Raw genomic sequence first — 55143 nt, forward strand, 5'->3', positions numbered from 1 at the left:
CCAGGAGGACTTCCAGGTCATGCGCCACATGGCCAACCTCGAGACCGTCAACACCTACGAGGGCACGCACGACGTCCACGCCCTCATCCTCGGTCGAGCGATAACCGGCCTCCAGGCGTTCTTCTGAGCTCGACCGCGCCGGCATGAAAGGCGCTGAGCGCTTGCCTTGGGCGGTGTCGCGTGGCTGACTGTCCGCGCCCGTCCAAGGAAATGAACTCATGACGCTCGACCTCTGGCTGGCCTTCGTGACGGCCTCCATCGCACTCCTGATGATCCCCGGCCCGACCGTTCTGCTCGTGCTCAGCTACGCGGTGACGCAGGGCCGCCCGGTGGCGCTCGCGACGGCGGCGGGCGTGGCGCTCGGCGATTTCACCGCGATGACCGCTTCGCTCCTGGGGCTCGGCGCCATCGTCCTGGCCTCGGCGACGCTGTTCACGGCCCTGAAATGGATCGGCGCCGTCTATCTTGTCTGGCTCGGGCTGAAACTCCTTCGCACGAACCCCACGCGCGGAATCGGGATCGAGACGACGGCCACGCTTCCGCCGCGCGGCGTATTCGGGCATGCGGCGGCCGTGACCGCTCTCAACCCGAAGTCCATCGCCTTCTTCATCGCCTTCGTGCCGCAGTTCCTGCGCCCAGCCGAACCCCTCGCCCCGCAGTTCGCGATCCTGATCGCCACATTCGTCTCGCTCGCGGCGGTGAATGCGCTCGCCTACGCGCTCCTCGCTGACAGGATGCGCGCCCGCATCCGCCGCCCGGCCACATTGCGCTGGCTGAACCGCGCCGGCGGGGGCGCGCTGATCGGCATGGGGCTGCTGACCGCGGCGCTCCGCCGCGCGTGATGCGGACTGTCCGCTCTCCCCTGAAACGACGAAGCGTCGTCAGCCCTCCGGCCCTTCGCCGAGGGCCTGGGCCACAAGTTCCTCGCGACACAGGCCGCGGCGCCGAAGTTCCTGTATGCCCGCGCGGCATTCCAGACAGCGATCGAAGCCAATCCTTCCCGCCCTAGGCGTTGCTCGAAGGTCCCGGGGGCAGAATGTCTTCGTCGGCCTCGCCTCCGCCATGCGAGACATGGCTTTCGACGTGCAGCTTTCCGTGCTTCGGCTCGGGATGCGCCACTTTCGCCGGAGCACGCCCCGGCATGCCATCCTCGGGCTCGAAGGGTTCCGACACGCTCTTCACCTTCCCGCCAAGACCTTTCAGCAGCGCCTCGAGAACCGAATCCTGCGGCACAAGGAGCCGTCCGCTTTCGATCTGGCAGGGCGCACGGCGGTGCCCCACATGCCAGGCAAGGCGCAGGAGATCCCTGCCCGTCACCTCCAGCAGATCCTCCCTGGCGGGAACGACCTCGACGAGACTGCCATCCGAAAGCCGAAAGGCGTCCTTCTCGAACAGCCGCGTCTTTTCCGGGAGATCGACCCTGAAGGCCCGGCCGGAATCGGTCACGAGACGCTTGCGGCGCAGATGCCGCTCGGCATGGGTCAACTCCACCTTCTCGGCCGCGCCGGTCCAGGTTCCGGCACGCAAGACCTCGGCTGCGATCGGAAGTTTTCGCATTGGCGGCCCTCCCCTTCAGGTTCCCCACTAGGCGCGACCAGTGTCACAGCCTGCGGGTCCTGCGGCAAGGGGGGCGTTGACGCAGGCCCTCGCGCTTCAGCAGCGATAGGCCTTGGCATGCACCATGTAGACCTCGCCCGACGGTGGCACCGGGTCGAAGACGACGGTGTTTGCACCTGCATCCCTCGCGTCCGCCATGACCTTGTTGCGGGCGTACATGAGCGCCTTGTCGGTCACGACCGGTCCGTAGACACCCGGCGTCATGCGGATGTCGGTGACGTAGGTGCAGGACGCCACCTGGTCCGGCAGCGCGTCCTGCACGCCGTTGACGCCGGTGAAGCCGGGATCGTTGCAGGCCGCGAGCGCACCGAGCGCGGCGATTGGAAGAATAATGCGGATCATGTCTTGCTCTGCCTCCGGATGGCACCTGTCCCGGTGCCTTCCCTGAATCTGCCCCGGCGGCGGAACGCAGGCAAGACCCCGCCAGTCCGGCGCCACGGCTTGGGCATCCTTCCGCCGCCGGGGTCTCCGGCATGCCGACGCGCGCTCGCATGCCGATACGGCCCGGTTTGGGCGCAATGCCCACTGGAAACCGGCGGCCCGGCGGTGTAACCGCAAGCCATGACACAGAGCCTCACGATCCGCCGCCCCGACGACTGGCATCTTCACCTGCGCGACGGCGCCATGCTGGAGGGCGTCCTGCCCGAAAGCGCCCGCCACTTCGCACGCGCCATCATCATGCCGAACCTCGTGCCCCCCGTCGTGACGGGACGTGACGCGGCCGCCTACCGCGACCGGATCCTCGCCGCCCTGCCCGAAGGCATGGCTTTCGAGCCCCTGATGACGCTTTACCTCACCGAGGACACCGATCCCGAGGACGTCGCCGCGGCGCACGCCTCCGGTCTCGTTAAGGCGGTGAAGCTCTATCCCGCGGGCGCGACGACGAACTCGGCATCGGGCGTGCGTGACTTCGACCGGGTGCGCGGCGTTCTGGAAAGGATGGCCGAGATCGGCCTGCCCCTGTGCGTCCACGGCGAAGTGACCGACCCCGCAATCGACATCTTCGACCGGGAAGCCGTGTTCATCGACCGCGTGCTCGACCCGATCCGCCGCAAGACGCCGGGCCTGCGCGTCGTGATGGAGCACATCACCACCAAGGAAGGCGTCGCCTATGCCGGCACCGCGGGTGACGACCTCGGGGCGACGATCACCACGCACCACCTCATCATCAACCGCAACCACATCCTCGCGGGTGGCATCCGGCCGCACTACTACTGCCTTCCGGTCGCCAAGCGCGAGGAGCACCGCCTTGCGCTCCGCGCGGCCGCCACGTCGGGCGCGCCGCGCTTCTTCCTCGGCACGGACTCGGCCCCGCATATCGACGCGCTGAAGGAACACGCCTGCGGCTGCGCGGGCTGCTTCACCGCAACGAACACGATGTCGATCCTCGCCCATGTCTTCGAGGAGGAAGGTGCGCTGGACCGGCTGGAGGCCTTCACCTCGCTGAACGGCCCCGCCTTCTACCGGCTGCCCCCGAACGAGGAGCGCATCACGCTCACCAAGGGTGAAACGGTGGACTATCCGAAGAAGATCCAGACCGGCGCCGGGCCAGTCACCGTCTTCGAACCGGGCTTCCCGCTCCTGTGGCGCGTCGCAGCCTGATGTTTCATTTCGGCCGAGACACTTCCGCGTGCGGTGGAAGTGCCCCGGCCCCGTCCAAAGCCTGATCGAGGAGCCCCAGATGATCCCGAGTTCCTTCCCGCCGAAAGAAGAGATCGCCCGCCTGACCGCGCGGATGCTGCTTGAAATCAAGGCGGTGCATTTCAACGCCGAAACGCCCTTCACGCTCGCGTCGGGTCTGCCCTCGCCCACCTATATCGACTGCCGCAAGCTCATCTCCTTCCCGCGCATCCGGTCGGTGCTGATGGACTTCATGGCCGTCACCGTGATGCGCGAGGCGGGCTTCGAGGCGTTCGACAACGTCGCGGGCGGCGAAACGGCGGGCATCCCCTTCGCGGCGCTCGTCGCGGAACGGCTCGGCCTGCCGATGACCTACGTGCGGAAAAAGCCCAAGGGCTACGGCCGCAACGCCCGTATCGAGGGCGCGATGAGCGAAGGCGAGCGGGTGCTCCTGGTCGAGGACCTGACGACCGACGGCGGCTCGAAGCTGTCCTTCGTGGACGCGATCCGCGAAACCGGCGCCTCCTGCGGCCACACGGCGGTGATCTTCTACTACGGCATCTTCCCCGAGACGGAAAAGACGCTCGGCGACCACGGCGTGCGCCTCCATCACCTCTGCACTTGGTGGGACGTCCTTGCCGAAGCGCGCGAGACCGGTGCCTTCGACGCGGCGACGCTTTCGGAGGTCGAGGCGTTTCTCTCGGCTCCGCGCGCCTGGCAGGAAGCACGCGCCAAGGATTGAACAACCGGTCAAAAATACCGGTGGATAATTCGCGGTCTCCTGTGGACAACCCCTGACTCCCACCGGGAGCCGAATCGCTATCTTGTGTGCGACCTTCGCAGACAGGGTCGAAATGTGGTAAGAGACTCGCAGCGGGCAAACGGTCGCCCTGCCTTCCACAGGCTTCGGGGCGACTTACCCACAGATCCATCCCATTGCGCGGGATGGCCAAGACCCGTTAATCGGGCGCGGGCAGTGGAGAGGCAGAGGCAATGAACGAAGTCAGAGCGATTCGCGACGCCGCCCCGGACGCGGCGGAACCAGACTCGCTTCCCCACAACATCGAGGCCGAACAGCAGCTGCTCGGCGCGATCCTCACCAACAACGACATCTACGACCGCATCGCCTCGACCGTACGGGCAGAGCATTTCTTCGACCCGGTTCACCGGCGTATCTTCGAGATCGCTGCGGCGAAGATCCAGAAGAACGCGCTCGCGTCACCGGTCACGCTGAAAGGCTACCTGGAGGACGATCCGGGGCTGAAGGAACTTGGCGGTCCGGCCTATCTTGCGCGCCTCGCCGGCGCCGCGATCTCGGCTTTCGCCGCGCGCGACTATGCGCAGATGATCTATGACCTGGCGATCCGCCGCCAGCTGATCCGGCTCGGGCGCGAAATCTCGGCCCGCGCGGCGACCGTGTCGGTCGACAGCGACCCCGACTCGCAGATCGTCGCGGCGGAACAGGACCTCTACGCGCTGGCCGAGAAAGGTCAGTCCGAAAAAGGCTTCGTTTCGTTCCTCAAGGCGGTGACCGAGGCGGTCAACGTCGCCAACGCCGCCTACCAGCGGGATGGCGGCCTAGCGGGGGTCTCGACGGGCCTCGCCGATCTCGACAAGAAGCTCGGCGGCCTGCATCGGTCGGACCTTCTGATCCTCGCCGGGCGGCCCTCCATGGGCAAGACCTCGCTCGCCACCAACATCGCCTTCAACGTCGCCAAGGCATATCGCCGCGGTCGGCTTCCCGACGGGTCGGAAGGCGCCGTGGGCGGCGGCGTCGTGGGCTTCTTCTCGCTCGAAATGTCGTCCGAACAGCTCGCGGCCCGGATTCTGTCCGAGGCAGCCGAAGTTCCCTCCGAGCAGATCCGGAAGGGCGACATGACCGAGGGCGAGTTCCGCCGCTTCGTCGAAGCCGCGAAGTCGCTGGAATCCTGCCCGCTCTATATCGACGACACGCCGGCGCTGCCGATCTCCCAGCTTGCCGCCCGCGCGCGGCGGCTGAAGCGGACGCACGGCCTTGACGTTCTGATCATCGACTATCTCCAGCTCGTGCGCCCGGCCTCCGCCAAGGACAGCCGCGTGAACGAGGTTTCCGAGATCACGCAGGGCCTCAAGGCGATCGCCAAGGAACTCGACATCCCCGTGATCGCCCTCTCCCAGCTATCGCGCCAGGTCGAAAGCCGCGACGACAAGCGCCCGCAGCTTTCGGACCTTCGCGAATCGGGCTCGATCGAGCAGGACGCCGACGTCGTGATGTTCGTGTTCCGTGAGGAATATTACCGCGAACGCGAGAAGCCGGGCGACCATGACCTGGAGGCGATGGCCAAGTGGCAGCAGATCATGGAACAGGTCCACGGCAAGGCCGAGGTCATCATCGGCAAGCAGCGTCACGGTCCCATCGGCACCGTCGAACTCGCATTCGAGGGCCGCTTCACACGCTTCTCGAACCTCGAACGGCATTGGGAACCGCGGGGCGACGAGGGGTTCTGAGCCTCCCCGCGCGCGCGCCCGGGCCGCCACGGTGGCTTTCCCCTTGACCTTCTCCCGGCACCTGTCAAAACCCCCCGCATGGCTGGTGGAATACTCCAAATCGACCTCGACGCCGTCGCCCGCAACTGGCGCGCGCTCGACCGGATGAGCGATCCGTGCGTGCAAACGGGCGCCGTAGTGAAAGCCGACGCCTATGGGCTCGGCGCCGCGCGGGTCGCGCGCACCCTCGCGCACGCGGGGGCGCGGCGTTTCTTCGTCGCGATTGCCGAGGAAGGTGCGGCCCTCCGCGCCGCGCTTGGAGAGGGCCCCGAGATCTCGGTCTTTTCCGGCCACATGGAAGGCGACATGGCGCTGATCCGGGACAGCGCGCTCACGCCCATGCTGAACTCGCCCGAACAGATCGCCCGGCATCTGGAGTCCCTGCCCGACCATCCCTTCGGCATCCAGCTCGACACCGGCATGAACCGGCTCGGGATCGAGGCGCCGGACTGGGCCTCCGTCTGCTCCCGCGTTCTGGAGAATGGCCCCATCCTGGTCATGAGCCACCTCGCCTGCGCCGATGAGCCCGATCACCCGATGAACGCGGCCCAGCTTGCCCAGTTCCGCGCGATGACCGACGGCGTTGGGGTCCCGCGCTCGCTCTCGGCCACCGGCGGGATTCTTCTCGGCCCGGAGTATCACTTCGACGTCACGCGACCGGGCATCGGCCTTTACGGCGCCCTGCCCTTCGCGGAGGCCGAACCCGTCGTCCGCCTTTCGCTCCCGGTCGTCCAGGTGCGCGACCTGGCGCCGGGCGAAACGGTCGGCTACGGCTGCTCCTTCACCGCCGAGGGCCCCGCGCGGATCGCGACCGTGTCCGGCGGCTATGCGGATGGCCTTCTGCGCGCACTGTCCGGCCGCGCAACGCTCTTCGCCGGCGACCGGCCCTGCCCCATCGCGGGCCGTGTCTCGATGGATCTCATCACGGTTGACGTGACGCATCTGTCCGAGGCGCCTGCAACGCTCGACATCCTTTGCCCGGCGCAGGGAGTGGACAGGCTCGCCGACGCGGCGGGCACCATCGGCTACGAGATCCTGACCTCGCTTGGTCCGCGTTACGCGCGCCGCCACGCGGGAGGTGCCGCGTGACCCTGCTCGCCCCCGTAGCCGGCGTCGGTCGCGCGCTTCTGGCGATGCTCGCCAATTTCGGCCGGATCGCGATCTTCGCGGTGCAGACGCTGTCCTATATCCTGCGGCCACCGTTCTATTTCCGCGAGTTCCTGCACGCGCTGATGCAGATCGGCTATTTCAGCCTTCCGGTGGTCGGCATGACGGCGATCTTCACCGGCGGCGCGCTCGCCCTTCAGATCTACGCGGGCGGATCGCGGTTCAACGCCGAAAGCGTTGTGCCCTCGATCGTCGCGATCGGCATGACGCGGGAACTCGGCCCGGTCCTCGGCGGGCTCATGGTCGCGGCGCGCGTCGCCTCCTCGATCGCGGCCGAAATCGGCACGATGAAGGTTACGGAACAGATCGACGCCCTGGTAACTTTGTCGACCAACCCCATGAAATACCTCGTGGTTCCGCGCGTCGTCGCCGCAACGCTCGCGGTGCCGGTCCTCGTGGGCGTCGGCGACGCGATCGGGATATGGGGCGGCTATCTCGTCGGCGTGACGCGGCTCGACTTCAACGCCGCGACCTATCTGAAGAACACCGTCGACTTCCTCGAGGCCTGGGACGTTGGCTCGGGCCTCGTGAAGGGCGCGGCCTTCGGCTTCATTGTCGCCCTGATGGGCTGCTACCACGGCATGCACTCGGGCCGTGGCGCGCAGGGCGTCGGCCGCGCGACCAAGTCCGCGGTCGTCGCGGCCTCGGTCCTCATCCTCGCGACGAACTACCTGCTGACGGAGGTCTTCTTCTCCGCATGATCGAGCTTCGGGACGTCCACAAGGCATTCGGCACGAACCGCGTCCTGCGGGGCGTGAACCTGACCGTCCCCCAAGGCAAGAGCATGGTCATCATCGGCGGCTCCGGGACAGGAAAATCCGTTCTTCTCAAGTGCATCCTCGGCCTCGTTAAACCGGATTCCGGGCAGATACTCGTCGACGGTCAGGACGTCGATACGGTCTCCCGCGATGCCTTCCTCGCCCGTTTCGGGATGCTCTTCCAGGGCGCCGCGCTCTTCGACTCCCTGTCGGTCTGGCAGAACGTCGCCTTCCGCCTTCTCCGCGGCGCGCAGAAGCGCCCGAAGGAAGAGGCCCGCGCCATCGCGATCGAGAAGCTGCGCCGCGTCGGGCTGAAGCCCGAGGTCGCGGACCTTTTCCCGGCCGAGCTTTCGGGCGGCATGCAGAAGCGCGTGGGCCTAGCCCGCGCCATCGCCGCCGAGCCGGAAATCATCTTCTTCGACGAGCCCACGACCGGCCTCGACCCGATCATGGCCGGCGTGATCAACGAACTGATCCGCGAGATCGTCGTGGAGATGGGCGTGACCGCCATGACCATCACCCACGACATGTCGAGCGTCCGCGCCATCGCCGACCAGGTTGCGATGCTGCATGCCGGCCTTATCCAGTGGACCGGACCGATCGAGGAAATGGACGCCGCGACAGACCCTTACCTGCAGCAGTTCATCCACGGTCGGGCGGAAGGGCCGATCGAGTCCGTGCGATGATCCTCCGCTTCGCGAACCTCGCGCTCCTGGTCCTCTTCCCGCTCGCCTGGGCCGCACCGATGCTGCGGGCGGGGCTTCTCCCGCTCTTCGGGCTCGAAGAAATCTCCGTCCTGACGGGCCTTCAGGCCCTTTGGGAGAAGGACATCTTCCTCGCGCTCATCGTCACCTTCTTCGCCCTCTTCGCGCCCTACATTAAGACGCTGGGCCTCGCCCTCGTGCAATTCCACCTCGCGTCGCCCCGACTTCTCCCCGTGCTTCATTTGCTCGGCCGACTGGCGATGGCCGACATCTTCCTGATCGCGCTCTACATCGTCGTGGCCAAGGGCGTCGGCGTCGGACGCGTCGAGACCGCCTGGGGCCTCTACCTGTTCACGGCCTGCATCCTGTCCTCTCTCGCAATCTCCTTCCTGACCGAGCGTCAGCAGGAGCCCCCGCACCAGAGTTGACGGGCAGCTTGCGGCCGAGGACCGAACCGGGCATCAAGACCGCATGGCAAAGCCCACGGCATCCTTTACCTGCACTTCCTGCGGCGCGGTCCACAAGAAATGGGCCGGGCGCTGCGACGCCTGCGGCGCGTGGAACACCATCGTGGAGGAGGCGCCGCTTTCGGCCGGCCCCGCCGCGAAATCCCTTGGCGCGGAGCGCGGCCGCCGGATCGAACTGACCACCCTCGCCACCGAGGAGACACCTCCGCCGCGCACCGGCTCCGGCATGGCGGAGCTCGACCGCGTCCTCGGCGGCGGCCTCGTGCCGGCCTCCGCCATCCTCGTCGGGGGCGATCCGGGCATCGGGAAGTCCACGCTTCTTCTCCAAGCCACCGCAAGTTTTGCCCGCAAGGGATTGTCGTGCATATACATTTCCGGCGAGGAGGCGAGCGCGCAGGTTCGCATGCGCGCCGCGCGCCTGGGCCTGTCGGACGCGCCGGTCCAACTCGCCTCCGAGACGAACCTTCGTGACATCGTCACGACGCTGGACACCCTTCGCCCCGACCTCGCGATCATCGACTCGATCCAGACGATGTGGGCCGACAACGTTGAAAGCGCGCCCGGCTCCGTCGCGCAAGTCCGGGCTGGTGCGCATGAACTCGTGAGTTTCGCGAAACGCCGCGGCACCTCGGTCATCCTCGTCGGGCACGTGACGAAGGAAGGCCAGATCGCCGGTCCCCGTGTGGTCGAGCACATGGTCGACACGGTCCTGTATTTCGAAGGCGAGCGTGGCCACCAGTTCCGCATCCTCCGCGCGGTGAAGAACCGCTTCGGCCCCGCCGATGAGATCGGCGTCTTCGAAATGACGGGCGCGGGCCTTTCCGAGGTCGCGAACCCGTCCGCCCTGTTCCTGTCCGAACGGGGCACCTCGGCCCCGGGCTCGGCAGTCTTCGCCGGGATCGAGGGCACGCGCCCCGTGCTGACCGAGATCCAGGCGCTCGTGGCGCCATCGACGCTCGGCACGCCGCGCCGCACCGTCGTCGGCCTCGATTCGAACCGCCTTTCGACGATCCTTGCAGTATTGGAGGCTCGCTGCGGCATTCCCTTCGCCGGGCTCGACGTGTTCCTGAACGTGGCGGGCGGGCTGCGCGTATCCGAGCCTGCCGCGGACCTCGCCGTGGCGGCGGCCCTCTTGTCGGCGCGCGAGGACGTTGCACTGCCGCCGGACATGGTTGTTTTCGGCGAAATCAGCCTCTCTGGCGCGCTGCGGCCGGTGGGCCAGACGGAAAACAGGTTGAAAGAGGCGCGAAAACTTGGTTTTTCACAGGCGATTGCCCCCGAACACAGCAAATTCGTGGGGGGAGAAGACATGCGGGTCAAAAAAATGCCCGATCTTGTGACTATGGTCGGCGAAATCTTCGGAGCTGGCTGAAAGTCCGAAAGGAGCGAGGGAATGGAAGGTTTCACCGTCGTGGACGCCGTTGTCGCGGTCGTCATCGTTCTGTCGGCGATCCTCGCCTACAGCCGCGGTTTCGTGCGGGAGGCGCTTGCAATCGGCGGTTGGATCGCGGCAGCGGTCATCGCCTTCATCTTCGCCGAGCAGGTCCGGCCGATGGTGGCGCAGGTCCCCGTGCTCGACAAATTCCTCGGCGACAGCTGCGAACTGGCGATGATCGCCGCCTTCGCCGCCGTCTTCGCAGTCGCACTCGTGGTCTTCGCCATCTTCACACCGCTCTTCGCCTCGGTCGTGCAACGCTCGGCGCTGTCCGGCATCGACCAGGGCCTCGGTTTCCTCTTCGGCGTTCTCAGGGGCATCGTCCTCGTCGCGGTGGCCTTCGTCGTCTATGACCGTGCGCTCGTTGACCAGGCTGTGCCGGTGGTGAGCGACTCGCGGTCGGCCGAGGTCTTCGCTCGCATGGAGCAGAGCCTGAACGAACAGCTGCCGCAGGACGCGCCGGGCTGGATCGTCGCGCGCTACGACGAACTGATGTCGAGCTGCGGCCCGCGCCCCGAGTCCGCACCGGCCGCCGAGACGCCGCCGGCGGAAGGCTCCGCGGCCCCGGCAGCCGGGAACTGACCGCCGGCTGATACTGGCGGGCTGCCGAAATGGCAGGGCCGGGGTGTCGGATTTTTATGTGACTTGCACGTGACACTCGCGTCGCTTGTCACTAAATGAGACGCGAAAGACACCCCGGATTCGGAGGCCAAGCGCGATGCGCACCTTCCCCCGCCACCCGTTCGACCCGATTTCAGACGGGGACAAGCTCAAGGAAGAGTGCGGCGTGTTCGGCGTCATCGGCGTAGCCGAGGCGGCGAACTTCGTGGCTCTCGGACTCCACGCGCTCCAGCATCGCGGCCAGGAGGCAGGCGGCATCGTCTCCTACGACCCGGAGCACGGTTTCAACTCCGCCCGCCGTTTTGGCTACGTCCGCGACAACTTCACCAAGGCGTCTCTGATGGAAACGCTTCCCGGTGAGCTTGCCATCGGCCATGTCCGTTACTCGACCGCCGGCTCGAAAGGCCACACGGCGATCCGCGATGTGCAGCCGTTCTTCGGCGAATTCTCCATGGGCGGGGCGGCGATCGCGCATAACGGCAACATCACAAACGCCGCGGCGCTCCGCCGGGAGCTGATCGAGCGCGGCTCGATCTTCCAGTCCTCTTCCGATTCGGAATGCATCATCCACCTGATGGCGCGGTCCATCCAGAAGAACATCCCCGAGCGGGTAAAGGATGCGCTGCGCCGGGTCGAGGGCGCCTTCTCGGTCATCGCGATGACGCGGACGAAACTCATCGGCGTGCGCGACGCGCTCGGCGTCCGGCCTCTGGTCCTCGGCCGCATCGGCGATGACGGTTATGTCCTCTCCTCCGAAACCTGCGCGCTCGACATCATCGGCGCGGAGTTCGTGCGCGAGATCGAGCCCGGCGAGATGGTGGTGATCTCGAAGGGTGAGCTGGAAAGCTCCCGTCCTTTCGCGCCCGCGAAGCCGCGGTTCTGCATCTTCGAACACGTCTATTTCTCGCGCCCCGATTCGATCCTCGGCGGCCGCTCCGTCTACGAGACCCGCCGCCAGATCGGCGTGGAACTCGCCCGCGAGGCGCCGATCGATGCCGATCTCGTCTGCCCGGTGCCGGATTCCGGCACCCCCGCGGCGATCGGCTTCAGCCAGGAATCCGGCATCCCCTTCGCGATGGGGATCGTGCGCAACCAGTACATGGGCCGCACCTTCATCGAGCCGACCGAGCAGATCCGGAACATGGGTGTCCGACTGAAGCTCAACGTCAACCGGGCGCTCATCAAGGGCAAGCGCGTCATTCTGGTGGATGACAGCGTCGTGCGCGGGACGACCTCGCGCAAGATCAAGGACATGATCCTCGACGCGGGCGCGGCAGAGGTGCATTTCCGCATCGCGTCGCCGCCGACGGCGTGGCCCTGCTTCTACGGCGTCGACACGCCCGACCGCGGGAAGCTTCTCGCCGCGACGATGTCTGAAGACGAGATGCGCGACTGGATCGGCGTGGATTCGCTGCGCTTCATCTCTCTTGATGGGCTTTATCGTGCCGCCGGCGAGGCGCGCGGCCGCAATCCCGACGCGCCGCAGTACTGCGATGCCTGCTTCTCGGGCGAATACCCGGTGGCGCCCTCCGACCAGATCGAGAAGGGCTTCCAGATGAAGGCGGCGGAGTGACGCGCGGCGCGCTCCGCTTCCGCCCGCATCACTTCCTCTGCGCGCTCGGGTTCGAGGGCAAGGGCTACTCGGAAGAATTCACCGCAAACATGACGGAGATCGTCATGGACCGGCTTCGGCGCCCCGAAGGCGGCGCCGAGGTCATTGAAGTGACATGCGAGGCGGATGACATCTGCATACCCTGCCCGTCCCGGCGTGGCGTCGGCTGCGAAAGCACGGCGCGGATAACGACGCTGGACAAGGCCCACGCAGGCGCGCTCGGCCTGTCCGCGGGCGACCGCCTTTCCTGGGGCGAGGCATTGGACCGCATCCGCGAAAACGTCCCGCCGGGAAGCCTGTCGACGCTCTGCGCCGAATGCCAATGGCTGCCCTTGGGCCTCTGCGAAGCAGCCTTGGCGCGGCTCCACGCAGAATACGGTTGAAGCAAAGAAAAACGCCGCCCCGAAGGACGGCGTTCGCATCTTTTCGATGTGTCAGAGCCTGTCAGCTTTTCCGCGACTTCACGAACGACCAGCCGCCAGTGACCACCAGCGCCGCGATCGCGGCCTTGACGGCGTCGCCCACGAGGAACGGCATCATGCCGGCGACGACGGCCTTTTCGAAGCCGATGAAGGTCGCGAGCCAATACACGCCAGGCATGTAGAGCAGGGCCGAGACCGCGAGAGCGACGAGAAGCGTCGGAACGAGGCCCTTCACGCCGCGGTCAGCGGCGAGGCCGGCGAGGTAGGCCATCGCGACGAAGCCGAAGAGGAAGCCGGCCGTCGGGCCGACAAGGGCGGCGCCGGTCGCGCCCCCGGCGAAGACCGGAAGGCCGGCCGCGCCTTCGGCGAGGTAGGCGGCGACGGTCAGCGCGCCCATGCGTGCGCCGAACGTCAGACCGACGAAGAGGATCGCGAGAGTCTGCAGCGTCATCGGCACCGGGATCATCGGCACCTTGATCTGCGCCGACAGCGCGATGAGGAACGAGCCGCCCACGACCATGAGGATACGGGTCACCAGGGACTGGCTGGGCAGGAGGGCATGAGAAAGCGTCATCGTCGGGCCTTTCCTATGACGAATTTGGCGCGCAATCTCGCTGCGACGCCGCATGATGTCAATGATTACTGTTGCGCGGCGCCGCGCCCGGTGCGAAAGGGGCGGCATGACAGACACCACCGCATCCGCCCCGAAAACCGCCCTCGTGACCGGCGCCTCGCGTGGCCTCGGCTTCGCTCTCGCCGAAGCCCTCGGCGCCGCCGGGTGGCACGTGCTCGCCGTCGCCCGGACGACGGGCGGCCTCGAGGAGCTGGACGACCGGATCAAGGCGAAGGGCGGGAGCGCCACACTCGCGCCGATGGACATCACCAACGCCGATGCCATGGCGCATCTCGCCAAGTCGGTTGCGGAGCGCTGGGGCGGGATCGGGCTGTGGGCCCACGCGGCGATCCATGCAGCGCCTCTCGCGCCAGCAGGTCACATCGACGCCAAGGACATGTCCAAGTCGATCGCCACGAACCTCGCCGCCACCGCGACACTCATTCCACTGATCGAGCCGCTCCTTCGGGCGGGTCAGGGTACGGCGCTGTTCTTCGACGATCCGCGCGCCGGCGAGAAGTTCTTCGGCGCCTACGGCTCCACCAAGGGCGCGCAGATCGCGCTCGCCCGGAGCTGGCAGGCCGAAACCGTCCGGACCGGTCCCCGCGTCCTGATCGAAACGCCGAGACCCATGCCGACCGCCACCCGCGCCCGGTTCTTCCCCGGCGAGGACCGCGCGGCGCTGATCGAACCCGCAGTCGAGGCCGCCCGGCTTCTCGCGTCGCTCTGACGACACGCCGACAGCTGCGGGAATCCGTGCCGGGGGAACCGTTTGCCCCTCGACGGCCATCCGGCTCATGTTGCTTTACGCCCTCTCCCCCTTGGTCTAATCAAGGCCCTGAGGCAGGGGGCAGGCAATGCGAATTCTCATCACCAACGACGACGGAATCAACGCGCCGGGGCTTGAGGTTCTTACCGAGATCGCGACAGAGATCGCTGGCCCGGATGGCGAAGTCTGGACCGTTGCGCCCGCGTTCGAACAATCCGGCGTCGGCCACGCGATCAGCTATACCCATCCGATGATGATCGCCCGCCTCGCGCCGCGCCGATACGCAGCCGAGGGCAGCCCCGCCGACTGCGTCCTCGCGGGCCTTTACGACGTTCTGGAAGGCGGACGCCCCGACCTCGTCCTGTCCGGCGTGAACCGGGGCAACAACGCGGCCGAGAACGTGCTCTATTCCGGCACCGTCGGCGGCGCGATGGAAGCCGCCCTTCAGGGCCTGCCCGCGATCGCGCTCTCGCAGTTCATGGGCCCGGCGACGCAGGAACTCTTCGACCCGTTCGAGGCGGCGCGCGTCCACGGCGCCAAGGTCGTCCGGGCGCTCCTCGAAAAGGGAATATGGGACAAGGGCGACTACCGCCTTTTCTACAACGTGAACTTCCCGCCCGTGGGCGCGAGCGCCGTGAAGGGCATGAAGATCGCCGCGCAGGGCTACCGCACAGACACCTTCTTCGGCGTGGAGCCGCACATCTCCCCCTCGGGGCGCAAGTTCCTCTGGATCACCGGCGGGCCGCAACACCTGCCCACGGCTCCGGGAACGGACGTGGCCGTGAACATCGACGGCTACGTCGCCATCACGCCGATGCGCGCGGACCTGACGGCTCATGACACGATGGACGAACTCGGGGCGCGCTTCGGATGACGGAGGACGCCGAGCGGAAGATGCGCTTTCTGTTCGCGCTCCGCTCTCAGGGGGTTACCGACGCGCGCGTGCTGTCCGCGATGGAGAGGATCGACCGGGGCGCCTTCGTCACGGGCCTCTTCGCGGAACGCGCCTATGACGACACGCCGCTGCCGATTTCCTGCGGGCAGACGATCAGCCAGCCCTCGGTCGTGGGGCTGATGACGCAGGCCCTCGAAGTGACGCCCCGCGACAAGGTGCTGGAGGTCGGGACGGGCTCCGGCTACCAGGCCGCGGTCCTGTCGCTGCTCGCGCGCCGGGTCTACACCGTGGACCGTCACCGCCGCCTCGTGCGCGAGGCAGAAGCGCGTTTCGCGGCGCTTGGCCTTGCCAACATAACCGCCATCGTCGGGGATGGCAGCCGTGGCCTTCCCGACCAGGCCCCGTTCGACCGAATCCTTGTGACCGCCGCCGCCGAGGACCCGCCCGGGCCCCTATTGGCGCAACTGCGGGAAGGCGGTATCATGATTGTGCCGGTCGGGCAGTCGGATACCGTCCAGAGCCTCATCAAGGTGCGACGCGGTCCCGACGGCTTCGACTACGAGGAATTGCGGCCCGTACGCTTCGTGCCGCTCATCGAGGGGTTGGGCCAGGATTGACCGCCTCTCAAACCGACGCAAAGGCCCGGAATAAGGGCTAGGAAACAGACGAGGATAGAGCAATGCCCCTGCCCCGCATGCCCATTCTGCGCGCCTCCCTCGCGACCGCAGCCCTGGCGCTGCTGACCGCTTGCGACGACACCGGCACTTTCGACATCGACATGCGCGGGCCGAGCGCCGGCCTCGACACGACGGAGGCGGCGCGCAGGGCGACCGCCCCAAGGCCGCAACCGGATGCCCGTGGCGTGATTTCCTATCCGAACTACCAGGTCGCCGTCGCCCGGCGGGGCGACACGGTCGCGACGGTCGCCGGACGTCTCGGGCTCACTGCGGGCGACCTCGCCCGCTACAACGCCGTCGCACCCAACGCGCCGCTTCGCGAAGGCGAGATCCTCGCGCTTCCCTCGCGCGTGGCCGAACCTGTCGCTCCCGTGGCTCCGGCGGGAACACCCGGCAAGATCGACGTGACCTCGCTTGCCTCGGGTGCGATCAACCGCGCCGAAACCGGAGCGCCGAGCGCGCAGGCGCCCGTGGCGGCGAAGCCGGCTGGCGCCGAACCGATCCGCCACCGTGTCCTGCGCGGCGAAACCGCCTATTCCATCGCGCGCGCCTACAACGTTTCTGTCCGGGCACTCGCCGACTGGAACGGCCTCGGCGGCGATCTGACTGTGCGCGAAGGGCAGTACCTGCTGATCCCCGTCGCCGATGCCTCGCGCCCCGCCCCGGTCGCGAGTGTCGACGCCTCGCTCCCCGGCCAGGGCAGCCGCACGCCGGAGCCCCCTTCGGCCAGCCAACCGCTGCCCGACGAGGACACGAAGCCCGCAGCCGCCGCGACGGAGAAGCCCGCGAGCCCCGACCTCGGCGCGGAACGGACAGCGGCTTCGGCCGGCGGCCGGCTGGCCTATCCGGTCAGCGGCAAGATCATTCGCGCCTACCAGAAGTCGAAGAACGAGGGGATCGACATCGCCGCGGCCGCCGGCACACCGGTCAAGGCGGCCGAGGCCGGCACCGTCGCCGCCATCACCCAGGATACCGAACAGGTTCCGATCCTGGTGATCCGGCACGAGGGCGGGCTTCTCACGGTCTATGCCAACATCGAGGGCATCACGGTCTCGAAGGGCGCCAAGGTCTCGAGAGGCCAGACGATCGCCAAGGTCCGCTCGGCGAACCCTGCCTTCCTCCATTTCGAGGTGCGCCAGGGTTTCGACAGCGTCGATCCGATGCCGTATCTGCAATAGCCCCCGCCTGAAGGGGAAGACCTTTAGAAAACCAGCCGCCCGCGCCCTGGCGCGGGCGCGTCCTTGAGGGCACATGGGTTGGGGCGGTCGCCAGGAAGCACGCTTCAGAGCGTTACGCCGCGCCGCCCCGCAAGGTCCGTGAAATACTGCCAGGCGACCCGGCCCGAGCGCGCGCCTCGCGTCGCCTGCCATTCGATCGCCTCGGCCCGCAAGCCCTCGGCCGAGATCTCAACGCCGAAAGCGTCGCAGTAGCCGCGGATCATCGACAGGAACTCGTCCTGGTCGCAGGGATGGAAGCCGAGCCACAGACCGAACCTGTCGGACAGCGACACCTTCTCCTCGACCGCTTCGGAAGGATTGATCGCCGAGGACCGCTCGTTCTCGATCATGTCGCGCGGCATCAGGTGACGCCGGTTCGAGGTCGCGTAGAAGATGACGTTCGCGGGCCTGCCCTCGATCCCGCCGTCCAGCACGGCCTTAAGGCTCTTGTAGTGCTGGTCGTCATGCGAGAACGACAGGTCGTCGCAGAACAGGATGAACCGGTGTCCATGCGCGGCGCGCAGATGCGTCAGAAGCCGACCGACGGAGGGCAGATCCTCCCTGTGCAATTCCACGATCTTCAGCGGCAGACCGCGCCCCGTCACCTCGGCATGCACCGCCTTGACGAGGCTGGACTTCCCCATCCCCCGCGCGCCCCAGAGAAGCGCGTTGTTCGCGGGCAGGCCCTTCGCGAACTGAACCGTGTTTTCCAGAAGCGTGTCCCGCGCCCGGTCGATCCCGACGAGCAGCGAAAGATCCACCCGGTTCACCTCGGGCACCGGCACCAGCCGATCGGGAGAAGTGTGCCAGACGAAGGCGTCAGCCCTGCCGAAATCGGGGACGCGTCCGGGCACGGGCGCGATGCGTTCCAGCGCCTCGGCGATCCGGAGAAGCGTCTCCTCGTTCATGCCTTGCCGGCCTCGTCGGACGCCCCTTCGGAACCTTCCTCGTCATCCTCGAACCAGAGGCCCTCGGCGCGCAGCCGCGCCTCGCGCGTCTTCTCGATCCGCGACACCAGGTAAATCGACACTTCGTAGAGCCCGTAGACGACCGAGAAGAGGATGACCTGCGTCACCACGTCCGGAGGCGTCACCAGTGCCGCGACGATCAGGATGACGACGACCGCATATTTCCGCACGCCCTTCAGGCCCACAGCCGAGACAAGCCCGGCCTTGCCCATGAGCGACAGAAGCACCGGCAGCTGGAAGCAGAGTCCGAAGGCCACGATGAACTTCGTGGTCAGGCCAAGGTATTCCTGCACGGAGCCCTGGAACGTGATACCGGCGGCGGCAAGTTCCCCTCCGTTCCCGCCTTCAGCGGTCACCGGGCCCTGCTGGAACCCCAGGAAGAAATCGAAGGCAAGCGGCAGCACCGCATAGAAGGCGAATGCCGCTCCCAGCAAGAACATCACGGGCGAGGCGATCAGGAAGGGCAGGAACGCGTTCTTCTCGGACCGGTAGAGACCCGGCGCGACGAAGCGCCAAAGCTGGTAGCTGATGACCGGGAAGGACAGCACGAGCCCGCCCAGAAGCGAGATGTTGATCGCGACGAAGAAACCTTCCTGCAGCTTAATGAGGATCAGGCCGCAATCCTGCCCGCGCGTGGCCAGCGCGTCGCAGATCGGAGTCGTCAGGAAGTTGAAGATCGGGTTCCAGACGGTGAAGCAGATCACCATCGCGACCATGAAGGCCAAGACCGACCAGATCAGCCTTTGGCGCAGCTCGGTCAGATGCTCGATCAGCGGCGCGGAGCTGTCGTCGATCTCTTCGTCGTCACTCATGCCTCACCCTTCTTGGCGGGGGCCTTTTTCGGCTTGGGAGCGGCAGCCTTGGTCGCCGCGGGTTTCGCGGCGGAAGCCTTCGCGGTCGATTTGGCGGCAGCCGTCTTCGCGGCGGCGGGCTTCGAAGCCGCGGGCTTGGACGCCGGTTTCGCCTCGGCGGGCTTCGCCGCGGCCTCGGGCGACGACGGTGCGTCCCCTTCCTTCGGCCCTTGCGCCCGAGCGGCGGCGCGCGCCTCCGCCTCGGCCGCCTTCTTGTCGGCGAGAGCCTGGGTTGCCGGACCCTTCGGAGCCGAAGACGGCTTCATAGGGTCCCATTTCTCGAACTTCTTTGCCGCGTCCTCAAGCGCATCGAGACCGAGACGCTTCTTCGAGGTCATCTCGCGAAGATCCTTGGCCGTGTCGCTCACGCCGCTTTCACGCGCCGCGTCCTCCATGGCGCGCGAAAAGTCACGGGCCATGGACCGCGCTTTGCCGGTGAAACGACCCAAGGTACGGAACATCCCGGGCAGGTCCTTCGGGCCCACCACGATCAGCGCCACGATGGCGATGAGCACTAGCTCGCTCCAGCCGATATCCATTCGTGTGACCCCGGTTTCCGGGACAAGACGTCAGGCGTTGCGCCTCAGGCCTTGTCCTTTTCGGTTTCGGGGGTGACGTCACGCGCCTTGTCGGAGGCGGCATTCTCGATTTCGTCCTTGCCTTCCTGGACGCCTTTCTTGAATGCGGTGATGCCCTTGCCGACCTCGCCCATCAGCGAAGAGACCTTGCCGCGGCCAAAGAGCACGAGCACCACGACCGCGATGAGGATAAGGCCGGGAATGCCGATATTGTTGAACATCTTCTTCTCCCTTCGGGCGCGCAGGCCGCGCCCGTTCAGTTACGCCTCTCATTTATTGGTTCCGGCGGCTCGCACCAAGCCCCATTCCAATCAATTTCCCGAATTTTCGCGTCGCCGGGCCCGCACGGCGATGTTCCGCGCAACGAAAATGGCCTCCGACGCACCCGGTCACCCGACACGCGGGAAGACGAAACAGCGGTCGCGGCGGATCATCAGCCACATGGCTGTTCCCGGCCGCGGCAGGAACACGCCCGGCACAGTCGCCTTCAGTTCCATGCCGCCGAAATCCATGCGGAACTCGACGAGGCTTTCGCGTCCCATGAAGCGCGCGCGCGTAACGACGCCCCGCGCGGGCGTGCCGTTCTCGGGTGTCGGGTTCGGCCCCCTGCCCGCGCGATCGAAGTCGATCTTGAGGTGCTGCGGCCGGATGACGATCTCGACGTCGGTTCCGTCCGCGAAGCCGGGCGTCAGGAACTCGCCGAACGGCGTGTCGGTCAGCGCCCCCCGCACCTTCCCGCCAAGAACGTTTATGTCCGAAAAGAACGCCGCCGCGGCGCGGTCCACCGGAGCGTTGTAGATGTTGTACGGTGCGCCCTGCTGCACGATCCGGCCACCGCGCATCAGGGCGATCTCGTCGGCCATGCGCATCGCCTCATGCGGCTCGTGCGTGACAAGAAGGACGGCCGCCCCCTCGTCCTTCAGGACGCCGAGCGTATCGTCGCGAATCCCGTCCCTGAGCCGCTCGTCGAGGCCCGAGAAGGGTTCGTCCATCAGCAGTATCCGTGGCCGTGGCGCAAGCGCGCGCGCCAGGGCCACGCGCTGCTGTTCGCCGCCCGAGAGCTCGTGGGGGTATTTCGGCCCGAAGCCGGAAAGCGCGACACGCTCCAACAACTCGCCGATCCGCCTGTCACGGCCCGGGAAGCGACGGGAAAGCCCGAAGCCCACGTTCTCGGCCACCGTCAGATGCGGAAACAGCGCGAAGTCCTGGAACATCATGCCCACGCCACGCCGCTCCGGCGGCACGTTCGCGTAGCCGTCGCTGACCGTCTCGCCATCGACGAGGATCCGGCCTTCGTCCTGACGGTCCACGCCAGCGATCATCCTCAGCGTCGTCGATTTCCCGCAGCCGGAAGGGCCGAGCAGGCAGGTCACCTGCCCCGGCTCGATCGTGAAGGACACGTCGTCCACGACCGTCCGACCGTCGAAACGGCGGGTCAGGTTCTCGGCTTGCAGCCGCGGCGGCGGGGGAGCCTCAGGCATTTCTGAGCATTTCCATCGGGTTTCAGGCGGGGATAGCAGCCCCGGTGTCGCGCTGCAAGTGTGCTGACGGTTGCAGCAGGGCGCGGCACTGCTCCGATCCTCAGAGCGTCGAATTCAGCGCGCCGCCATCCAAGAGTATGTTCTGCCCGACGATGAAACCCGCGTGGACCGAACAGAGGAAGGCGCACATCGCCCCGAATTCCTCCGGTGTCCCGTAACGGCCCACTGGAATGGTCGCGGAACGGCGGGCCACTGCTGCCTCCATCGTGATCCCCTCTGCCTTGACCACGGCGCTGTCCAGAGCCACCGCCCGATCGGTCGCATGAATGCCGGGCAGGAGGTTGTTGATCGTCACACCGCGATGCGCCACTTGCCGCGAAGTGCCCGCGACGAAGCCGGTGAGACCGGTTCGGGCCGTGTTCGACAGGCCGAGCGCCGCTATGGGCGCCTTCACCGACTGCGAGGTGATATTGACCACGCGTCCCCAGCCCCGCTCCATCATGCCCGGAAGGCAAGCCTGCATCAGCGCGATCGGCGTCAGCATGTTGGCGTCGATCGCCCTGAGGAAGTCCTCCCTGCTCCAGTCGCTCCAGATTCCGGGCGGCGGCCCGCCAGCGTTCGTCACGAGAATGTCGACCTCGCCCGCCGCCGCCAGAACCTCGGCGCGCCCCGCCTCCGTGGTGATGTCCGCCGCGACCGGCGTCGCCTTGACCCCGTGCCGCGCCGCGAGCTCCTCGGCCGTCGCGGCAAGTGCCTCGGCCCCACGCGCGTTCAGAACGAGATCGACGCCCGCCGCCGCCAGCGCCTCGGCGCAGCCGCGCCCGAGGCCCTTCGAAGAGGCGCAGACCAGCGCCCGCTTGCCCTTGATGCCCAGATCCATCTCTACTCCCCATTTTCGGCTACGACCGGCGTAGCATCCTGATCGCTCGTGGGGAAGGCCGGCGCTTGCCATCGGGACGATCACGCGGAAATTCAGCCGAACCCCCTGATATGTGGTGATTATCCGAGGTGGCGGTGCTATGGCCACGCGCGATTTGACACGAGACCTCCGGTGATGACCGAAAGTGGATGCGGCCCGGCGACGCCGACGGCGCGGCTGCGGGTGTTTCCCGCGGAGGCGCTCTGGGTCAGCGCCGGCACAAATCTGGGCGATCCGATCGGCGGCGTGGTGACCTGCGAGAAGGGTGACATCTACCGGTTCGATTGCGAAGCCCAGCCGCTCCTTCTGCGGATCGGAGAAGTCGGCACCGGTTCAACCCTCCCCATCCACGCGGGATCCGAGACAGGGACGCCCGGCGATGCCTTCCTGATCACGGACCAACTCACATTCGTTGCGCCCGACGGGCAGAGGGCGAATGTCCTGGTACTGCGCCCCGCCTGGGGAGCCGAGGTCTTCGCGTTGCCGCTCTGCCCGATCGCGCCCGGGGAGGACTATCGGCTGGTGGAGGTTTCGGCGCCTCGCCCCGACATGCGGCTTTCCGACATCAGCTGCGCCAGCATCGCGCCGGGAACGAGGATCACGCTGCCCGGCGGAACGGCCCGGCCGATCGAGCGACTGAAGCCGGGCGACCTCGTCCTGACCCGCGACCGTGGCGCGCAGCCCCTGCGCTGGATCGGAAAGGCGACTTTCCGTGCTAGGGGCCACTTCGCGCCCGTCGTGATTACGGCCGGAGCCTTCGGCAATTCGGGCGACCTCGTCGTCAGCCAGAGGCACCGGCTCTTGCTCCCGCAACCGGAAGGACCCGGCATTCCCGCATCGAACAGGCTCGTGCCAGCCGGGCAACTCGTCGATGGCGTCTCCGCGTGCCTGACGGACGGCGGTCTGGTCGAATACTTCAGCCTGGTCTTCGACCGGCACGAGATCGTCTACGCAGAGGGTATCCCCTGCGAAAGCCGGGCGATCACGGCGGCCTAGCCAATTGCAGCCAAGGCCCGGCAGGTGAATCGCGGCGGCACAATTCCAGTCTACCACCCAGGCGGATTGCCCCGGGTTTGACATGACGCAAGGCGGCACCAATCTCGATACAGGAACATACGAATCCGAAGGCCAGGAGGATTACAGGATGAAGACCTATATCGTCGCCACAGACCTCTCCGCTCGCGCCGACCGCGCATTCCGCCGTGCTTTCAGCCTGGCCCGCGAACACGGGGCGCGTCTGATCGCCGTTTCCGTCGTGGACGACACGCTGCCTGACGCGATCGCCGCCCGGCTCTCGGCCGAGATGGTGTCCGAACTCGACCGTCTGTGCGAAGCCGACGCGGATTCGGGAAAGGTGGACTACGAGACGCGCGTTCTGCTCGGCGTGCCCTCCAAGACCATTGCCGAACTGGCTCGGGAGGAGAAGGCCGACCTTCTCATCCTCGGAATCCATCGCCCCCGCCCCTTCGCCGACACCGTCCGCGACACGACGATGCAGCGGATCATCCGCCTTGCCAATTGCCCGGTCCTCCTCGTCCGCGATCCAGCCACCAAACCCTACCAAACTGTCCTCGCCACGGTGGATTTCTCGCCCGCCTGCGCCGCCGCGATGAAGGCCGCTCACAAAGTCGCGCCGAAGGCGAAACTCGTCGGCGTCCATGCCCTGCACATCCCTTATGACGGTTTCCTCCCTGCCGGTGGCGACGTGCAGTTCAGGGCAGAGGCGGAAGCCGCGCTGACCGAGTGGCGCGAGGCGCAGAAGATCCCCGAAAGCCTCGGAACATTCTCCATCGACACGGGCGTGCTGAACGAGGTCATTTCCGCCGCGATAGCCGAACACCGGCCCGACCTCATCGCTGCGGGGGCTCATGCGCGCGCGGGCCTCGTGCGGTACTTCCTCGGAAGCTTCACGACGAGACTTCTGCACGACCCGCCCTGCGACGTGCTGGTCGCACCTCCGCCTCCGCGCGTCGAGCGGTGATTGCGGTTCCCGGCGCGCACGCCTATATCGCGCGCATGCTGGACCACGCTCATAACCGCCCGACATTGCCGCCGGAAATCGCCCGGAGGCGCACGTTCGCCATCATCTCGCACCCGGATGCGGGCAAGACGACGCTTACCGAAAAGTTCCTGCTGTTCGGCGGCGCGATCCAGATGGCCGGACAGGTCCGCGCCAAGGGCGAAGCGCGGCGCACTCGTTCGGACTTCATGAAGCTCGAACAGGACCGCGGCATCTCGGTCTCGGCCTCGGCCATGTCTTTCGACTTCAAGACCTACCGTTTCAACCTCGTTGACACGCCCGGCCACTCGGACTTCTCCGAAGATACGTACCGCACGCTGACGGCGGTAGACGCCGCGATCATGGTGATTGACGGCGCGAAGGGCGTGGAAAGCCAGACGCGGAAGCTGTTCGAGGTCTGCCGCCTGCGCGACCTGCCGATCCTGACGTTCTGCAACAAGATGGACCGCGAAAGCCGGGATACGTTCGAGATCATCGACGAAATCCAGGAAAACCTCGCCATCGACGTCACGCCGGCCTCCTGGCCGATCGGCATGGGGCGCGATTTCCTCGGCTGCTACGACATCCTGCATGACCGGCTGGAACTCATGGACCGAGCCGACCGGAACCGCGTGGCGGAGTCGATCAAGATCGCCGGGCTCGACGATCCGAAGCTCGCCCAGCACGTTCCGTCCGACCTCCTCGCCAAGCTGCGCGAAGAACTGGAAATGGCGAAGGAGCTATTGCCCGCCTTCGACCGCCAGGCGTTCCTCGAAGGCCACATGACGCCCATCTGGTTCGGATCCGCCATCAACTCCTTCGGCGTGAAGGAACTGATGGAAGGGATCGGTGAATTCGGCCCCGAACCGCAACCCCAGCGCGCCGAGGACCGCGTCATCGGGCCCGAAGAAAAGGCCGTGACCGGATTCGTCTTCAAGGTACAGGCGAACATGGACCCCAAGCACCGCGACCGGGTGGCCTTCGTCCGCCTGGCGTCCGGACATTTCGAACGGGGCATGAAGCTTTTCCACGTCCGGTCGAAGAAGCCGATGGCGGTGTCGAACCCGGTCCTTTTCCTTGCAGCCGACCGGGAACTGGCCGAGGAAGCCTGGGCAGGCGACATCATCGGCATCCCGAACCACGGGCAGCTGCGCATCGGCGACGCGCTGACGGAGGGCGAGGCGCTGCGCTTCACCGGCATCCCCTCCTTCGCGCCGGAACTCCTGCAATCGGTGCGGGCCGCTGACCCGATGAAGGCCAAGCACCTCGACAAGGCACTGATGCAATTCGCCGAGGAAGGCGCCGCCAAGGTCTTCAAACCCGCCATCGGTTCGGGCTTCATCGTCGGCGTCGTCGGCGCCCTTCAGTTCGACGTTCTCGCAAGCCGGATCGAGCAGGAATATTCGCTCCCCGTCCGCTTCGAGCCGACGCAGTTCACTTCCGCACGCTGGGTGACGGGGCCGAAAACCGACCTCGACAAGTTCGTGAACGCGAACAAGGGCCACATCGCCACCGACAACGACGGCGATACGGTCTACCTGACGCGCCTCCAGTGGGACATCGACCGCATCGCGCGGGATTTCCCCGAACTGAAGCTTTCGGCCACGAAGGAAATGATGGTCTGAAGACCGGCGTCAGCCGATCTTCACCTCGATCGTCACCTCGGCGTTCAGGAGCTTCGAGATCGGGCAGCCCGCCTTGGCCTTGTCCGCGAGTTCCCGGATCTTCGCCTCCGGCGCGGCGGCCCTCACGCTTGTCACGAGATGCGCCTTCTTGACGGTCGGCCCGCCCTCGGTCGTGGCGTCCAGCGAAATGGTCGAGGTCGTCTCGATCGCGTCGGGCACGATTTCCTCCCCGCCCATCAGCGCGGCCAGGAACATCGAGAAGCAGGCGGCATGGGCCGCGCCGATCAGTTCCTCGGGGTTCGTTCCCTTCGCGTCCCCGAAGCGCATGGCGTGGGTATAGCTGAGCCCAGACAGCGCCCCGCTCTGCGTCGATACCGTTCCGCCACCCTGTTTCAAGCTGCCGTTCCAGACGGCAGATCCATGCTTTGCGATCATCTTGCGTCTCCCTGTATCCTGTCGCGTTCAGGACGTCTCACGATTGGATCACCGGCCCTTGGTCAAGTCAACGAAACGCTATCCGGCCGAGGCGAACTTGAACGGCAAAGAGACGCGACGGTGACTGGCTCAGGCTTTCCTGACCGGAAGGAAGGGAACGACCGTCGCGACGGGCTGCTCCTCGCGATGGAAAAGCCGCCCGCCATGCGCGGCTCCCCTGTTCCTGACGGCCTCGGCCAGACGCCGGCTGACGCGTTCCGCCTGCCGGCGCCGGTCGCGGGCGCGGCGCAGCGGCCAGAAGCCAAGGGCGGCAAGAGCCACGAGAAGGATTGTCACCTGAATCATCGCACTCATCCTTTCTGGATCACACGCTGAAAGGATCGCACCCTGGCCTTAATGCGCAGTTAAGCGCTGCCGGCATCCACTTGCGCTCTTGCCTCCCCGTGTCCATATGAACAGCATCGCGGCGCATAGGCCTTCGGGCCCGCCCCGCTACATTGACCGCGCTTGACTTTTCCGGTAATGCGCGCCCATCCGCATCCGGCGGAACAATCCCGGGGCGCCCGATAACATGCGTCCCTTCACCTTGCGGCCCGATGCCGCAACGACAGGACGCTGATGACCAAATTCTCTGACCTCGCCCTGGACCCTAGGGTCCTCAAGGCAATTGCCGAAGCCGGCTACGAAACCCCCACCCCGATCCAGGCTGGCGCCATCCCGCCCGCCCTCGAAGGCAAGGACGTGCTCGGCATCGCCCAGACGGGCACCGGCAAGACCGCTTCCTTCACCCTTCCGATGATCACCCTTCTCGGCCGTGGCCGGGCGCGCGCGCGGATGCCCCGCTCGCTCGTCCTCGCACCCACGCGCGAACTCGCCGCGCAGGTCGCCGAGAACTTCGACATCTATGCGAAGCACACGAAGCTCACCAAGGCGCTCCTGATCGGCGGCGTGAGCTTCGCCGAGCAGGACAAGCTGATTGACCGCGGCGTCGACGTGCTGATCGCGACGCCCGGCCGGCTTCTCGACCATTTCGAGCGCGGCAAGCTTCTTCTGACCGGCGTGCAGATCATGGTCGTGGACGAGGCCGACCGGATGCTCGACATGGGCTTCATCCCGGATATCGAGCGGATCTTCCAGCTGACACCTTTCACGCGGCAGACGCTCTTCTTCTCGGCCACGATGGCGCCGGAGATCGAGCGGATCACCAACACTTTCCTGCACAACCCGGTCAAGATCGAGGTTGCGCGTCAGGCCACCACCTCGGAAACGATCGAGCAGCGGCTGATCGAACTCACGCCCACGCGCAAGGACCAGGCGGCAAAGCAGAAGCGCGAACTCCTGCGCGCGATCATCAACGCCGAAGGTGACGCCTGCACCAACGCGATCCTCTTCTGCAACCGCAAGACCGATGTCGACATCCTCGCGAAGTCGCTGAAGGCTCACGGTTTCGACGCCGCGCCAATCCATGGCGACCTTGACCAGAGCCAGCGGATGAAGACGCTAGACGGGTTCCGCGACGGCAGCCTGCGTTTCCTCGTTGCCTCCGACGTGGCGGCGCGCGGGCTCGACATCCCGGCGGTCTCCCACGTCTTCAACTTCGACGTGCCGACCCATTCCGAGGACTACGTGCACCGGATCGGCCGCACCGGCCGCGCGGGCCGGAAGGGCGTGGCGATCACGCTGGCGACGCCTGCGGACGCGAAATACCTGGACGCGATCGAGGCGCTCGTGAAGAAACCGATCCCGCGCGCGGAAGCGCCCGAAGGATTCGAGCTGTCCGATGCCGCGAAGCGCGCGCCCCGGAAAGAGGAAGAGCGCAAGGGCGGCAAATCCGACCGGCGCCGCGGGCGTGGCAAGAAGGATGAGCGCGCCGAGGCCGAGGCGAAGCCAGTCGAGGAAGTCGCGCCGCGCGACGAGGCGCCCAAGGCCGAGACCAAGCCGCGGGAACGCCGGGAGGAGCCTCGCAAGGAGCGCCGGGAAGAGCCACGCAAGGAACGCCGCGAAGAACCGCGCGAGGAGCGCCGCGATCGCAAGGAACGCGAGACCTCGCCGGTCGTCGGAATGGGCGACCACGTTCCCGACTTCCTGACGCGCAGCTTCCGCAGCCCGCAGAAGGAATCCACCTGACCGGACCGCGTCACGGTTAGAAGACAGAACGCCCCGGAGCCGAAAAGCTCCGGGGCTTTTTCTTTTACGGCTAAGCTCTTACTCGACGAACAGCCGACTGACGACCACGGTCACCTCGGGCTTCTTGCCGATCTCCTCGACGGCGACCTGGCGCACGATCCTCCGGATCGAGTCGTCCATCTTGTCGTCGTCGCCAAGGACACGGTCGCTGGCGTTTTCTAGGAACTCGCCCAGTTCCGCCTCCATCGCTTCGGCCAGATCCTTGCCGGAACGCCCCTTCTCCGGAAGGCCCATGATCTCCACCCAGGCATCGCCGAGGGGGGCCTCCTCTTCGTCGAGGATCACGGTCGCCAGGACGTGACCGTTCAGAGCCATCCGGATCCGCTCGCGCACCACGCCGTCGAGAGCCCCGATCAGAACGGTGCCGTCGAGGTAGGTCCGGCCCGCCTCGATATACTCGACGACTTCCGGCGCGTCGCCGGAGAGGTCCAGCATCGTGCCGTTCGTGGCGATCTCCGCCGCGATGCCCTTCTCGGTCGCGATCCGGACATGTTCCCGCAGATGCCGGTGCTCGCCATGCATCGGGATCAGCATCGCCGGCTTCATCAGCTCGTGCACAGCCTCCAGATCGGGACGGTTCGCATGGCCCGACACGTGGTAGAGCCCGTCCCGGTCGTCGACGATCTCGACGCCCATCTCGGAATAGGCGTTCATCACCCGGATGACTCCGCGTTCGTTTCCGGGGATCGTCTTGGAGGAGAACAGGAAAGTGTCCCCTTCCTTCATCTCGAGGCCGAGGTATTTCCCGCGCGAAAGCTGCGCCGACGCCGCGCGGCGCTCGCCCTGGCTGCCGGTGACGATCAGCATCAGGTTCCCGCGCGAAACGTCGGCCGCATCCTCGGGCGAAATCACCTTGGGGAAATCCGTCAGCACGCCCGTCTCGACCGCCGCGGTGACCATCTTGCGCATCGCGCGCCCGAGAAGGCAGATCGACCTTCCCGCGGCCTGCCCGGCTTCGGCAAGCGTTTTCAGCCGCGCGACGTTCGAGGCGAAGGTCGTGGCGACAACCATGCCCTCCTTGCTCGCGATGAGCGCGGCGAGGGGCGCGGCCAGCGTGGCCTCCGACCGGCCCGGCTGCGGCGAGAATACGTTCGTGGAATCGCAGATCATCGCCTTGATTCCGTTGCCTTCGCGGGCGACCCGGTGCCACTCCGAAGCGTCGAAGCGCTCGCCGACGACGGGGCTGCCGTCGAGCTTGAAGTCACCCGTGTGCAGGACCCGTCCGGCCGGCGTGTCGATGATGAGCGCCGCGGATTCCGGGATCGAGTGGCTGACGGGCAGGAACTGCAGCTTGAACGGCCCGGCCTCCACGACGGCGGGGCGCGGCCCGACGACACGGATCACCTCGGCGGGCTGGCCCGCCTCCTCCATCTTCGTGGCCGCAATGGCAGCCGTGAAGGGGCGCGCGTAGACCGGCGCCTTCAGCCGCGACCAGAGGTGGCCGAGCGCGCCCACGTGGTCCTCATGGGCGTGCGTGATGACGATCGCCTCGAGCCGGTCGGCCCTTTTGGCCAGCCAGCTCACGTCCGGCATGATCAGGTCGACCCCCGGAGAGGTATCCATGTCCGGGAAGGTCACGCCGATGTCGACGAGGATCAGACGCTCCTCCCCCTCCGGCCCGTAGCCGTAGACATAGGCGTTCATCCCGATCTCGCCCGCCCCGCCGAGCGGCAGGTAGATGAGCCTGTCCCGCGTCTTTCCCGCCTTCGTCATCCGTCCGTCCGTTTCTTGTTGAACTCGTTGATGAGTACGAGCCCGTGCATCGTCAGATCATCCTCGACGCTGTCGAAGACATCGGTTCCCTGTTCGAAAAGGGGCGCGAGGCCCCCTGTGGCGATCACTTTCATCTGCCGTCCGTGTTCCTTGCGGATCTGGCGAACGATCCCCTCGACGAGCCCGACATAGCCCCAGTAGACGCCCGACTGCATGCAAGCCACCGTGTTCGTGCCGATCGCCGTCTGGGGCATCGTGATGTCCACATGCGGCAGCGCCGCCGCCGCCATGTGCAGCGCTTCGAGGGAAAGGTTCACCCCCGGCGCGATCGCGCCGCCGATATAGGCCCCATCGATGTCAACGACATCGAAGGTCGTCGCCGTGCCGAAGTCCACGAGGATCAGGTCGCCACCGTGCCGGTCGAAACCCGCGGCCGTGTTCACCAGCCGGTCGGGCCCCACCGTGGCGCCCTGATCGACCCTCGGCGGCACGGGAAGCGCGCATTCGGGCTTGCCCACGACCAGCGGGCGGCAATCGAAATAGCGGCTGCAAAGGACGCGGAGGTTGAACACCACGCGCGGCACCGTCGAGGATATGATCACCTCGGTTATGTTCATCTCGATGTTGTAGTGTTCCATCAGCGTCGAGAGCCAGACGTAGTACTGGTCCGCCGTCCGCTGGTGTTCGGTCGAGGCGCGGAGCGTGCAGAGAAAGCGCGTGCCGTCCCAGACCGAAAACACGGTATTCGTGTTGCCGCAGTCGATGCAGAGGAGCATGGTCAGTTCCTTTCGCGCATCCCGTCCCGGAGCCGGCCTCCCATCCCCTCGGACACGCTCCCTCCCTCAGAAAAAGACGTCCGCCGCGGGAATGACGCGGCGTCCTTGCGACGTGGCCAGAACCAGTGCTCCGGTCGGATCGAGGCTATCGAATATCCCCTCGATTGTCTCGCTCCCGGTGCGTGCCGTGATGCGCTCGCCAAGGCGCGCGGCGCGCGCGAGCCAGGCGGTTCGGATCGGCGAGAAACCGTATGTCTCGAACTGCTGCTGATGGCGTGCGAAGGCCGCGGCGAGGAAGTCCAGGAACTCCTCGGGCAAAACCGAAATGCCCGTCTCTCCCCGCACCGAGACGGGTCTCATCGCACCGGCTTCCAGGGCCGCAGCGTCGGGCGCCGCGGCGAGGTTGACCCCGATGCCTATCGCAAGATGGGCTATCGATACACCGGAGCCGAGGCTTTCCAGAAGGATGCCCGACACCTTTCCGCCGTTGAGAAGGACGTCGTTGGGCCATTTGAGCGAAAGCGCCTCCGGCCGCCCCGTCAGGGTCGAGAGCGCCTCGTGGAGCGCGAGTGCCGCGACAAAACTCAGAAGCGCCGCCTCGGCCGGGGTCCCTTTCGGGCGCAACACCAGCGTCGCGGCGAAGTTGCCCTCGGGGCTTGCCCAGGCGCGACCGCGCCGACCGCGCGCGGCTGTCTGGCGCCGCGCCAGGATCCACGCCGGGCCGGCAAGACCCGGCGCGCGCCGCTGTGCTTCGGCATTCGTGCTTTCCACCTCGTCGAGGACATGACGCTCCACGCCCTCGGGCCAGGCCCAGGACGGGGCCGCCGCCTCAGCGGACAAGAGCTTCCGCCGCCGCGACCGCCGCGCCCTCGATCCCGAAGAAGTTCAGGACCCCCGCGACCATCGCCAGCGCCGAAACGACGAGAAGCAGCCATTGCGGAGCGGGCATGCGCGCGTCCAGAGGCTCCCGCTCCGTGCCGAAGTACATGTAGTAGACGATGCGGAGGTAGTAGAAGGCGCCGATCACGGAGGCCAGCGCACCAGCCACGGCGAGCAGGGTCATGTCCGACTGGACGGCGGCGCGCAGCACCCCGAACTTGGCGAAGAAGCCGAGCATCGGCGGCACGCCCGCGAGGCTGAAGAGGAGAACGAGCATCGCGAGCGCGCGCATCGGCTCGTGCTTCGCGTAGAGATTCAGCGAGTCGATATCGGTCACGGGCTTCCCGTCCTTCTCCATCGCGAGGATGAAGGCGAAGGTCCCGACGTTCATCGTCACGTAGACCACCATGTAGAGCAGCATCGCCTCGACCCCGGCCGCCGTCCCGGCCGCGAGGCCGATGAGCGCGAAGCCCATGTGCGCGATCGAGGAATAGGCCATCAGGCGCTTGATGTTCTTCTGTCCGATCGCCGCGATGGCGCCGAGGAACATCGACAGGACCGCGAGCAGCGCGATGATCTGGCCCCAATCGCCCGGAACCGCGCCGAACGCGCCATGAACGACGCGGGCGAACAGAGCCATCGCCGCGACCTTGGGCGCGGTGGCGAAGAAGGCCGTCACCGGCGTGGGCGAGCCTTCGTAGACATCGGGCGTCCACATGTGGAACGGCACCGCGGAGACCTTGAAGGCGAGACCCGTGATCAGGAACACGAGACCGAAGAGGAGGCCGATGGACATCTCGCCCGCATTGATCGTCGCGAGGATTCCGGAGAACAGCGTTGTCCCGGTGAAGCCATAGGTCAGCGAGGCGCCGTAGAGCAGGAGGCCCGAGGAAAGCGCGCCCAGCACGAAGTATTTCAGGCCCGCCTCCGTCGATTTCACGCTGTCGCGCCGAAGGCTGGCGACGACGTAGAGGGACAGCGACTGAAGCTCGAGCCCCATGTAGAGCGTCATCAGGTCGCCTGCAGAGACCATGACCATCATGCCCACGACCGCGAGCGTGACGAGAAGCGGATACTCGAACCGCGCCAGCCCGCGCCGGGTCATGTAGTCCTCGCTCATCGCGAGGACCGCGGCCGCCGACAGGAGCACCGTGACCTTGGCGAAGCGCGAGAAGGCGTCGTCGATGAACATGCCACCGAAGGCCGTTTCGCCGCCCCCGCCCGAGACACCGATCCAGGCCGCGACCGCGGCGAAGACCGCGATCGTTGTCCAGGTGATCATCCGGGTCAACAGGTCCTTGCCCCCGTAGACCGCGCCGATCAGCGCGGCCATGGCGTAGAGCGCCAGAATTACCTCGGGCAGGACGATGGAGAAATCGGCGGAGGTCATCTCGGGCACCCCTTAGTGGCCAGCCATCGCGAGCGCGTCTGGCGCCGGGATGGAGGCATGGTAGTCGCTCACCAGAGCCCCGACGGAGGGGCCGATGATATTCGTGACAAGGCTCGGATAGACGCCAAGGATCAGCGTCATCGCGACCAGCGGCGCAAAGATCGCCTTCTCGCGCCGCGACATGTCGGTGATGGTCTTCAGGCTTTCCTTGATGAGTTCGCCGAAGACGACCCGGCGGTAGAGCCAGAGCGCGTAGGCCGCCGACAGGATCACACCCGATGTGGCGACGGCAGCGACCCAGGTGTTGACCTGGAAGATGCCCATGAGCGTCAGGAATTCGCCGATGAAGCCCGAGGTGCCCGGCAGGCCCACGTTCGCCATCGTGAAGAACATGAAGATGAGGGCATAGGCCGGCATCCGGTTCACGAGCCCGCCATAGGCCTCGATCTCGCGGGTGTGCATCCGGTCGTAGATCACGCCGACGCAAAGGAAGAGCGCGCCCGAGATGAAACCGTGCGACAGCATCTGGAAGATCGCGCCATCGACGCCCTGCTGGTTCGCCGCGAAAATCCCCATCGTCACGTAGCCCATGTGCGCGACCGAGGAATAGGCGATCAGCTTCTTCATGTCGGCCTGCGCCAGCGCCACGAGCGAGGTGTAGACGATCGCGATCGCCGACATCCAGAAGACGAGGCCGGACAGGAGGTCGGAGGCGATCGGGAACATCGGCAGCGAGAAGCGCAGGAAGCCGTAGCCGCCCATCTTCAGGAGGATCGCCGCCAGCACGACAGAGCCGGCCGTCGGTGCCTGAACGTGCGCGTCGGGTAGCCAGGTGTGAACGGGCCACATCGGCATCTTGACCGCGAAGGACGCGAAGAACGCCAGCCACAGGAGCGTTTGCAGGCCGCCCACGATCTGGAAGCCCATCAGGCTGATCGTCTCGGAACCGAACTCATGCGCAAGGAGCGTCGGGATATCCGTCGTGCCCGCGTCCACGTACATCGCGATCATCGCGACGAGCATCAGGACCGATCCGAGGAAGGTGTAGAGGAAGAACTTGAACGCCGCGTAGATCCGGTCCTTGCCGCCCCAGATGCCGATGATCAGGAACATCGGGATCAGGCCCGCCTCGAAGAAGAGGTAGAACAGCACGAGGTCCAGCGCCACGAAGACGCCGATCATGAGCCCCTCGAGCACGAGGAAGGCGATCATGTATTCCTTCACCCGCGTCGTCACGTGCCAGCAGGACAGGATCGTGATCGGCATGAGGAAGGTCGTCAGCATCACGAAGAGGATGGAGATCCCGTCCACGCCGACCTTGTAGGTCAGGCCGAATATCCACGCCCGCTCCTCGACGAACTGGAACCCCGTGTCCTTCGGCTCGAAACCGGTAAGGAGGGCCAGCGACACGAGGAAGGTGATCGACGTGACCCAGAGCGCGGCCCACTTGACGTTGGCCTGCGCCGCCTTGTCCTCACCCCGCAGGAAGACCGCGAGGATGATCGCCGCCACGAGGGGCAGGAAGGTGATGATGGAAATGAGGTTTTCCATGTCTCAGCGCCCCCCCGAGAGCGTCATCCAGAGCAACAGGACGGCAATGCCGATGACCATCGCGAAGGCGTAGGTGAAGATGTAGCCAGATTGCGCGCGCGCCGCGAGGCGGGTGAAGAAGGGGACTATGCCCATCGCCACGCCGTTGATCGAGCCATCGATCACCGTCCCGTCGCCACGCTTCCACAGGAAGCGGCCAAGCCGCTGCGCGGGCTTGACGAAGATCGCGTCGTAGATCTCGTCGAAGTACCACTTGTTGAGCAGGAACCGGTAGAGCATCGGCTGCTGCGCGGCCAGGCGGCCCGGGATCGACGGATCGCGGATGTAGAACACCCAGGCGGTGAAGAACCCGATCAGCATGGCCACGAACGGCGAAACCTTGACCCAGACAGGCGAGTGGTGCGCGTCGTCGAGAACCGTGTTCGAGGCCTCGGACATGTAGATCGCCCCTTGCGGCGCATGCTCGGCCGCGGCCATCGCGTGGCCTTCCTCTGCCGCCGGCGCCGTCGCATGACCTTCCCCGGAGGCTTCCGTCCCGTGGTCCGCGGCTGCCGTTTCACCGGTTGCCTCGGTCGCCCCATGGGTAGCGGCGGCCTCTTCGGTCGCTTCGCCGTGCCCGCCTTCCGCCTCTGCGGCGACATGGTGCGGCATCGCGAAGAACGTCGTCATCCGGTCGTGATCGCCGAAGAACGGCTTGTACCACAGCATCCCGGCGAACACGGCGCCAAGAGCCAGGGCGCCGAGCGGTACCGTCATGACCCACGGGCTCTCATGCGCATGTTCGTGCGCGTGATGGTCCCCGCGCTCTTCGCCGAAGAACGTCATGAACATGAGCCGCCAGGAATAGAAGCTCGTGAACAAGGCGGCGATGACGAGCGCCCAGAAGGCGAAGCCGTTGCCCGAACCCCAGGCCGACTCGACGATCGCGTCCTTCGACAGGAAGCCCGCGAAGCCGATCGAGGTCAGCGGAATGCCGACACCGGTGATCGCCAGCGTGCCGATCATCATCGCCCAGAAGGTGTAAGGCACTTTCTTGCGAAGGTTGCCGTAGTTCCGCATGTCCTGCTCGTGGTGCATCGCGTGGATGACCGAGCCAGCGCCGAGGAACAGCATCGCCTTGAAGAAGGCGTGCGTGAACAGGTGGAACATCGCCGCGCCGTAGATGCCCGCGCCCGCCGCCACGAACATGTAGCCGAGTTGCGAACAGGTCGAATAGGCGATGACGCGCTTGATGTCGTTCTGGACGAGGCCCACGGTCGCCGCGAAGAACGCCGTCGCCGCGCCGATATACATCACGAAGCTCTTGGCCTCGGGCGCGTATTCGAAGAGGGGCGACATCCGGCAGACGAGGAACACGCCCGCCGTCACCATCGTGGCGGCGTGGATCAGCGCCGAAACCGGCGTCGGGCCTTCCATCGCGTCCGGAAGCCAGGTGTGCAGCAGAAGCTGCGCCGACTTGCCCATCGCACCCACGAAGAGAAGGAAGGCGAGAAGGTTGGCCGCGTTCCAGTCAGCCCAGAGGAACGAAAGCTGCGTCTCGGCAAGCGTCGGCGCGGCGGCGAACACGTCGTCCATCTGGATCGAGTCGACCAGGTAGAACAGGCCGAAAATCCCCAGCGCGAAGCCGAAGTCACCGACCCGGTTCACGACGAAGGCCTTGATCGCCGCGGCGTTCGCCGAAGGCTTGCGGTAGTAGAAACCGATCAGGAGATAGGAGGCGACGCCAACGCCCTCCCAGCCGAAGAACATCTGGACGAGGTTGTCCGCCGTCACCAGCGCGAGCATCGCGAAGGTGAAGAACGACAGGTAGGCGAAGAAGCGCGGCTTGTAGCTTTCACCTTCGTGCCAGTTGTCGTCATGGGCCATGTAGCCCCAGGAATAAAGGTGCACGAGTGCCGAGACAGTCGTGACCACGACCAGCATGATCGCCGTCAGCCGGTCGAGGCGGATCGCCCAGGAGGTGTCGAGCGTGCCGGACTGGATGAAGTCGAGGACGTGGATGTGCCGCGTTTCGCCATCGAAGCCAAGGAAAGTGATCCAGGACAGGAGGCAAACGAAGAACAGGAGGCCCGTCGTGACCGCCATGGCGCCCTTTTCGCCGATCAGACGCCAGCCGAAGCCCGCGATGATGGCGCCGAGAAGCGGCGCGAAGAGAATGATCGTTTCCATCGCGCGTCAGCCTTTCATCACGTTGACGTCTTCGACGTCGATAGTGCCGCGGTTCCGGAAGAAGCAGACGAGGATCGCAAGGCCGATCGCGGCCTCGGCAGCGGCGACGGTCAGCACGAACATCGTGAAGACCTGACCCGCGAGGTCCCCGAGGCTCCAGGAGAAGGCGACGAGGTTGATGTTGACCGCGAGCAGCATCAGTTCGATCGACATCAGGATGACGATCACGTTCTTCCGGTTGAGGAAGATCCCGAAGATGCCAATCACGAACAAGGCGGCGGCAACGCCTAGGTAATGGGTCAATGTAATCATACGTCGTCCCTCCGGGTCATTCGCCCGTTATTCTTCAAAAGCCTCAGAGCCCCTGCCCCGGCTTCACGTCTTTCAGTTCCATGGCCTTGGCCGGATCCCGGTACATCTGCGCCAGCACGTCCTGACGCTTCACGTCCTTCCGGTGGCGCAGGGTCAGCACGATCGCCCCCACCATCGCGACGAGCAGGATCAGACCGGCGAGCTGGAACAGGAGGATATACTTGTCATAGATCAGCGCCCCGAGCGCGGCGGTGTTCTGCACACCGTCCGGCGTGACCGCGGCGCGCATCTCGGGCGCCATGTCCGAGGCCTGCCAGGTCCCGAAGGCGATGCCGAGTTGCAGCACGATCACCACGCCGATGAGAAGTCCCAGCGGCATGTAGCGCGCAAGCTCGCCCTTCAACTCCGCGAAGTCGACGTCGAGCATCATCACGACGAAAAGGAAGAGCACGGCGACCGCGCCCACGTAGACGATGACCAGAAGCATCGCCACGAATTCCGCACCCATCAGCACGAACAGCCCGGCCGAGGACAGGAACGCGAGGATCAGCCACAGAACCGAATGGACCGGGTTCTTGGACAGAACCACCATCAGGCCCGCCGCGATGGCGGAGATCGCGAAAAGGTAGAAGGCGAAAGCCGCGACCGTCATTCCTCGTCTCCCTCAGAGTCCGGTTCCATCTCGTCGAAGACGCCTTGGGCGATCTCGAGCGCCTTGGTCATGGCGGGGATCCCGCCGAACATGCTCATCTGGTAGATCACTTCCGCGATCTCCCTCCGGGTCGCCCCGGCCTCCAGCGCGTGCCGGATCGTCAGCCGGATCTGCGGCTCGGCCTGCGCGCCCAGCACCGTCAGCGCGGCGAGCGTCAGCAGAAGCCGGGTCTTGGAGTCGAGACCCTCGCGGTTGAAGGTCTTGCCGAACCACATCTCCATCATGTCCTTCGACATGGTGGGCCAGTAGCTCTCGAACCCCTTGGCCGAGAACGTCTCCAACGCGGGATTGAAGGCGCGGGCCATTTCCTGTCCCTGCTCCAGCATCGCCTTGAAGAGTTTCTGGAAGTCCTCGGTCATCTGTAGGGCGCGTCCAGTTCCAGGTTGCGGGCGATCTCGGCTTCCCAACGCTCGCCGTTCTCGAGAAGCTTCTCCTTGGTGTAGAAGAGCTCCTCGCGCGTCTCGGTGGCGAATTCGAAGTTCGGCCCCTCGACGATCGCATCCACGGGGCAGGCTTCCTGGCAGAAGCCGCAGTAGATGCACTTCGTCATGTCGATGTCGTAGCGGGTCGTCCGGCGCGAGCCGTCTTCCCGCGGTTCCGCGTCGATGGTGATCGCCTGCGCCGGGCAGATCGCCTCGCAGAGCTTGCAGGCGATGCAGCGTTCCTCGCCGTTCGGATAGCGGCGCAGCGCGTGTTCGCCGCGGAATCGGGGCGACAGCGGCCCCTTCTCATGCGGGTAGTTCAGCGTCGCCTTCGGGGCGAAGAAGTACTTCATCCCAAGCCTGAAGCCCTTGATGAAGTCGAAGAGCAGGAAGTATTTCGCCGCGCGGGTATAGTCGAGCGCCATGGATCAGCCTCCCACCGCAAAGCGCGCCCAGGCGCCGCCCAGAACTTCGAACCGCGCGAGGAAGGCCACGATCACGACCCAGGCGAGCGACAGCGGAAGGAACACCTTCCAGCCGATACGCATGAGCTGGTCGTAGCGGTAGCGCGGCACGATGGCCTTCACCATCGCGAACATGAAGAAGAAGACCCACATCTTCGCGACCATCCACAGGACGCCGTCGGGCAGACCCGGGATCGGGCTCAGCCAGCCGCCGAAGAACAGAAGGCTGATCAGCGCGCACATCAGGAAGATCGCGATGTATTCGCCGGCCATGAACAGGAGGTAGGGGGTCGAGGAGTATTCGACCATGAAGCCCGCAACGAGTTCCGATTCCGCTTCCGGCAGGTCGAACGGCGGGCGGTTCGTTTCGGCCAGCGCCGACACGAAGAACAGCACCACCATCGGCAGGTGCGGCAGCCAGTACCAGTTGAACAGGCCAAAATCGCCCCGCTGCGCCTCGACGATCGCGCCGAAGCTCATCGAACCGGTCGAGATGATGACGCCGATGATGATCAGGCCAAGCGACACCTCGTAGGAGATCATCTGCGCGGCCGAACGAAGCGACCCGAGGAACGGGTATTTGGAGTTCGAGGCCCAGCCGCCCATGATCACGCCGTAGACCTCGAGAGAGGAGACGGCGAAGACGAAGAGGATCGCCACGTTGATGTCGGCGAGCACCCAGCCTTGGTTGAAAGGAATCACCGCCCAGGCGAGAATCGCCAGGACGAAGGACAGCATCGGCGCCAGGAAGAAGACGAACTTGTCGGCCCCTGCGGGCACGACGATCTCCTTGACCACGTATTTCAACGCGTCCGCGACCGATTGCAGGAGCCCGAAGGCACCCACGACGTTCGGTCCCTTGCGCATCTGCACGGCCGCCCAGATCTTCCGGTCGCCGTAGACGAGGAAGAGAAGCGAGAGCATCACGAAGGCGATGATCCCGAGACCCTGCACGAGGATCAGGAGAAGGGTTCCAAGGGGTGTGGAAAGAAACTCAGCCATCTTGCCTCATGCCCTCCGAATGCCCCGGCCGTCCGTGCGCGCTGTAAACAATATCTCCGCGCGGAACGCCACCCCGTTCGGTGACTTTCCCGCGTCTTCTTTTTTCCCGGCGCCCAGTCGGCCGGCCTCCGTCTTGCGGATTTTGCCAAGCGTTGCCATGGGTTTACTCCGCAGCCATGGGCGCCTCGCGGCGCGCCTTCGCATTGGCCGACAGTTCCGCCATGAGCTGGCTCGCCCGCGCGATCGGATTCGTAAGGTAGAAATCCTTGATGGCCAGCCGGAAGTCCGCCTTGGCGGGCTTCGCCGGCGCCACGGCTTCCCAGGCGTTGTCACGCACCTCGTCCACCGCGCCCAGATGCGGGTGCGCCGTGACGATGGCCTTCCTGAGCCCCGCGAGGCTGTCCCAGGGCAGCGTCGCGCCCAGTTCCGCCGACAGGGCGCGCAGGATCGCCCAGTTCTCCTTGGCCTCACCCGGCGCGAAGCCAGCGCGGAAGGCAAGCTGCGGCCGGCCTTCGGTGTTCACGAAAAGACCGTTTTCTTCCGTGTAGGCCGCCCCCGGCAGGATGATGTCCGCCCGGTGCGCGCCACGGTCGCCATGGCTGCCCAGGTAGATCACCATCGGGCCGGCGCCGATCTCGACCTCGTCCGCGCCGAGGCTGAAGATGACGTCGGCACCCTCGATCGCGGCCGGAAGACCGCCTTCGGTCACGGCGCCCACGTCCATCGCGCCGACGCGGGCGGCAGCGGTGTGGAGCACCAGGAGCTTGGAGCCCGTCGCCTCGACGAGCTTCATGACCTGGCCCAGAACAGCCTCGCCATCGGCTTCGGTCAGCGCGCCCTGCCCCACGACGACGACGGACGGCACGTCCTTGACCGCGCTGTGGTCGGCGCTGGCCAGTTTCACGAGGTCGTCGCGGCCTGGTCCGACATAGTCGTAGTCGAAGGTCAGATCGACGCGCGGCCCGATGACGCCGACCCGCGCGCCCTTCGTCCAGGCCTTGCGGATGCGCGCGTTCAGGACCGGCGCTTCGTCACGGGGATTCGTCCCGACGAGAAGGATCATCCGCGCGTCGTCGATATCCTCGATCCGCGCCGTGCCGACATAGGCGGAACGGTTGCCCGCGGGCAGCCTCGCCCCGTCGGTGCGGCATTCGACCTTGCCGCCCATCCCCTCGATCAGGGTCTTCAGCGAAAACGCCGCTTCGACCGGGGCCAGATCACCGATGAGGCCGGCGACGTTCTTGCCTTTCATCGCGGCTGCCGCCGCGGCCAGCGCCTCGCCCCAGCCGGCTTTGCGGAGCTTTCCGTTCTCGCGGATATACGGCACGTCGAGCCGCTGCCGGCGCAGACCGTCCCAGACGAAGCGCGTCTTGTCGGAGATCCACTCCTCGTTCACGCCGTCATGGTTACGCGGCAGGATGCGCTTCACTTCGCGGCCCTTGGTGTCGACGCGGATGTTGGAGCCGAGCGCGTCCATCACGTCGATCGTCTCGGTCTTGGTCAGTTCCCAGGGCCGGGCGGTGAAGGCATAGGGCTTCGACGTGAGCGCGCCGACCGGGCAAAGGTCGATGATGTTGCCCTGCATGTTCGAATCGAGCGTCAGGCCGAGGTAGGAGGTGATTTCCGAGTCCTCGCCGCGCCCGGTCTGGCCCATCTGCGTGATCCCCGCGACTTCGGTCGTGAAGCGCACGCAGCGCGTGCAGGAGATGCAGCGGGTCATGCAGGTCGCGACCAGCGGGCCGAGGTCGAGATCCTCGGAAGCACGCTTCGGCTCGCGGTAGCGGCTGAAGTCCACTCCGTAGGCCATCGCCTGGTCCTGCAGGTCGCATTCACCGCCCTGGTCGCAGATCGGGCAGTCGAGAGGATGGTTGATGAGCAGGAACTCCATCACCCCCTCGCGGGCCTTCTTCACCATCGGCGAATTGGTCTTTATGACCGAGGGTTCGCCGTTCGGGCCTGGCCGCAGGTCCTTCACCTGCATCGCGCAGGAGGCCGCCGGCTTCGGCGGCCCGCCGACGACTTCAACGAGGCACATACGGCAGTTGCCCGCGATCGACAACCGCTCGTGATAGCAGAAGCGCGGCACCTCGATCCCGGCCTGTTCGCAGGCCTGGATCAGAGTGAGGTTCGGATCCACCTCGACCTCGATACCGTCGATGATGATCTTCCTGAGGTTCGACATCGTCCGTCCCTATCCTTGCTTCACCAGCCGCCACCCACGAGGCGCCCGGTCCGTCCCGTCAGTTCGCCCTGAGGAGCGACCCGATGATGCTTCCTTTTTCGATCTCTTCGAGGCCGACGCGGCAGTAGCTTTCCTCGTTGCCCTCGACCACGCCGTGCTCCGCCAGGTAGGCGTCCGCGGCGGCATAGACGCGCCGCTTCTCCACCTTGTCCTTGAGGAAGGTCTCGACCTCGTCCTCGCTGTAGCCGAGGTCCAGCGCATAGCGTTGAAGCGCCTTGGCCTGCGTGTAGGCATAGATCAGCCGCCCCGATACATTGGGGCAGTTCCGCTGGATCAGGTCGCCGACGCGACCTGCGATCAGGCGCTCATTGATATACGAATTCTGGCTCAGCGGCGGCAGCGCCTCGGCGCGGCTTGCGCCGCCGATGGCCGACACGACAAGGGCCGCCGCAATAGCTGCATGCTTCAACTGCTCAAACATTACACATCACTCCCAAAGGAGGCGCGACCGCCTGCTGGCCGCGCGGGTTTCAGATCAAGGCCGGGCATGCCCAGCCCCCCTTTCCCCTTGTGTCCCGTCTTCGCGGGGCGTTGGTTCGCCCCGTCCTGTCCGTGACGCCGCCGCGACAGCCGCGCCCGCATTCCGTCCCTGCCCGCCGGACCGATGACGCGAACGCAAGCCATCGGGGCGCATCCGCGCCCCGGCATCCGTTCCACGTTGTGGTCCGCTGCATGCATCATCGCGCCAGGCACCTTCCGCGCAGGGTCAGCGCGTCCTCCACGACGACCAGCGATTCCTCCGGCATGTCCGGGCCAAGTTCCCATTCCATGTCCGAAGTGCCGAAGGTCCGGACGCAATATTTCACCGCCTCGTAGCGCCCCGCCTCACGCGCGCCTTCAAGGCTCGCCGAAGCCGGGCTGACGGACACGGCGAAGACCCGCCGGTCCTCCCGCGTCGTCGACACGCTCGACTTGAAATACACCCCGTCAAAGGCCACGGCGTCACGCCTCCTGTCACCGCCGCACGCGGCGAGGGCGAGTACCATTCCGAGCATGACGAGATGCCTGGCCATCGTGATTACTCCGCTGCCATCGCGCCCATGCGGCCGCTGCGCTGCGCCTTGATCCGGTCCTCGATCTCTTCGCGGTAGTGCCGGATGAGACCCTGGATCGGCCATGCCGCCGCGTCGCCGAGCGCGCAGATGGTGTGTCCTTCGACCTGTTTCGTGACGTCGAACAGCATGTCGATCTCCTCGACCTGCGCCTCGCCCTTCACGAGCCGTTCCATCACCCGCATCATCCAGCCGGTGCCTTCCCGGCAAGGCGTGCACTGGCCGCAGCTCTCGTGCTTGTAGAATTTCGACAGCCGCCAGATCGCCTTTATGATGTCGACCGACTGGTCCATCACGATCACCGCCGCCGTGCCGAGGCCCGAGCGCTGCTCCCTCAGCCAGTCGAAGTCCATGATCGCTTCGTCGCAGAGCTTAGCCGGCAGGACCGGGACCGACGATCCGCCCGGGATCACGGCCTTCAGGTTCTTCCAGCCGCCGCGCACGCCGCCGCAGTGACGCTCCAGCAGTTCCTGCAGCGGGATCGACATGGCTTCCTCGACCACGCAGGGGTTTTCGACATGGCCCGAGATCGCGAAAAGCTTGGTCCCGGTGTTGTTCGGGCGTCCGAAACCCGCGAACCAGTCGGCGCCCCGACGCAGGATCGTCGGCACCACGGCGATCGATTCCACGTTGTTCACGGTCGTCGGGCAGCCATAGAGGCCCGCGCCCGCCGGGAACGGCGGCTTCATCCGCGGCATGCCCTTCTTGCCCTCAAGGGATTCCAGAAGCGCCGTCTCCTCGCCGCAGATGTAGGCACCCGCGCCGTGATGGACGTAGAGGTCGAAGTCGTAGCCCGACTTGCAGGCGTTCTTGCCCAGAAGCCCCGCGTCATAGGCCTCGTCGATCGCGGCCTGAAGGCATTCGCGCTCGCGGATGTATTCACCGCGGATGTAGATGTAGCCCGCGTTCGCGCCCATCGCGAAGCCGGCGATAAGGCAGCCCTCGATCAGCGTGTGCGGATCGTGGCGCATGATCTCGCGGTCCTTGCAGGTCCCGGGCTCGGATTCGTCGGCGTTGACGACGAGGTAGGAGGGGCGCCCGTCCGACTGCTTCGGCATGAACGACCACTTGAGGCCCGTGGGGAAGCCCGCGCCGCCCCGGCCCCGTAGCCCCGAAGCCTTCACCTGTTCCACGATCCAGTCGCGCCCCTTTGAAAGGAACTCGGCCGTGCCGTCCCAGTGCCCCCGCGCGCGGGCGCCCTTGAGGCTCCGGTCATGCATCCCGTAGAGGTTCGTGAAGATCCGGTCCTGATCCTTCAGCATCGCCTGCCCTCAGCTATCCTTGCGCCCGGCCTTCTGCCGCTGCCACAGTCCATAAGTCACAATCAGCGCCCAGAGGAAGGCCGCCAACGCGGCGAAGTCGAAGAGGAACGCGTAGTTCCCCGTCAGCCCCAGTTGCGGCCCAAGCCACTGAGCGCCAAGCCAGAGGACCACCGTGACGGCGATCACGATCGCCACCATCCGCCCCTGCCGCGCCAGTTCCTGGTCCTTCTTCCCGGTCACTCTGCCCCGCCTCAGCCTTTCTTGCCCTCGGCCAGTTCTTTCGCCTGCTCGACCCAATTGTCGCGGCTCACCCGGCCCTTGAAGCCCTCAAGGTTCTCGTCCACCCAGGCCACTTCCTCCTCGGTCCAGGCCGCGACCTGATCGAAGTGGAAATAGCCCATGCTATGCAATAGCGCCTCGAGCTTCGGGCCAACGCCCTTGATCCGCTTGAGGTCGTCCGCACCGCCCTTGCGCGCCGCCTTCAGAACCTTGGGCTGCTTGCCGGCGGCGGGCTTGGCCTCCGCCTTTGCCGCAGCCGGTTTAGCAGCAGGCTTCGCCTCGGCCGCCTTGGCCGGCCTGGCCTTGCCGGAGGGCGCCTCCGTCCCGTCGATGCGCTTCACCGTGTCTTGCCAGACGACCGCACGCTCGACGCTCGCGTTGTATTCGGCGCGTCCCGCTGCGTATTCCGTCAGGCTCGTCAGCCCCGACTTCGGCTCGGCGGCATAGCGGCCGTTCTGCGGGCCCGGCACCGGGACCTTCCCGCCGCGCAGTTCCTCGATGATCTCGGCCAGCCGGGCGGCGGTGAGATCCTCGTAATAGTCCTTGCCGATCTGCGCCATCGGGGCGTTGCCGCAGGCGCCGAGGCATTCGACCTCTTCCCAGCTGAACTTGCCGTCGGCCGAAAGCTCATGCGCGCGCGGCGCGATCTTTTCCTTGCAGACCGCAACAAGGTCCTCCGCCCCGCAGATCATGCACGACAGCGTGCCGCAGATCTGGACATGCGCGACCGAGCCCACGGGCTGCAGCTGGAACATGAAGTAGAAGGTCGCCACTTCGAGCGCCCGGATATGGGGCATGCCCAGCATGTCCGCGACATGCTCGATCGCCGGACGGGAGAGCCAGCCTTCCTGCTCCTGCGCGCGCCACAGAAGCGGGATGACGGCCGAAGCCTGACGCCCTTCCGGGTATTTTCGCATCTGAGCTTCCGCCCAGGCCCGGTTCGCGGGCGTGAAGGCGAAGCTTTCAGGCTGTTCGTGATGAAGACGACGGAGCATCAGTGCACCCCCAAGGCAACGGTGCCGGCCATGTCGGCCGAAAAGGCGGCCACGGGCAGCGGATCAGTTCCAACGCCCATGACGGTGAAAACGGAAGGCAGCCCGGGTGTGCCGTTCTTGCCCAACATCAGCGGTCCACCTCCCCGAACACGATGTCCATCGTGCCGATGATCGCGGAGACGTCGGCCAGCATGTGGCCCTTGGCCACGTAGTCCATCGACTGCAGGTGCAGGTAGCCCGGCGCGCGCAGCTTCACCCGGTAGGGTTTGTTGGTGCCATCGGCGACGAGGTAGACCCCGAACTCGCCCTTCGGCGCCTCGACGGCGGCATAGACTTCGCCCGCGGGCACGTGGAAGCCCTCGGTGTAGAGCTTGAAGTGGTGAATCAGCGCCTCCATCGAGCGCTTCATCTCGCCCCGCTTCGGCGGCGTGATCTTGCCGCGGGCCAGAACGTCGCCCTGCCCTTCCGGCGCGCGCAGCTTGGCGATCGCCTGCTTGATGATCTTGAGGCTCTCGCGCATCTCCGCCATCCGGCAGAGGTAGCGGTCATAGCAGTCGCCGTTCTTGCCGACCGGGATCATGAAGTCGAACTCGTCGTAGCACTCGTAGGGCTGCGACCGCCGCAGGTCCCAAGCGAGTCCCGAACCGCGCACCATCACGCCGGAATAACCCCAGTTCAGGATATCTTCCTCGGAGATGATGCCGATGTCGGCGTTGCGCTGCTTGAAGATCCGGTTGTCGGTCAGCAGCCCGTCGATGTCATCGAGCACCTTCGGGAACTGGTCGGCCCAGTCGTCGATGTCGTTGATCAGCGCCTCGGGCAGGTCCTGGTGGACCCCGCCGGGACGGAAATACGCGGCGTGAAGCCGCGCGCCGCAGGCCCGCTCGTAGAAGACCATGAGCTTTTCACGCTCTTCGAAGCCCCAGAGAGGCGGCGTCAGCGCGCCGACGTCCATGGCCTGCGTCGTGACGTTGAGCAGGTGGTTCAGGATCCGCCCGATCTCGGAGTAGAGCACCCGGATCAGCGAGGCGCGCCGCGGAACCGTGACGCCCGTCAGCTTCTCGATCGCGAGGCACCAGGCATGTTCCTGGTTCATCGGCGCCACGTAGTCGAGGCGGTCGAGATAGGGCAGGTTCTGAAGGTAGGTGCGGCTCTCCATCAGCTTTTCGGTGCCGCGGTGCAGAAGCCCGATGTGCGGGTCCGCACGCTCGACGATCTCACCGTCGAGTTCCAGCACCATCCGCAGCACGCCGTGCGCCGCCGGGTGCTGAGGCCCGAAGTTGATGTTGAAGTTGCGGATCCGCTGTTCGCCGGTCAGCGCGTCGTCGAAGCTGCCATCCATGATCTCAGACCTCCGTCAATGCCCTGCGCCACGATTGCGGCAGCCGGCCCATCGTCCGTTCAACGTATTCGTATTGCGGCCGCAGCCAGTCGCGCGCCGCCCGTACCTGCGCCGGCTCCATCGCCAGCGCAACACCTTCATGCACCCGCCGGCCGAGATCGGCCGGCCGCTCGGCGATGCCGAGAAAGGCACAGACCGCCCGGATGCCCGGCACGGTCAGCAATTCCTCGTAAAAGGCGACCAGAACCCGCGACGGATCGACCGCCGCGTTCAGCCGCTCCAGCGCCCCGCGGTAGTCGGAACGCACCGCGATTTCCGTCTCGCGCCCGGCGATCACGCCGTCGAGAATGCGCGCCGCGCGTCCCCTGGCGACCTTGCCTTCGCCGTCGCGCCGACGCGCCATCATGCGCACGTGGCTCCACAGACGCGCGACCGGGTCGCGCAGGATGTAGAGGAACCGCACATCCGGCAGGAGCGCCGCCATCCCGCGCAGCCTTTCGGCCGACAGGAGGGAATATGCGGGCGTGATGTCCGCGACGAGCTTCTCCTCGCCGCGCCCCTCGGTCAGGTAGGCGACGTAGGCAGCCTCGTCGACAGGCTTCCGGAGAAGCTTGAGTAGCGCCTTGAGGTCGGCGAGCTCCGCGGCCAGGTCGAGGGCACGGGCGGGGCCGGCAGAGGCCAGCGCCTCCTCGACCCGAGCGATCCGCGCCTTCACGTCGGACCGGGCCCACGTCGCGTCCAGGTCGTGGCAGTCGAAGTAGTGAAGTTCCTTCGTGCCCCTCAGGTGGCAATCGGGGTGCCCCGACAGGTAGTCGTAAAGCCAGGACGTGCCCGCCTTCGTCGCGCCGACGCAGAACAGAAGTGTTGGCGCCCCCTCCACCGGATCAGGCCCCCGAAGCCGCGCAACGGCCGGCGCGATGGCCGGAAAGGGATGCACCCGCAACGGTCATTTCGCGGCGTCTTTCTTCTCGTCACCCGGAAGGATGTATTCGGCACCTTCCCAGGGCGACAGGAAATCGAACTGCCGGTATTCCTGCACCAGTTTCACCGGCTCGTAGACGACGCGCTTCTGCGCTTCGTCGTAACGCACTTCGGTGTAGCCAGTGGTCGGGAAGTCCTTTCGCAGCGGATGCCCGCGGAAGCCGTAGTCGGTGAGGATCCGGCGCAGGTCCGGATGGCCCGTGAACACGATCCCGAACATGTCGAAGACCTCGCGCTCGAACCAGTTGGCCGAGGGGTGGACGCCCGTGACCGAGGCAACCATCTCGTCCTCGCGCGCGGCGACTTTCACCCGGATCCGATGGTTCTGGTACATCGACAGGAGGTGATAGACCACGTCGAAGCGCGCCTCGCGCTCGGGGTAGTCCACCGCCGTGATGTCGACGAGCGTCGAGAACCGGCAGGCACGGTCAGCCTTCAGGAATTCGATGAACCCGGGCAACGAGTTGAGCGTCGCCGTGACGTTGAGTTCGCCATAGGCGACTTCCCAGTTCAGCACGCAATCGGGCCGTTTCACCTCGATGAGGGCGCCGAGTTCCATCAGGGCTTCGGTCATGCCTTCCTCCTCAGCGAACGAGCGTGCCGGTGCGGCGAATGCGGCGCTGCAACTGCAGGATGCCGTAGAGCAGAGCTTCCGCCGTGGGCGGGCAGCCGGGGACGTAGATGTCGACCGGCACGATCCGGTCGCAGCCACGAACGACAGAGTAGCTGTAGTGGTAATAGCCGCCGCCGTTGGCGCAGGACCCCATCGAGATCACGTAGCGCGGCTCCGGCATCTGGTCGTAGACCTTGCGAAGCGCGGGGGCCATCTTGTTCGTCAGCGTGCCCGCGACGATCATCAGGTCCGATTGGCGCGGGGAGGCGCGCGGCGCGGTGCCGAAACGCTCGAGATCGTAGCGGGGCATCGAGGTGTGCATCATCTCGACCGCGCAGCACGCGAGGCCGAAAGTCATCCAGTGCAGCGAGCCGTTGCGCGCCCAGTTGATCACGTCTTCGGTCGTGGTCAGCAGGAAACCCTTGTCCTGCAGCTCGCGGTTCAGGGCCTCGGTGGCGACCTCGCGGTCGGCCCCCGCGGTGTTCATGCCCGTCATCACGCCCATTCCAGCGCCCCTTTCTTCCATTCGTAGGCGAAGCCCACGGTCAGCACGGCGAGGAACACCATCATTGACCAGAAGGCCACGTCCGACAGGCTCCCGAAGGCCACGGCCCAGGGGAACAGGAAGGCGACTTCGAGGTCGAAGATGATGAAGAGGATCGAGACGAGGTAGAACCGGACGTCGAACTTCATCCGCGCGTCGTCGAAGGCATTGAATCCGCATTCATAGGCCGAAACCTTCTCGGGGTCCGGATGCCGGACCGCGATGATCGCCGCGGCAAGAATGAGAACAAGGCCGAGGCCGACGGCCATGGCGAGGAAGATCAGGATCGGAAGGTATTCGCGCAACAGATCGTCCACCGGCTGCTCCTTCGACTGGCGTTCACGGGACGTGCCCTATCGGGGTCCGTTTACTCCCACGCCTTGGCGGGGTCAACCGACGGAGAGGCCGCCGGGACGGCGAATTTCGGTTTGTCCCGACATGATTCCACCGAGCACGGGAACTGCGTATTTGCCTTGCCTGCAAGGCACCCGGCCCCGCCCTGCACAGGTCAGGACCGGCCCTGGTCAAAGGTCGGCGGTCAGGTGCTCTTCCGCTCCGGAAGATTCTCCTCGTCTTCGTCGTCCGGCTTCGACTCGGGTTCAGCCTCCTCGCCCACCTCCGCCTCGGGCTCGGGCGCCGCCTCAGGCTCAGCCTCAGGCTTGGCCTCGGATTTCTCCCCGGCCTCCGAAGCCGGCTTCGGCCCTGCCTTCTCCTCGGCTTTCGCCTCGGTTTCGTCGTCCGCCGTTTCCTGTGCCTCCGCCTCCGCGCCCGGACGGCCGAGTTCGCGCATGTAGAGCATCTGCGCCTGGGCCCAGATTGTCTGCGGATCATCCTCGCCCTGCACGTCCGGCCGGCGGCGCATGTTCCAGATGTCGCGGAAGACGAGTTCGGCTTCCTGATAGCGCCCCTGCGCGCCGACCGTCGCGGCGAGGTCGTGCCGGGTCGCGAGCGTCAGTGGATGCTCTGGCGAAGGCGCACCGGGGCCAGCGAGAACGCCAAGAAGCTCCCGGAACTCCTTCTCCGCCGCCTCGAAGCGGCCCTGCCGCGCGAGTTCCACCGCCATGTTGTGCCAGATGGCCAGCGTGTCGCTGTGCATTTCGCCGAAGTCCTCGGACGACCTGAAGATCGGCAGAAGCTCCCGGAACTGCGCCTCGGCTTCGGCGTTGCGGCCCTGGCGACCGATCTCGTGAGCCAGATTCGCCCGTGTCACCAGCGTGCGCGGATGCATCTCGCCCAGCGAATCCTGCGTTCGGCGATGCTCGTAGAGGCGGCGCAACTCGATTTCGGTTTCGCTGACCGCGGCGCCTTCTTCGGGCTCGCCGGACGCCTCCGCACTCTCGGCCCCCCGCACAGCGCGCAGCGGCACGACGCGCGGCATCTGGGCAACCTTTCCACCGCCCGCCTCTTTCGTGTCGCCCGCCGGTTCCGCGCCCTCCATCCCGGCTTCCGCCTCGGTCGTGGAAGGCGTTTCCCCTATTGCCGTTGCGCCGCTGGCCATCACGCCGAGGCCCAGGGCCAGTTCCCCGATGCGCGACCGTGCCAGGAACGTTCGAGCCGCGGACCGCAGTTCGTCAGGCTCCCAGCCTGACAACTCCACCTCCCGGCCGACCCGGTGGCGGCTTCGCTCCAGGATCGTGCTGACCTTGACGTTGGTGTCGAGACGCACGATGCGCCAGGCCAGCTTTTCGGCCTCGGACATGGTCTCGTAGAGACGGAGCTCCGCGGCCTCTTCCACCGCGTCGAGCATTTCCCGGCATGCCTTGCGCTTCGGCTCCGCCGCGAGCGCACCCCATGCATTCAGCCGTGCCGCCTCGATATCCTCTTTCGACCTCGCCGTAGCGAGCTGTTCGCGCGCGAGGCGAAGGTAGGTATCGGAAAGCGCTGGCCTCAACGGGTCCAGGCCACCCGGAGGCAGCTGGATCGCGCTTGTCCCCGGCCGTTCCGAACGGGGCCGCTGCGCACCGGTCAACTGGCGCGGATCGCGCGATACGATCCGCTCGCTGCGCACGCGCAGGCCTCCGGCTTCCGGGCGCGGAGTCTCGGCATGGACGGCCGTCGGATGCACCGGCGTCGGATGGGGCGTTTCCGGCTGGACCGGCCGGGGCTGAACCGACTTCGGTCGCGCGGGCCTCAGTCTTTCGGGCTTCGCGCTCTCCGGTATCGCGCTCTCTCGCTTCTCGTCCGGTTCCGCCTTCTCCGCGCGTTCCTCAAGCCTGGGCATCCGGAAACTTGGCACTTCCTCGATCTCGCGACGCCGCGGGAAGTAGCGCCACGCCAGGGAGACGACCCAGATCAGGAGCAGCGCGCCACCGACATAGGGTGTAACCTCCCGCACGTCGGGGTTTGAGAAAAGTCGTTCCGAAATCACGCCCAGATCATTCAGGATCTGCGCAACGGCGGACCAGAACCCGTCCATTGCCACCCTCCAAACTGCAATGCACGAAGGTTATGGCATTTCAAAACCCGTGCCTAGCGCCATGACCCTGATCAACTGCGCACGACCCAGTCCGGCTTTCTCTTGTCGAAGAAGGCCTCGACTCCTTCCGCCGCCTCCGGGCTGTCCCAGCGCCGGACAAGAGCGGCGATAGTCTCCGCGATGACCGCCTCGTCGATCCTCGGGCCGAGTTTCCGGGCCAGCGCCTTGGCCTCCGCCACCGCGCCCGGCGCGCAGGACAGATAGGGCGCGACCTCCTCCTCCACGGCTGCGTCCAGCTCCTCCGGCGAAACGGCGCGCGCCAGAAGGCCGAGCCGCACCGCCTCTTCCGCGGCGAAGAGCCGCGCCGACATGAAGACGCGACGCGACATCGCTTCCCCCATCCGCGCGATCACGTAGGGCCCGATCGTCGCGGGGATGAGGCCGAGCCGCGTTTCCGTCAGTGCGAACCGCGCGCCTTCGGCACCGACGGCCACGTCGCAGACGCTAAGAAGCCCGATGCCGCCGCCGAAGGCATTGCCATGGATCCTGCCGACCACGGGTTTCGGGATGGTGTTGAGCGCGTTCAGCATCATGGCGAGCGCCGTCGCCTCCCGACCCCTCGTCGAGGCGTCCGCATTGATCTGCGCCCGCATCCAGCCAAGATCGGCGCCTGCGCAGAAACTCTGCCCGGCGCCCTGAAGCGCGATCACACGGACGGCGGGATCCTTTCCGAGCCGCGCGGCCGCCTGCGTGAGTTCCGCGATCATCGCCCCAGACATGGCGTTGTGCTTCTCGGGCCTGTTCAGCGTCAGCCGCACGACGCCGCGATCGTCCGACTCTATGGATATCGTCTCGTACATCCCGCCCTCTTCTCTGTCCTGGATTGCTAGCGGCGCATTGCGCGCGCCATCTCCGCCGCCTCCGCCACGACGGCGAGGTCGAGCCCCGTGTCGTAGCCGAGTTCCTCGAGACGCGCCGCGACCTTTTCCGTCGCGACGTTCCCGGCCGCCCCCGGCGCGTAGGGGCAGCCACCAAGCCCGCCGACCGCCGCGTCGAAGACCCTGAGGCCAAGGTCAAGCGAGGCTTCGATGTTCTGAACCGCCAGCCCGCCCGTGTCGTGGTAATGCCCCGCAAGCCGGTCCGCGGGCAGTTCCCTGAGCACCGCCTCCAGCATGGCGCGGATCGTTTCGGGCGTTGCCTTCCCGATCGTGTCGCCGAGGCTGACCTCATGGCAGCCCATCTCCGCCAGCGCCGCCGCGACGCGCGCGACGGCCCCGGGTGACACGCGCCCCTCATAGGGGCAATCCGTCACGACCGAGACATACCCCCTGACGCGCACCCCGTCCGCCTTCGCCGCCTCCATCAACGGTGCGAAGCGTTCGAGGCTTTCCGCGATGGAACAGTTCAGGTTCGCGCGCGAAAACCCTTCCGTCGCCGCGGCAAAAACTGCGACCTCGTCGGCCCGCGCCGCCCGCGCCGCTTCATATCCCTTCAGGTTCGGCGTCAGCGCCGAATAGATCACGCCCTCCGCCCGATCGATGCCGGCTAGGACCTCCGCCGCGTCCGCCATCTGCGGCACCCATTTCGGGCTCACGAAGCTCGTCACCTCGATCCTCCGAAAGCCCGCGCGGCTGAGCGTGTTCACAAGCACGATCTTTTCCGCTGCCGGGATCAGCCGCTTCTCGTTCTGAAGGCCATCACGCGGCCCGACCTCGAAAATCTCGACGCGCTCAGCCATGCTTCTCCTCCTCCGGCGCGGGATAGAACTCCCGTAGGTAGATCTGTGCAGGGCCGTCCTTCTCCAGCGCCCGCTGCAGGGCGGGCCTGTCCGCGAGCCGAAGGAGCCAGTTCTCGATCCCCGGCAACGCGTCGAAGGGCACGAACCGCCGCCCGATCATCGCGCCATAGCTCACCGCGATGTCCGCGGCGGAAAACCCCGAGCCGAGGAGGTAATCCCCCGCCATTCTCGTCTCGACGGCCTTCAGCGTCCGCTCAAGCCGTTTCGCCTCGAGCCGCATGAGCGTGGGCGAACGCATCCAGTCCTCCCTGAGCACGATGTGCTGTTGCGTCAGGTTCGCCACATGCACCGCGACCGTCTCGGCGAAGTGGATCCATTCAAGCCACTCCGGCCGCTCTTCCGGCGCTCCCAGAAGCCTGCCTTTCCGCTCGCAGAGATACTGCACGATCGCCCCCGACTCGATCATCGACCGCCCGTCGATCTCGATCGCGGGCACCCGCCCAGCGGGCGAGAGCGACGCGAAGGGATCCGACCTGAGCGACTTGTCGAAGAAAGAATGCAGGACAAGCTCGTAGGGCGGCCCCAGTTCCTCCAAAAGCCACAGGACCCGGAAGGACCGCGCCTGCGGCACGTGATGGAGCCGGATCATGTCTCCTCCTCCATCCGCACCAGCGCCGCACCGGCCTCGACCTGCGCCCCAGCCTCGGCGAGAACCTCGGCCACCGTCCCGTCCCTCGCGGCGGTCAGCGTGTGCTCCATCTTCATCGCCTCGAGGATCGCGAGCCGCTCGCCCGCCGCGACCGTCTGACCCGGCTTGACGAAGACCGCCTTCACCAGCCCCGGCATCGGCGCGAGCGTCAGCCCCCCGGCAGCGGCCCCCGCAGCCGCCCGGTCCAGCGGATCGGGGAGCGCGAACTCCCACGTTCCGGCGCCGAAGACCGTGACGCGGCCGGGCGCGACCAGAAGCCGTCCCGGCGCCCGCGTTCCGTCGATCCACCAGTCCCCCCCGCGCCACTCCGCCACGAGGCGCTCGTCACCAAGCGATACTTCCACCCGGTCGGGAGCCTTAAGGGAAAGCGTCGCCGGGATCTCCTCCTCCCCGAGCCGCATATCCACCCGCCGCGCGAGCGGCGACCAGAGCGCGAAGCCGGCAAGCCCACCGCCCGGCCGCGCGAAGCCCCCCGCGCCCAGCGCGGCGAGCGCCTTGACAGAAAGCGGGCACTCCGCAGCGGCCGTGAGCGAAGGAAGATCGCGGGCGATGAGCCCGGTATCGACGTCCCCGGCTGCGAAGCCAACGTGGCGGGCGAGCGCGCCGAGGAAGGCGAGGTTCGTGACCGATCCCGCCACCTCCGTCTCGGCCAGTGACCGCGCCAGCCGCCTCAGCGCCACCGCGCGGGTCGGCCCATGCACGATGACCTTGGCGATCATCGGGTCGTACCAGGGGCTGATCGTGTCCCCGGCCCTGACGCCCGTATCCGCCCGCACGCCCTCCGGGAAACGCAGGTGTGACAGCGTCCCTGTCGCGGGCAGGAACCCCGCGGGAACGTCCTCGGCGTAAAGCCGCGCCTCGAAGGCATGGCCCCGGATCGAAAGCTGTTCCTGCCGCGCGGGCAAGGGCTCGCCCGCCGCCACGCGCAGTTGCCATTCCACGAGATCCACCCCCGTGATCGCCTCCGTCACCGGATGCTCGACCTGAAGGCGGGTGTTCATCTCCATGAACCAGAACCGGTCCGGGCGGAGACCGCCGGAGGCGTCCACGATGAACTCCACCGTCCCCGCGCCTGAATAGCCGATCGCTTCCGCCGCCCGCACGGCCGCCTGGCCCATCGCGGCGCGCATCTCTTCCGTCATGCCGGGCGCGGGCGCTTCCTCGATCACTTTCTGGTGCCGGCGCTGCAAGGAACAGTCACGTTCGAACAGGTGCACGGCGCGGGCTCCGTCGCCGAAGACCTGCACCTCGATATGCCGGGGCTTCTCAACGAATTTCTCGATCAGCACGGCAGGGTTCCCGAACGCCCCCTGCGCCTCGCGCTGAGCCGAGGCCAAGGCCTCGGCGAATTCCCCGGGCGCCGCGACCCGCCGCATCCCCTTGCCGCCCCCGCCCGCGACCGCCTTGATCAGGACCG

The 55143-nt window shown here is 66.4% G+C and carries 59 protein-coding genes and 1 pseudogene (1 of these 60 only partly in view); 21 read left to right on the forward strand and 39 right to left on the reverse strand.

Features of this window, described 5'->3' with window-relative positions; genetic code table 11:
* A pseudogene (locus ABCN56_RS16760) lies at positions 1-127 on the forward strand (acyl-CoA dehydrogenase); the annotation flags it as partial.
* Between the two features lie 91 nt (positions 128-218).
* On the forward strand, positions 219-842 hold the full coding sequence (locus ABCN56_RS16765; RefSeq protein WP_343081981.1) for a LysE family translocator: 624 nt from the start codon (positions 219-221) through the stop codon (positions 840-842).
* Positions 843-1005: 163 nt separating this feature from the next.
* Here the strand turns inward: ABCN56_RS16765 and ABCN56_RS16770 are convergent, their stop codons facing one another.
* On the reverse strand, positions 1006-1557 hold the full coding sequence (locus ABCN56_RS16770; protein ID WP_343081982.1) for an urease accessory protein UreE: 552 nt from the start codon (positions 1555-1557) through the stop codon (positions 1006-1008).
* A gap of 96 nt (positions 1558-1653) precedes the next feature.
* A complete protein-coding gene (locus ABCN56_RS16775) occupies positions 1654-1959 on the reverse strand; it encodes a hypothetical protein (protein WP_343081983.1) in 306 nt (101 codons plus the stop codon).
* A 219-nt stretch (positions 1960-2178) separates the two neighbouring features.
* On the opposite strand from ABCN56_RS16775, the gene pyrC reads away from it, so the two are divergent.
* The 11 genes from pyrC (at position 2179) to ABCN56_RS16830 (ending at position 12910) form a co-directional block, all read left to right on the forward strand.
* Positions 2179-3219 (forward strand): dihydroorotase, encoded by a 1041-nt coding sequence (gene pyrC / locus ABCN56_RS16780; RefSeq protein ID WP_343081984.1) that lies wholly within the window; start codon positions 2179-2181, stop codon positions 3217-3219.
* 79 nt (positions 3220-3298) lie between these two features.
* Positions 3299-3979, forward strand: coding sequence for an orotate phosphoribosyltransferase (locus ABCN56_RS16785; protein ID WP_343081985.1), 681 nt, complete (start codon positions 3299-3301; stop codon positions 3977-3979).
* A gap of 251 nt (positions 3980-4230) precedes the next feature.
* Positions 4231-5724 carry a replicative DNA helicase gene (locus tag ABCN56_RS16790; RefSeq protein ID WP_343081986.1) on the forward strand — a complete coding sequence of 498 codons (1494 nt, stop codon included), beginning with the start codon at positions 4231-4233 and terminating at the stop codon, positions 5722-5724.
* A 78-nt stretch (positions 5725-5802) separates the two neighbouring features.
* Positions 5803-6852 carry an alanine racemase gene (gene alr, locus ABCN56_RS16795; protein WP_343081987.1) on the forward strand — a complete coding sequence of 350 codons (1050 nt, stop codon included), beginning with the start codon at positions 5803-5805 and terminating at the stop codon, positions 6850-6852.
* 44 nt (positions 6853-6896) lie between these two features.
* Positions 6897-7631: an MlaE family ABC transporter permease gene (locus tag ABCN56_RS16800; RefSeq protein WP_425466125.1), complete on the forward strand. Its 735-nt coding sequence runs from the start codon at positions 6897-6899 to the stop codon at positions 7629-7631.
* Positions 7628-8374 (forward strand): ABC transporter ATP-binding protein, encoded by a 747-nt coding sequence (locus ABCN56_RS16805; RefSeq protein WP_343081989.1) that lies wholly within the window; start codon positions 7628-7630, stop codon positions 8372-8374. Before ABCN56_RS16800 ends, ABCN56_RS16805 begins: the two co-directional genes overlap by 4 nt.
* The gene (locus ABCN56_RS16810; RefSeq protein WP_343082350.1) at positions 8374-8820 is read left to right on the forward strand and encodes a paraquat-inducible protein A; all 447 of its coding nucleotides are present in this window, start codon (positions 8374-8376) and stop codon (positions 8818-8820) included. Before ABCN56_RS16805 ends, ABCN56_RS16810 begins: the two co-directional genes overlap by 1 nt.
* Positions 8821-8863: 43 nt before the next feature.
* A complete protein-coding gene (radA, locus tag ABCN56_RS16815; protein WP_343081990.1) occupies positions 8864-10231 on the forward strand; it encodes a DNA repair protein RadA in 1368 nt (455 codons plus the stop codon).
* A 21-nt stretch (positions 10232-10252) separates the two neighbouring features.
* On the forward strand, positions 10253-10876 hold the full coding sequence (locus ABCN56_RS16820; RefSeq protein WP_343081991.1) for a CvpA family protein: 624 nt from the start codon (positions 10253-10255) through the stop codon (positions 10874-10876).
* 136 nt (positions 10877-11012) lie between these two features.
* Positions 11013-12488 (forward strand): amidophosphoribosyltransferase, encoded by a 1476-nt coding sequence (gene purF, locus ABCN56_RS16825; RefSeq protein WP_343081992.1) that lies wholly within the window; start codon positions 11013-11015, stop codon positions 12486-12488.
* Positions 12485-12910 (forward strand): DUF1284 domain-containing protein, encoded by a 426-nt coding sequence (locus ABCN56_RS16830; protein ID WP_343081993.1) that lies wholly within the window; start codon positions 12485-12487, stop codon positions 12908-12910. The genes purF and ABCN56_RS16830 overlap by 4 nt, the downstream gene beginning before the upstream one ends.
* 61 nt (positions 12911-12971) lie before the next feature.
* On the opposite strand, the gene ABCN56_RS16835 is transcribed toward ABCN56_RS16830, so the two are convergent.
* Positions 12972-13523 carry a biotin transporter BioY gene (locus ABCN56_RS16835; protein ID WP_343081994.1) on the reverse strand — a complete coding sequence of 184 codons (552 nt, stop codon included), beginning with the start codon at positions 13521-13523 and terminating at the stop codon, positions 12972-12974.
* Positions 13524-13629: 106 nt separating this feature from the next.
* Here ABCN56_RS16835 and ABCN56_RS16840 point away from each other — a divergent pair, with 106 nt between their 5' ends.
* The 4 genes from ABCN56_RS16840 (at position 13630) to ABCN56_RS16855 (ending at position 17081) form a co-directional block, all read left to right on the forward strand.
* Positions 13630-14292: an SDR family NAD(P)-dependent oxidoreductase gene (locus tag ABCN56_RS16840; RefSeq protein WP_343081995.1), complete on the forward strand. Its 663-nt coding sequence runs from the start codon at positions 13630-13632 to the stop codon at positions 14290-14292.
* Between the two features lie 127 nt (positions 14293-14419).
* The gene (gene surE, locus ABCN56_RS16845; RefSeq protein ID WP_343081996.1) at positions 14420-15205 is read left to right on the forward strand and encodes a 5'/3'-nucleotidase SurE; all 786 of its coding nucleotides are present in this window, start codon (positions 14420-14422) and stop codon (positions 15203-15205) included.
* Entirely contained in the window at positions 15202-15843 is a 642-nt protein-coding gene (locus tag ABCN56_RS16850; RefSeq protein WP_343081997.1) for a protein-L-isoaspartate(D-aspartate) O-methyltransferase, read from the forward strand. Before surE ends, ABCN56_RS16850 begins: the two co-directional genes overlap by 4 nt.
* Positions 15844-15905: 62 nt before the next feature.
* On the forward strand, positions 15906-17081 hold the full coding sequence (locus tag ABCN56_RS16855; RefSeq protein WP_343081998.1) for a peptidoglycan DD-metalloendopeptidase family protein: 1176 nt from the start codon (positions 15906-15908) through the stop codon (positions 17079-17081).
* Between the two features lie 104 nt (positions 17082-17185).
* Here ABCN56_RS16855 and ABCN56_RS16860 read toward each other — a convergent pair whose 3' ends face one another.
* From ABCN56_RS16860 to ABCN56_RS16885, 6 genes are all read right to left on the reverse strand, one after another.
* Entirely contained in the window at positions 17186-18028 is an 843-nt protein-coding gene (locus tag ABCN56_RS16860; RefSeq protein ID WP_343081999.1) for an ATP-binding protein, read from the reverse strand.
* Positions 18025-18900: a twin-arginine translocase subunit TatC gene (tatC, locus tag ABCN56_RS16865; RefSeq protein WP_343082000.1), complete on the reverse strand. Its 876-nt coding sequence runs from the start codon at positions 18898-18900 to the stop codon at positions 18025-18027. Before tatC ends, ABCN56_RS16860 begins: the two co-directional genes overlap by 4 nt.
* Positions 18897-19478, reverse strand: a complete 582-nt coding sequence (tatB, locus tag ABCN56_RS16870) for a Sec-independent protein translocase protein TatB (protein ID WP_343082001.1) — start codon at positions 19476-19478, stop codon at positions 18897-18899. The genes tatC and tatB overlap by 4 nt, the downstream gene beginning before the upstream one ends.
* A gap of 44 nt (positions 19479-19522) precedes the next feature.
* A complete protein-coding gene (locus tag ABCN56_RS16875; RefSeq protein WP_343082002.1) occupies positions 19523-19738 on the reverse strand; it encodes a twin-arginine translocase TatA/TatE family subunit in 216 nt (71 codons plus the stop codon).
* A gap of 168 nt (positions 19739-19906) precedes the next feature.
* Positions 19907-20998: an ABC transporter ATP-binding protein gene (locus tag ABCN56_RS16880; RefSeq protein ID WP_343082003.1), complete on the reverse strand. Its 1092-nt coding sequence runs from the start codon at positions 20996-20998 to the stop codon at positions 19907-19909.
* 100 nt (positions 20999-21098) lie between these two features.
* Positions 21099-21878 carry an SDR family oxidoreductase gene (locus ABCN56_RS16885; protein ID WP_343082004.1) on the reverse strand — a complete coding sequence of 260 codons (780 nt, stop codon included), beginning with the start codon at positions 21876-21878 and terminating at the stop codon, positions 21099-21101.
* Positions 21879-22052: 174 nt separating this feature from the next.
* Here ABCN56_RS16885 and ABCN56_RS16890 point away from each other — a divergent pair, with 174 nt between their 5' ends.
* The 3 genes from ABCN56_RS16890 (at position 22053) to ABCN56_RS16900 (ending at position 25541) form a co-directional block, all read left to right on the forward strand.
* Entirely contained in the window at positions 22053-22913 is an 861-nt protein-coding gene (locus ABCN56_RS16890) for a Hint domain-containing protein (protein WP_343082005.1), read from the forward strand.
* A gap of 148 nt (positions 22914-23061) precedes the next feature.
* Positions 23062-23898, forward strand: a complete 837-nt coding sequence (locus tag ABCN56_RS16895; RefSeq protein ID WP_343082006.1) for a universal stress protein — start codon at positions 23062-23064, stop codon at positions 23896-23898.
* A 35-nt stretch (positions 23899-23933) separates the two neighbouring features.
* Entirely contained in the window at positions 23934-25541 is a 1608-nt protein-coding gene (locus ABCN56_RS16900) for a peptide chain release factor 3 (protein WP_343082007.1), read from the forward strand.
* 9 nt (positions 25542-25550) lie between these two features.
* Here ABCN56_RS16900 and ABCN56_RS16905 read toward each other — a convergent pair whose 3' ends face one another.
* Entirely contained in the window at positions 25551-25976 is a 426-nt protein-coding gene (locus ABCN56_RS16905; protein ID WP_343082008.1) for an OsmC family peroxiredoxin, read from the reverse strand.
* Positions 25977-26105: 129 nt separating this feature from the next.
* Positions 26106-26321 carry a hypothetical protein gene (locus ABCN56_RS16910; protein WP_343082009.1) on the reverse strand — a complete coding sequence of 72 codons (216 nt, stop codon included), beginning with the start codon at positions 26319-26321 and terminating at the stop codon, positions 26106-26108.
* A gap of 273 nt (positions 26322-26594) precedes the next feature.
* Between ABCN56_RS16910 and ABCN56_RS16915 the strand changes: the two genes are divergently transcribed.
* Positions 26595-28103 carry a DEAD/DEAH box helicase gene (locus ABCN56_RS16915; RefSeq protein WP_343082010.1) on the forward strand — a complete coding sequence of 503 codons (1509 nt, stop codon included), beginning with the start codon at positions 26595-26597 and terminating at the stop codon, positions 28101-28103.
* 78 nt (positions 28104-28181) lie between these two features.
* Here the strand turns inward: ABCN56_RS16915 and ABCN56_RS16920 are convergent, their stop codons facing one another.
* From ABCN56_RS16920 to ABCN56_RS17055, 28 genes are all read right to left on the reverse strand, one after another.
* Positions 28182-29876: a ribonuclease J gene (locus ABCN56_RS16920; RefSeq protein WP_343082011.1), complete on the reverse strand. Its 1695-nt coding sequence runs from the start codon at positions 29874-29876 to the stop codon at positions 28182-28184.
* Positions 29873-30652 (reverse strand): type III pantothenate kinase, encoded by a 780-nt coding sequence (locus ABCN56_RS16925; protein ID WP_343082012.1) that lies wholly within the window; start codon positions 30650-30652, stop codon positions 29873-29875. Before ABCN56_RS16925 ends, ABCN56_RS16920 begins: the two co-directional genes overlap by 4 nt.
* Before the next feature lie 66 nt (positions 30653-30718).
* Positions 30719-31492 (reverse strand): biotin--[acetyl-CoA-carboxylase] ligase, encoded by a 774-nt coding sequence (locus tag ABCN56_RS16930; RefSeq protein ID WP_343082013.1) that lies wholly within the window; start codon positions 31490-31492, stop codon positions 30719-30721.
* A complete protein-coding gene (gene nuoN, locus ABCN56_RS16935) occupies positions 31482-32921 on the reverse strand; it encodes an NADH-quinone oxidoreductase subunit NuoN (protein ID WP_343082014.1) in 1440 nt (479 codons plus the stop codon). Before nuoN ends, ABCN56_RS16930 begins: the two co-directional genes overlap by 11 nt.
* 12 nt (positions 32922-32933) lie before the next feature.
* On the reverse strand, positions 32934-34472 hold the full coding sequence (locus ABCN56_RS16940) for an NADH-quinone oxidoreductase subunit M (protein ID WP_343082015.1): 1539 nt from the start codon (positions 34470-34472) through the stop codon (positions 32934-32936).
* 3 nt (positions 34473-34475) lie between these two features.
* A complete protein-coding gene (gene nuoL / locus ABCN56_RS16945; RefSeq protein WP_343082016.1) occupies positions 34476-36641 on the reverse strand; it encodes an NADH-quinone oxidoreductase subunit L in 2166 nt (721 codons plus the stop codon).
* 6 nt (positions 36642-36647) lie between these two features.
* Positions 36648-36953 (reverse strand): NADH-quinone oxidoreductase subunit NuoK, encoded by a 306-nt coding sequence (gene nuoK, locus ABCN56_RS16950; RefSeq protein WP_343082017.1) that lies wholly within the window; start codon positions 36951-36953, stop codon positions 36648-36650.
* A 43-nt stretch (positions 36954-36996) separates the two neighbouring features.
* Complete coding sequence (locus ABCN56_RS16955; protein WP_343082018.1) at positions 36997-37605, reverse strand: NADH-quinone oxidoreductase subunit J; 609 nt, start codon at positions 37603-37605, stop codon at positions 36997-36999.
* The gene (locus tag ABCN56_RS16960) at positions 37602-38024 is read right to left on the reverse strand and encodes a carboxymuconolactone decarboxylase family protein (protein ID WP_343082019.1); all 423 of its coding nucleotides are present in this window, start codon (positions 38022-38024) and stop codon (positions 37602-37604) included. Before ABCN56_RS16960 ends, ABCN56_RS16955 begins: the two co-directional genes overlap by 4 nt.
* On the reverse strand, positions 38021-38512 hold the full coding sequence (gene nuoI / locus ABCN56_RS16965) for an NADH-quinone oxidoreductase subunit NuoI (RefSeq protein ID WP_343082020.1): 492 nt from the start codon (positions 38510-38512) through the stop codon (positions 38021-38023). The genes ABCN56_RS16960 and nuoI overlap by 4 nt, the downstream gene beginning before the upstream one ends.
* Before the next feature lie 3 nt (positions 38513-38515).
* Positions 38516-39553: an NADH-quinone oxidoreductase subunit NuoH gene (gene nuoH, locus ABCN56_RS16970; protein WP_343082021.1), complete on the reverse strand. Its 1038-nt coding sequence runs from the start codon at positions 39551-39553 to the stop codon at positions 38516-38518.
* Between the two features lie 163 nt (positions 39554-39716).
* A complete protein-coding gene (gene nuoG / locus ABCN56_RS16975; RefSeq protein WP_343082022.1) occupies positions 39717-41735 on the reverse strand; it encodes an NADH-quinone oxidoreductase subunit NuoG in 2019 nt (672 codons plus the stop codon).
* A gap of 58 nt (positions 41736-41793) precedes the next feature.
* Positions 41794-42216, reverse strand: coding sequence for a DUF5333 domain-containing protein (locus ABCN56_RS16980; RefSeq protein WP_343082023.1), 423 nt, complete (start codon positions 42214-42216; stop codon positions 41794-41796).
* A 256-nt stretch (positions 42217-42472) separates the two neighbouring features.
* Positions 42473-42808 carry a hypothetical protein gene (locus ABCN56_RS16985; protein ID WP_343082024.1) on the reverse strand — a complete coding sequence of 112 codons (336 nt, stop codon included), beginning with the start codon at positions 42806-42808 and terminating at the stop codon, positions 42473-42475.
* A 5-nt stretch (positions 42809-42813) separates the two neighbouring features.
* A complete protein-coding gene (gene nuoF / locus ABCN56_RS16990) occupies positions 42814-44109 on the reverse strand; it encodes an NADH-quinone oxidoreductase subunit NuoF (protein WP_343082025.1) in 1296 nt (431 codons plus the stop codon).
* Between the two features lie 9 nt (positions 44110-44118).
* Positions 44119-44349, reverse strand: coding sequence for a DUF5337 family protein (locus tag ABCN56_RS16995; protein WP_343082026.1), 231 nt, complete (start codon positions 44347-44349; stop codon positions 44119-44121).
* 11 nt (positions 44350-44360) lie between these two features.
* Positions 44361-45383 (reverse strand): NADH-quinone oxidoreductase subunit NuoE, encoded by a 1023-nt coding sequence (gene nuoE, locus ABCN56_RS17000; protein ID WP_343082027.1) that lies wholly within the window; start codon positions 45381-45383, stop codon positions 44361-44363.
* Positions 45383-45511 (reverse strand): hypothetical protein, encoded by a 129-nt coding sequence (locus ABCN56_RS17005; RefSeq protein WP_343082028.1) that lies wholly within the window; start codon positions 45509-45511, stop codon positions 45383-45385. The genes nuoE and ABCN56_RS17005 overlap by 1 nt, the downstream gene beginning before the upstream one ends.
* Positions 45511-46725, reverse strand: coding sequence for an NADH-quinone oxidoreductase subunit D (locus ABCN56_RS17010; RefSeq protein ID WP_343082029.1), 1215 nt, complete (start codon positions 46723-46725; stop codon positions 45511-45513). Before ABCN56_RS17010 ends, ABCN56_RS17005 begins: the two co-directional genes overlap by 1 nt.
* 4 nt (positions 46726-46729) lie before the next feature.
* A complete protein-coding gene (locus ABCN56_RS17015; RefSeq protein WP_343082030.1) occupies positions 46730-47662 on the reverse strand; it encodes a sulfotransferase family protein in 933 nt (310 codons plus the stop codon).
* Between the two features lie 9 nt (positions 47663-47671).
* Positions 47672-48280, reverse strand: a complete 609-nt coding sequence (locus ABCN56_RS17020; RefSeq protein ID WP_343082031.1) for an NADH-quinone oxidoreductase subunit C — start codon at positions 48278-48280, stop codon at positions 47672-47674.
* A gap of 10 nt (positions 48281-48290) precedes the next feature.
* On the reverse strand, positions 48291-48824 hold the full coding sequence (locus tag ABCN56_RS17025; protein WP_343082351.1) for a NuoB/complex I 20 kDa subunit family protein: 534 nt from the start codon (positions 48822-48824) through the stop codon (positions 48291-48293).
* Positions 48815-49180 carry an NADH-quinone oxidoreductase subunit A gene (locus ABCN56_RS17030; protein ID WP_343082032.1) on the reverse strand — a complete coding sequence of 122 codons (366 nt, stop codon included), beginning with the start codon at positions 49178-49180 and terminating at the stop codon, positions 48815-48817. Before ABCN56_RS17030 ends, ABCN56_RS17025 begins: the two co-directional genes overlap by 10 nt.
* Before the next feature lie 221 nt (positions 49181-49401).
* Entirely contained in the window at positions 49402-51279 is a 1878-nt protein-coding gene (locus ABCN56_RS17035) for a tetratricopeptide repeat protein (RefSeq protein ID WP_343082033.1), read from the reverse strand.
* Positions 51280-51350: 71 nt separating this feature from the next.
* Positions 51351-52139, reverse strand: a complete 789-nt coding sequence (locus ABCN56_RS17040) for a crotonase/enoyl-CoA hydratase family protein (protein WP_343082034.1) — start codon at positions 52137-52139, stop codon at positions 51351-51353.
* Between the two features lie 26 nt (positions 52140-52165).
* Positions 52166-53017: a hydroxymethylglutaryl-CoA lyase gene (locus ABCN56_RS17045; protein WP_343082035.1), complete on the reverse strand. Its 852-nt coding sequence runs from the start codon at positions 53015-53017 to the stop codon at positions 52166-52168.
* Positions 53010-53666: a glutathione S-transferase family protein gene (locus ABCN56_RS17050; protein ID WP_343082036.1), complete on the reverse strand. Its 657-nt coding sequence runs from the start codon at positions 53664-53666 to the stop codon at positions 53010-53012. The genes ABCN56_RS17045 and ABCN56_RS17050 overlap by 8 nt, the downstream gene beginning before the upstream one ends.
* Positions 53663-55143, reverse strand: partial view of an acetyl/propionyl/methylcrotonyl-CoA carboxylase subunit alpha gene (locus ABCN56_RS17055; RefSeq protein WP_343082037.1) — the 3' portion only. The gene runs 460 nt beyond the window's last position; the window shows 1481 of its 1941 coding nt (coding positions 461-1941); its start codon lies off the right edge, out of view — the gene reads right to left on this strand; it ends in the stop codon at positions 53663-53665. The genes ABCN56_RS17050 and ABCN56_RS17055 overlap by 4 nt, the downstream gene beginning before the upstream one ends.

It is taken from the genome of Ostreiculturibacter nitratireducens (assembly GCF_032670585.1).
GTDB classification, from domain to species: Bacteria; Pseudomonadota; Alphaproteobacteria; order Rhodobacterales; family Rhodobacteraceae; genus Ostreiculturibacter; species Ostreiculturibacter nitratireducens.

Coding starts and splice junctions, on each gene's coding strand:
- alr (WP_343081987.1), top strand. CDS start 5,803: ATGGCTGGTGGAATACTCCAAATCGACCTCGACGCCGTCGCCCGCAAC.
- ABCN56_RS16985 (WP_343082024.1), bottom strand. CDS start 42,808: ATGGCCAGGCATCTCGTCATGCTCGGAATGGTACTCGCCCTCGCCGCG.
- nuoG (WP_343082022.1), bottom strand. CDS start 41,735: ATGTCGAACCTCAGGAAGATCATCATCGACGGTATCGAGGTCGAGGTG.
- ABCN56_RS16885 (WP_343082004.1), bottom strand. CDS start 21,878: ATGGATCTGGGCATCAAGGGCAAGCGGGCGCTGGTCTGCGCCTCTTCG.
- ABCN56_RS16910 (WP_343082009.1), bottom strand. CDS start 26,321: ATGATTCAGGTGACAATCCTTCTCGTGGCTCTTGCCGCCCTTGGCTTC.
- ABCN56_RS17050 (WP_343082036.1), bottom strand. CDS start 53,666: ATGATCCGGCTCCATCACGTGCCGCAGGCGCGGTCCTTCCGGGTCCTG.
- ABCN56_RS16805 (WP_343081989.1), top strand. CDS start 7,628: ATGATCGAGCTTCGGGACGTCCACAAGGCATTCGGCACGAACCGCGTC.
- ABCN56_RS16785 (WP_343081985.1), top strand. CDS start 3,299: ATGATCCCGAGTTCCTTCCCGCCGAAAGAAGAGATCGCCCGCCTGACC.
- ABCN56_RS16770 (WP_343081982.1), bottom strand. CDS start 1,557: ATGCGAAAACTTCCGATCGCAGCCGAGGTCTTGCGTGCCGGAACCTGG.
- ABCN56_RS16880 (WP_343082003.1), bottom strand. CDS start 20,998: ATGCCTGAGGCTCCCCCGCCGCCGCGGCTGCAAGCCGAGAACCTGACC.
- nuoL (WP_343082016.1), bottom strand. CDS start 36,641: ATGGAAACGATCATTCTCTTCGCGCCGCTTCTCGGCGCCATCATCGCG.
- ABCN56_RS16895 (WP_343082006.1), top strand. CDS start 23,062: ATGAAGACCTATATCGTCGCCACAGACCTCTCCGCTCGCGCCGACCGC.
- ABCN56_RS16900 (WP_343082007.1), top strand. CDS start 23,934: ATGCTGGACCACGCTCATAACCGCCCGACATTGCCGCCGGAAATCGCC.
- ABCN56_RS16850 (WP_343081997.1), top strand. CDS start 15,202: ATGACGGAGGACGCCGAGCGGAAGATGCGCTTTCTGTTCGCGCTCCGC.
- ABCN56_RS17010 (WP_343082029.1), bottom strand. CDS start 46,725: ATGGATGGCAGCTTCGACGACGCGCTGACCGGCGAACAGCGGATCCGC.
- ABCN56_RS16925 (WP_343082012.1), bottom strand. CDS start 30,652: ATGCTCCTCTGCATCGACTGCGGCAACACGAATACCGTGTTTTCGGTC.
- ABCN56_RS16940 (WP_343082015.1), bottom strand. CDS start 34,472: ATGGAAAACCTCATTTCCATCATCACCTTCCTGCCCCTCGTGGCGGCG.
- ABCN56_RS16835 (WP_343081994.1), bottom strand. CDS start 13,523: ATGACGCTTTCTCATGCCCTCCTGCCCAGCCAGTCCCTGGTGACCCGT.
- ABCN56_RS17045 (WP_343082035.1), bottom strand. CDS start 53,017: ATGGCTGAGCGCGTCGAGATTTTCGAGGTCGGGCCGCGTGATGGCCTT.
- ABCN56_RS17020 (WP_343082031.1), bottom strand. CDS start 48,280: ATGACCGAAGCCCTGATGGAACTCGGCGCCCTCATCGAGGTGAAACGG.
- pyrC (WP_343081984.1), top strand. CDS start 2,179: ATGACACAGAGCCTCACGATCCGCCGCCCCGACGACTGGCATCTTCAC.
- ABCN56_RS16915 (WP_343082010.1), top strand. CDS start 26,595: ATGACCAAATTCTCTGACCTCGCCCTGGACCCTAGGGTCCTCAAGGCA.
- ABCN56_RS17025 (WP_343082351.1), bottom strand. CDS start 48,824: ATGGGCGTGATGACGGGCATGAACACCGCGGGGGCCGACCGCGAGGTC.
- tatB (WP_343082001.1), bottom strand. CDS start 19,478: ATGGATATCGGCTGGAGCGAGCTAGTGCTCATCGCCATCGTGGCGCTG.
- ABCN56_RS17005 (WP_343082028.1), bottom strand. CDS start 45,511: ATGTTGGGCAAGAACGGCACACCCGGGCTGCCTTCCGTTTTCACCGTC.
- ABCN56_RS16955 (WP_343082018.1), bottom strand. CDS start 37,605: ATGACGGTCGCGGCTTTCGCCTTCTACCTTTTCGCGATCTCCGCCATC.
- nuoF (WP_343082025.1), bottom strand. CDS start 44,109: ATGCTGAAGGATCAGGACCGGATCTTCACGAACCTCTACGGGATGCAT.
- ABCN56_RS16800 (WP_425466125.1), top strand. CDS start 6,897: ATGCTCGCCAATTTCGGCCGGATCGCGATCTTCGCGGTGCAGACGCTG.
- ABCN56_RS16790 (WP_343081986.1), top strand. CDS start 4,231: ATGAACGAAGTCAGAGCGATTCGCGACGCCGCCCCGGACGCGGCGGAA.
- ABCN56_RS16860 (WP_343081999.1), bottom strand. CDS start 18,028: ATGAACGAGGAGACGCTTCTCCGGATCGCCGAGGCGCTGGAACGCATC.
- ABCN56_RS16765 (WP_343081981.1), top strand. CDS start 219: ATGACGCTCGACCTCTGGCTGGCCTTCGTGACGGCCTCCATCGCACTC.
- ABCN56_RS16775 (WP_343081983.1), bottom strand. CDS start 1,959: ATGATCCGCATTATTCTTCCAATCGCCGCGCTCGGTGCGCTCGCGGCC.
- nuoH (WP_343082021.1), bottom strand. CDS start 39,553: ATGGCTGAGTTTCTTTCCACACCCCTTGGAACCCTTCTCCTGATCCTC.
- ABCN56_RS16855 (WP_343081998.1), top strand. CDS start 15,906: ATGCCCCTGCCCCGCATGCCCATTCTGCGCGCCTCCCTCGCGACCGCA.
- ABCN56_RS16905 (WP_343082008.1), bottom strand. CDS start 25,976: ATGATCGCAAAGCATGGATCTGCCGTCTGGAACGGCAGCTTGAAACAG.
- surE (WP_343081996.1), top strand. CDS start 14,420: ATGCGAATTCTCATCACCAACGACGACGGAATCAACGCGCCGGGGCTT.
- nuoN (WP_343082014.1), bottom strand. CDS start 32,921: ATGACCTCCGCCGATTTCTCCATCGTCCTGCCCGAGGTAATTCTGGCG.
- ABCN56_RS16875 (WP_343082002.1), bottom strand. CDS start 19,738: ATGTTCAACAATATCGGCATTCCCGGCCTTATCCTCATCGCGGTCGTG.
- purF (WP_343081992.1), top strand. CDS start 11,013: ATGCGCACCTTCCCCCGCCACCCGTTCGACCCGATTTCAGACGGGGAC.
- radA (WP_343081990.1), top strand. CDS start 8,864: ATGGCAAAGCCCACGGCATCCTTTACCTGCACTTCCTGCGGCGCGGTC.
- ABCN56_RS16820 (WP_343081991.1), top strand. CDS start 10,253: ATGGAAGGTTTCACCGTCGTGGACGCCGTTGTCGCGGTCGTCATCGTT.
- ABCN56_RS16890 (WP_343082005.1), top strand. CDS start 22,053: ATGACCGAAAGTGGATGCGGCCCGGCGACGCCGACGGCGCGGCTGCGG.
- tatC (WP_343082000.1), bottom strand. CDS start 18,900: ATGAGTGACGACGAAGAGATCGACGACAGCTCCGCGCCGCTGATCGAG.
- ABCN56_RS17040 (WP_343082034.1), bottom strand. CDS start 52,139: ATGTACGAGACGATATCCATAGAGTCGGACGATCGCGGCGTCGTGCGG.
- ABCN56_RS17035 (WP_343082033.1), bottom strand. CDS start 51,279: ATGGACGGGTTCTGGTCCGCCGTTGCGCAGATCCTGAATGATCTGGGC.
- ABCN56_RS16840 (WP_343081995.1), top strand. CDS start 13,630: ATGACAGACACCACCGCATCCGCCCCGAAAACCGCCCTCGTGACCGGC.
- nuoK (WP_343082017.1), bottom strand. CDS start 36,953: ATGATTACATTGACCCATTACCTAGGCGTTGCCGCCGCCTTGTTCGTG.
- ABCN56_RS16920 (WP_343082011.1), bottom strand. CDS start 29,876: ATGACGAAGGCGGGAAAGACGCGGGACAGGCTCATCTACCTGCCGCTC.
- ABCN56_RS16980 (WP_343082023.1), bottom strand. CDS start 42,216: ATGTTTGAGCAGTTGAAGCATGCAGCTATTGCGGCGGCCCTTGTCGTG.
- nuoI (WP_343082020.1), bottom strand. CDS start 38,512: ATGGCGCTCGACTATACCCGCGCGGCGAAATACTTCCTGCTCTTCGAC.
- ABCN56_RS16960 (WP_343082019.1), bottom strand. CDS start 38,024: ATGACCGAGGACTTCCAGAAACTCTTCAAGGCGATGCTGGAGCAGGGA.
- nuoE (WP_343082027.1), bottom strand. CDS start 45,383: ATGCTCCGTCGTCTTCATCACGAACAGCCTGAAAGCTTCGCCTTCACG.